This window comes from Ramlibacter ginsenosidimutans (assembly GCF_016654015.1).
GTDB classification, from domain to species: domain Bacteria; phylum Pseudomonadota; class Gammaproteobacteria; order Burkholderiales; family Burkholderiaceae_C; genus Ramlibacter; species Ramlibacter ginsenosidimutans.
In genome coordinates this window covers 1-55871 of sequence record NZ_JAEPWM010000012.1, presented here as the reverse complement: position 1 = coordinate 55871, position 55871 = coordinate 1, and the positions used below count along the sequence as shown (strand labels likewise).

The 55871-nt window shown below is 67.6% G+C and carries 57 protein-coding genes and 3 tRNA genes; 26 read left to right on the top strand and 34 right to left on the bottom strand.

The window, feature by feature from the left end:
• Positions 1–69: 69 nt before the first annotated feature.
• Positions 70–1047, top strand: coding sequence for an LLM class flavin-dependent oxidoreductase (locus tag JJB11_RS22220; protein ID WP_201176745.1), 978 nt, complete (start codon positions 70–72; stop codon positions 1045–1047).
• A 63-nt stretch (positions 1048–1110) separates the two neighbouring features.
• Here JJB11_RS22220 and cuyA read toward each other — a convergent pair whose 3' ends face one another.
• Positions 1111–2151, bottom strand: coding sequence for a D-cysteate sulfo-lyase (gene cuyA, locus JJB11_RS22215; protein ID WP_201176743.1), 1041 nt, complete (start codon positions 2149–2151; stop codon positions 1111–1113).
• Between the two features lie 102 nt (positions 2152–2253).
• On the opposite strand from cuyA, the gene JJB11_RS22210 reads away from it, so the two are divergent.
• From JJB11_RS22210 to JJB11_RS22185, 6 genes are all read left to right on the top strand, one after another.
• The gene (locus tag JJB11_RS22210; protein ID WP_340643176.1) at positions 2254–2865 is read left to right on the top strand and encodes a TMEM175 family protein; all 612 of its coding nucleotides are present in this window, start codon (positions 2254–2256) and stop codon (positions 2863–2865) included.
• A gap of 277 nt (positions 2866–3142) precedes the next feature.
• Positions 3143–4387 carry a cytochrome-c peroxidase gene (locus tag JJB11_RS22205; protein WP_201176741.1) on the top strand — a complete coding sequence of 415 codons (1245 nt, stop codon included), beginning with the start codon at positions 3143–3145 and terminating at the stop codon, positions 4385–4387.
• 24 nt (positions 4388–4411) lie between these two features.
• On the top strand, positions 4412–5761 hold the full coding sequence (locus tag JJB11_RS22200; RefSeq protein WP_201965032.1) for a hypothetical protein: 1350 nt from the start codon (positions 4412–4414) through the stop codon (positions 5759–5761).
• Between the two features lie 2 nt (positions 5762–5763).
• On the top strand, positions 5764–6330 hold the full coding sequence (locus tag JJB11_RS22195; protein WP_201176738.1) for an FMN-binding protein: 567 nt from the start codon (positions 5764–5766) through the stop codon (positions 6328–6330).
• Between the two features lie 2 nt (positions 6331–6332).
• A complete protein-coding gene (locus JJB11_RS22190; RefSeq protein ID WP_201176736.1) occupies positions 6333–7157 on the top strand; it encodes an FAD:protein FMN transferase in 825 nt (274 codons plus the stop codon).
• Entirely contained in the window at positions 7154–7597 is a 444-nt protein-coding gene (locus JJB11_RS22185; RefSeq protein WP_201176734.1) for a hypothetical protein, read from the top strand. The genes JJB11_RS22190 and JJB11_RS22185 overlap by 4 nt, the downstream gene beginning before the upstream one ends.
• Before the next feature lie 45 nt (positions 7598–7642).
• Here JJB11_RS22185 and JJB11_RS22180 read toward each other — a convergent pair whose 3' ends face one another.
• Positions 7643–9373, bottom strand: coding sequence for a sensor histidine kinase (locus JJB11_RS22180; protein ID WP_201176732.1), 1731 nt, complete (start codon positions 9371–9373; stop codon positions 7643–7645).
• 488 nt (positions 9374–9861) lie between these two features.
• Here JJB11_RS22180 and JJB11_RS22175 point away from each other — a divergent pair, with 488 nt between their 5' ends.
• The 10 genes from JJB11_RS22175 (at position 9862) to JJB11_RS25870 (ending at position 19345) form a co-directional block, all read left to right on the top strand.
• Positions 9862–11094, top strand: a complete 1233-nt coding sequence (locus tag JJB11_RS22175; RefSeq protein WP_201176730.1) for a tyrosine-type recombinase/integrase — start codon at positions 9862–9864, stop codon at positions 11092–11094.
• A gap of 426 nt (positions 11095–11520) precedes the next feature.
• Entirely contained in the window at positions 11521–12948 is a 1428-nt protein-coding gene (locus JJB11_RS22165) for an AAA family ATPase (protein WP_201176726.1), read from the top strand.
• A gap of 325 nt (positions 12949–13273) precedes the next feature.
• Positions 13274–13513: a hypothetical protein gene (locus JJB11_RS22160; protein WP_201176724.1), complete on the top strand. Its 240-nt coding sequence runs from the start codon at positions 13274–13276 to the stop codon at positions 13511–13513.
• Between the two features lie 326 nt (positions 13514–13839).
• A complete protein-coding gene (locus JJB11_RS22155) occupies positions 13840–14505 on the top strand; it encodes a hypothetical protein (RefSeq protein ID WP_201176722.1) in 666 nt (221 codons plus the stop codon).
• Complete coding sequence (locus JJB11_RS22150; RefSeq protein ID WP_201176720.1) at positions 14502–15002, top strand: hypothetical protein; 501 nt, start codon at positions 14502–14504, stop codon at positions 15000–15002. The genes JJB11_RS22155 and JJB11_RS22150 overlap by 4 nt, the downstream gene beginning before the upstream one ends.
• On the top strand, positions 14944–16320 hold the full coding sequence (locus JJB11_RS22145; RefSeq protein ID WP_201176718.1) for a phage terminase large subunit: 1377 nt from the start codon (positions 14944–14946) through the stop codon (positions 16318–16320). The genes JJB11_RS22150 and JJB11_RS22145 overlap by 59 nt, the downstream gene beginning before the upstream one ends.
• Before the next feature lie 102 nt (positions 16321–16422).
• Positions 16423–17220, top strand: coding sequence for a TIGR04255 family protein (locus tag JJB11_RS22140; protein WP_201176716.1), 798 nt, complete (start codon positions 16423–16425; stop codon positions 17218–17220).
• A gap of 299 nt (positions 17221–17519) precedes the next feature.
• The gene (locus JJB11_RS22135; RefSeq protein ID WP_201176714.1) at positions 17520–18140 is read left to right on the top strand and encodes a hypothetical protein; all 621 of its coding nucleotides are present in this window, start codon (positions 17520–17522) and stop codon (positions 18138–18140) included.
• A gap of 33 nt (positions 18141–18173) precedes the next feature.
• On the top strand, positions 18174–18749 hold the full coding sequence (locus JJB11_RS22130; protein ID WP_201176712.1) for a superinfection immunity protein: 576 nt from the start codon (positions 18174–18176) through the stop codon (positions 18747–18749).
• A gap of 293 nt (positions 18750–19042) precedes the next feature.
• Positions 19043–19345 (top strand): hypothetical protein, encoded by a 303-nt coding sequence (locus tag JJB11_RS25870; protein WP_207190112.1) that lies wholly within the window; start codon positions 19043–19045, stop codon positions 19343–19345.
• A 138-nt stretch (positions 19346–19483) separates the two neighbouring features.
• Here the strand turns inward: JJB11_RS25870 and JJB11_RS22125 are convergent.
• From JJB11_RS22125 to folC, 9 genes are all read right to left on the bottom strand, one after another.
• Positions 19484–19560 (bottom strand) — tRNA-Asp (locus JJB11_RS22125).
• Positions 19561–19609: 49 nt separating this feature from the next.
• Positions 19610–19685: transfer RNA gene (locus JJB11_RS22120), tRNA-Glu, on the bottom strand.
• A gap of 57 nt (positions 19686–19742) precedes the next feature.
• Positions 19743–19818 (bottom strand) — tRNA-Ala (locus tag JJB11_RS22115).
• 34 nt (positions 19819–19852) lie between these two features.
• Positions 19853–21235, bottom strand: coding sequence for a glutamate--tRNA ligase (gltX, locus tag JJB11_RS22110; RefSeq protein WP_201176710.1), 1383 nt, complete (start codon positions 21233–21235; stop codon positions 19853–19855).
• On the bottom strand, positions 21232–22443 hold the full coding sequence (locus tag JJB11_RS22105; protein ID WP_201176708.1) for an O-succinylhomoserine sulfhydrylase: 1212 nt from the start codon (positions 22441–22443) through the stop codon (positions 21232–21234). Before JJB11_RS22105 ends, gltX begins: the two co-directional genes overlap by 4 nt.
• Before the next feature lies 1 nt (position 22444).
• Positions 22445–23953, bottom strand: coding sequence for an amidophosphoribosyltransferase (gene purF, locus JJB11_RS22100; RefSeq protein ID WP_201176706.1), 1509 nt, complete (start codon positions 23951–23953; stop codon positions 22445–22447).
• 72 nt (positions 23954–24025) lie between these two features.
• Entirely contained in the window at positions 24026–24514 is a 489-nt protein-coding gene (locus JJB11_RS22095; RefSeq protein ID WP_201176704.1) for a CvpA family protein, read from the bottom strand.
• Positions 24514–25278 (bottom strand): SPOR domain-containing protein, encoded by a 765-nt coding sequence (locus tag JJB11_RS22090; RefSeq protein ID WP_201176697.1) that lies wholly within the window; start codon positions 25276–25278, stop codon positions 24514–24516. Before JJB11_RS22090 ends, JJB11_RS22095 begins: the two co-directional genes overlap by 1 nt.
• 9 nt (positions 25279–25287) lie before the next feature.
• Positions 25288–26574 (bottom strand): bifunctional tetrahydrofolate synthase/dihydrofolate synthase, encoded by a 1287-nt coding sequence (folC, locus tag JJB11_RS22085; protein WP_201176696.1) that lies wholly within the window; start codon positions 26572–26574, stop codon positions 25288–25290.
• Between the two features lie 133 nt (positions 26575–26707).
• On the opposite strand from folC, the gene JJB11_RS22080 reads away from it, so the two are divergent.
• The 4 genes from JJB11_RS22080 to argG all read left to right on the top strand — a co-directional run bounded on the left by JJB11_RS22080 (position 26708) and on the right by argG (position 29700).
• Positions 26708–27064 (top strand): arsenate reductase, encoded by a 357-nt coding sequence (locus tag JJB11_RS22080; RefSeq protein ID WP_201176694.1) that lies wholly within the window; start codon positions 26708–26710, stop codon positions 27062–27064.
• A gap of 98 nt (positions 27065–27162) precedes the next feature.
• Positions 27163–27924 carry a glycine zipper 2TM domain-containing protein gene (locus JJB11_RS22075; RefSeq protein ID WP_201176692.1) on the top strand — a complete coding sequence of 254 codons (762 nt, stop codon included), beginning with the start codon at positions 27163–27165 and terminating at the stop codon, positions 27922–27924.
• A 102-nt stretch (positions 27925–28026) separates the two neighbouring features.
• Complete coding sequence (gene ppnP, locus JJB11_RS22070; protein WP_201176690.1) at positions 28027–28344, top strand: pyrimidine/purine nucleoside phosphorylase; 318 nt, start codon at positions 28027–28029, stop codon at positions 28342–28344.
• Between the two features lie 27 nt (positions 28345–28371).
• A complete protein-coding gene (argG, locus tag JJB11_RS22065; protein ID WP_201176688.1) occupies positions 28372–29700 on the top strand; it encodes an argininosuccinate synthase in 1329 nt (442 codons plus the stop codon).
• A 33-nt stretch (positions 29701–29733) separates the two neighbouring features.
• Here argG and JJB11_RS22060 read toward each other — a convergent pair whose 3' ends face one another.
• Together JJB11_RS22060 and JJB11_RS22055 are read right to left on the bottom strand one after the other, a co-directional pair.
• Entirely contained in the window at positions 29734–31611 is a 1878-nt protein-coding gene (locus JJB11_RS22060; RefSeq protein ID WP_201176686.1) for a hypothetical protein, read from the bottom strand.
• On the bottom strand, positions 31608–32135 hold the full coding sequence (locus tag JJB11_RS22055; RefSeq protein WP_201176684.1) for a GtrA family protein: 528 nt from the start codon (positions 32133–32135) through the stop codon (positions 31608–31610). Before JJB11_RS22055 ends, JJB11_RS22060 begins: the two co-directional genes overlap by 4 nt.
• A 186-nt stretch (positions 32136–32321) precedes the next feature.
• On the opposite strand from JJB11_RS22055, the gene JJB11_RS22050 reads away from it, so the two are divergent.
• Positions 32322–32684 carry an SPW repeat protein gene (locus JJB11_RS22050; protein WP_201176682.1) on the top strand — a complete coding sequence of 121 codons (363 nt, stop codon included), beginning with the start codon at positions 32322–32324 and terminating at the stop codon, positions 32682–32684.
• Between the two features lie 167 nt (positions 32685–32851).
• Positions 32852–33214 carry an SPW repeat domain-containing protein gene (locus JJB11_RS22045; RefSeq protein WP_201176680.1) on the top strand — a complete coding sequence of 121 codons (363 nt, stop codon included), beginning with the start codon at positions 32852–32854 and terminating at the stop codon, positions 33212–33214.
• 10 nt (positions 33215–33224) lie between these two features.
• Here JJB11_RS22045 and murB read toward each other — a convergent pair whose 3' ends face one another.
• Positions 33225–34265, bottom strand: coding sequence for a UDP-N-acetylmuramate dehydrogenase (murB, locus tag JJB11_RS22040; RefSeq protein WP_201176679.1), 1041 nt, complete (start codon positions 34263–34265; stop codon positions 33225–33227).
• Between the two features lie 52 nt (positions 34266–34317).
• Here murB and JJB11_RS22035 point away from each other — a divergent pair, with 52 nt between their 5' ends.
• Both JJB11_RS22035 and JJB11_RS22030 read left to right on the top strand, forming a co-directional pair.
• The gene (locus JJB11_RS22035; RefSeq protein ID WP_201176677.1) at positions 34318–34803 is read left to right on the top strand and encodes a YajQ family cyclic di-GMP-binding protein; all 486 of its coding nucleotides are present in this window, start codon (positions 34318–34320) and stop codon (positions 34801–34803) included.
• 2 nt (positions 34804–34805) lie between these two features.
• Entirely contained in the window at positions 34806–35441 is a 636-nt protein-coding gene (locus JJB11_RS22030; RefSeq protein ID WP_201176675.1) for a TIGR02281 family clan AA aspartic protease, read from the top strand.
• A gap of 21 nt (positions 35442–35462) precedes the next feature.
• Here the strand turns inward: JJB11_RS22030 and JJB11_RS22025 are convergent, their stop codons facing one another.
• The 20 genes from JJB11_RS22025 to JJB11_RS21930 form a co-directional block, all read right to left on the bottom strand.
• A complete protein-coding gene (locus JJB11_RS22025) occupies positions 35463–36311 on the bottom strand; it encodes an FRG domain-containing protein (protein WP_201176674.1) in 849 nt (282 codons plus the stop codon).
• Positions 36312–36373: 62 nt separating this feature from the next.
• On the bottom strand, positions 36374–37393 hold the full coding sequence (locus JJB11_RS22020; protein ID WP_201176673.1) for a porin: 1020 nt from the start codon (positions 37391–37393) through the stop codon (positions 36374–36376).
• Positions 37394–37477: 84 nt separating this feature from the next.
• Positions 37478–38437, bottom strand: a complete 960-nt coding sequence (locus JJB11_RS22015; protein WP_201176672.1) for a 2Fe-2S iron-sulfur cluster-binding protein — start codon at positions 38435–38437, stop codon at positions 37478–37480.
• A complete protein-coding gene (locus tag JJB11_RS22010; protein WP_201176671.1) occupies positions 38434–39477 on the bottom strand; it encodes an aromatic ring-hydroxylating oxygenase subunit alpha in 1044 nt (347 codons plus the stop codon). Before JJB11_RS22010 ends, JJB11_RS22015 begins: the two co-directional genes overlap by 4 nt.
• Before the next feature lie 10 nt (positions 39478–39487).
• Positions 39488–39712: a recombinase-like helix-turn-helix domain-containing protein gene (locus JJB11_RS22005; protein ID WP_201176670.1), complete on the bottom strand. Its 225-nt coding sequence runs from the start codon at positions 39710–39712 to the stop codon at positions 39488–39490.
• Between the two features lie 105 nt (positions 39713–39817).
• The gene (locus JJB11_RS22000; RefSeq protein ID WP_201176669.1) at positions 39818–40798 is read right to left on the bottom strand and encodes a Bug family tripartite tricarboxylate transporter substrate binding protein; all 981 of its coding nucleotides are present in this window, start codon (positions 40796–40798) and stop codon (positions 39818–39820) included.
• A gap of 17 nt (positions 40799–40815) precedes the next feature.
• Complete coding sequence (locus JJB11_RS21995; protein WP_201176668.1) at positions 40816–41802, bottom strand: Bug family tripartite tricarboxylate transporter substrate binding protein; 987 nt, start codon at positions 41800–41802, stop codon at positions 40816–40818.
• Position 41803: 1 nt separating this feature from the next.
• Complete coding sequence (locus JJB11_RS21990) at positions 41804–42763, bottom strand: VOC family protein (protein ID WP_201176667.1); 960 nt, start codon at positions 42761–42763, stop codon at positions 41804–41806.
• Positions 42764–42773: 10 nt separating this feature from the next.
• On the bottom strand, positions 42774–44252 hold the full coding sequence (locus JJB11_RS21985; protein ID WP_201965046.1) for an aldehyde dehydrogenase: 1479 nt from the start codon (positions 44250–44252) through the stop codon (positions 42774–42776).
• A gap of 16 nt (positions 44253–44268) precedes the next feature.
• Positions 44269–45072 (bottom strand): aspartate dehydrogenase, encoded by an 804-nt coding sequence (locus JJB11_RS21980; RefSeq protein WP_201176663.1) that lies wholly within the window; start codon positions 45070–45072, stop codon positions 44269–44271.
• A gap of 13 nt (positions 45073–45085) precedes the next feature.
• On the bottom strand, positions 45086–46759 hold the full coding sequence (locus JJB11_RS21975; protein WP_201176661.1) for a thiamine pyrophosphate-binding protein: 1674 nt from the start codon (positions 46757–46759) through the stop codon (positions 45086–45088).
• Positions 46752–47549, bottom strand: a complete 798-nt coding sequence (locus tag JJB11_RS21970; protein WP_201176659.1) for an SDR family oxidoreductase — start codon at positions 47547–47549, stop codon at positions 46752–46754. The genes JJB11_RS21975 and JJB11_RS21970 overlap by 8 nt, the downstream gene beginning before the upstream one ends.
• A gap of 8 nt (positions 47550–47557) precedes the next feature.
• The gene (locus tag JJB11_RS21965; protein ID WP_201176657.1) at positions 47558–48385 is read right to left on the bottom strand and encodes an IclR family transcriptional regulator; all 828 of its coding nucleotides are present in this window, start codon (positions 48383–48385) and stop codon (positions 47558–47560) included.
• A complete protein-coding gene (locus JJB11_RS21960) occupies positions 48382–49233 on the bottom strand; it encodes an alpha/beta fold hydrolase (protein WP_201176655.1) in 852 nt (283 codons plus the stop codon). The genes JJB11_RS21965 and JJB11_RS21960 overlap by 4 nt, the downstream gene beginning before the upstream one ends.
• A gap of 13 nt (positions 49234–49246) precedes the next feature.
• Complete coding sequence (locus JJB11_RS21955; protein WP_201176653.1) at positions 49247–49765, bottom strand: cupin domain-containing protein; 519 nt, start codon at positions 49763–49765, stop codon at positions 49247–49249.
• A gap of 22 nt (positions 49766–49787) precedes the next feature.
• Complete coding sequence (locus tag JJB11_RS21950) at positions 49788–50558, bottom strand: SDR family oxidoreductase (protein ID WP_201176651.1); 771 nt, start codon at positions 50556–50558, stop codon at positions 49788–49790.
• A 157-nt stretch (positions 50559–50715) separates the two neighbouring features.
• Positions 50716–51345, bottom strand: coding sequence for a glycerol-3-phosphate 1-O-acyltransferase PlsY (plsY, locus tag JJB11_RS21945; RefSeq protein WP_201176649.1), 630 nt, complete (start codon positions 51343–51345; stop codon positions 50716–50718).
• A gap of 46 nt (positions 51346–51391) precedes the next feature.
• Entirely contained in the window at positions 51392–53053 is a 1662-nt protein-coding gene (locus JJB11_RS21940) for an L-lactate permease (RefSeq protein WP_201176647.1), read from the bottom strand.
• Positions 53054–53123: 70 nt separating this feature from the next.
• On the bottom strand, positions 53124–53618 hold the full coding sequence (gene ybaK / locus JJB11_RS21935; RefSeq protein WP_201176645.1) for a Cys-tRNA(Pro) deacylase: 495 nt from the start codon (positions 53616–53618) through the stop codon (positions 53124–53126).
• A gap of 15 nt (positions 53619–53633) precedes the next feature.
• Positions 53634–54692, bottom strand: a complete 1059-nt coding sequence (locus tag JJB11_RS21930; protein ID WP_201176636.1) for an aldo/keto reductase — start codon at positions 54690–54692, stop codon at positions 53634–53636.
• Positions 54693–54744: 52 nt separating this feature from the next.
• On the opposite strand from JJB11_RS21930, the gene JJB11_RS21925 reads away from it, so the two are divergent.
• Positions 54745–55479, top strand: coding sequence for a DNA-formamidopyrimidine glycosylase family protein (locus JJB11_RS21925; protein WP_201176634.1), 735 nt, complete (start codon positions 54745–54747; stop codon positions 55477–55479).
• Positions 55480–55871 lie beyond the last annotated feature (392 nt).

Sequence of the window (55871 nt, the reverse complement as noted above, 5' to 3'; positions counted from 1 at the left end):
GAGCTCGTCCGCCGATCCCGGAATTCCCGCGGCGGTCACGCGGGATGCGCGCGCTTGCTACATTGCCCCATGGTTCCCCTCTCGGTCCTCGACCTCTCGCCCATCGTCGAAGGCGGCGATGCCGCGCAGTCCTTCCGCAACAGCCTCTCGCTCGCGCAGCATGCCGAGGGCCTCGGCTACCGACGCTACTGGCTGGCCGAACACCACGGCATGCCCGGCATCGCGAGCGCGGCCACGGCCATCCTGATCGGGCACATCGCCGGCGGCACGCAGCGCATCCGCGTGGGCGCCGGCGGCATCATGCTGCCCAACCACTCGCCCCTGGTGATCGCGGAACAGTTCGGCACGCTGGAGGCGCTCTACCCCGGGCGCATCGATCTTGGCCTCGGCCGCGCGCCCGGCTCCGACCAGGCGACCTCTCGCGCACTGCGCCGCAACCTCGAGAGCGACCCCGACCAGTTCCCCCGCGACGTCGTGGAGCTGATGGACCTGCTCTCGGACGAGCCGCGCCAGAGCGTGCGCGCCGTCCCCGGCCAGGGCGCCAAGGTGCCGGTCTGGATCCTGGGCTCCAGCCTGTTCGGCGCGCAGCTCGCCGCGATGCTGGGGCTGCCCTATGCGTTCGCGTCGCACTTCGCACCGGGACTGATGATGCAGGCCATCGAGGTGTACCGCGCCGGGTTCAAGCCCTCGGCGCAGCTGGACCGGCCCTACGTCATGCTGGGCTACAACGTGATCGCCGCGGACAGCGACGAACAGGCGGCGCTGCTCGCGACCTCGCTGCAGCAGGCCTTCGTCAACCTGCGCACCGGCCGACCCGGCAAGCTGCCGCCGCCGCGCGCGGGCTATTACGAGAGCCTGCCCGCGCAGGCGCGCGACATGCTTGAAAGCGTGCTGTCCTGTACCGCCATCGGCGGGCCGGACACCGTGCGGCGCGAACTGCAGGCGTTCGCGCAACGCACGAAGGCGGACGAGTTGATGATCACCGCGCAGGTGTTCGACCACGCGGCGCGCCTGCGCTCGTACGAGATCGCCGCCGCATCGGCGTGAGCGCCGTTTCTGCTGCGGCTGCATCGGTGACCTGCACCGGTGCCGGCGTGGCCGCTCATGGCCTCAGGCCGGCAGGTCCTTCACCTCGCCCAGCACGACCTGTTCGTACGCATGCAGCGACGGCAGGCCACCCGTGTGCAGGAACAGCACGTTCTCGTCCGGCTGGAATGCGCCCTGCCGCGCCATGCCGATCAGGCCGGCCATGATCTTGCCGGTGTAGACGGGGTCCAGCGGAATGCCTTCGGTGCGGGCGAGCATCTGCACGGCTTCCACCATGCGGGCGTTCGGCACCGAATATTTCGGCTGCCAGAAGCCGCCCACGCATTGCACGTCGTCGGGCTTCACGCGCACGTCCACGCCCAGCAGGTCGAGCACGGCCTGCGCTTCCTTCAGCACCAGCGGCGCCTGGTCGGCGGGGTCGCGGCTCACGCCGATGCCGGTGATGGGAATGCGGATGTTGTTGCCCAGGAAGCCGGCGACCAGGCCGCCATGCGTGCCGGAGCTGCCGGAGCCCACCACGAGGCGATCGATGCGCAAGCCCTGGTCGAAGAGTTGCTGCTGCAGTTCCTGCGCGCACGCCACGTAGCCCAGGCCACCGATGGCGTTGGAGCCGCCGCCGGGGATGATGTAGGCCTTGCGGCCCTCGCGCGCCAGCGCGTCCGCCACCTTCTGCATCTCGGCGCCCATGTTGCTGCCGCCGGGCACGACGGTGATCGCCTCCACGCCCAGCAGCCGGAACATGAAGTTGTTGCCGCTGGCTTGCGGGTCGTAGCTGCCGGGCACGCGCTCCTCGATCACGAACCGGCACTTGAGCCCTTCCTTGACCGCGGCCGCGAGCGTGATCCGGCAGTGGTTGGACTGGGGCGCGCCGCAGGTGACGAGCGTGTCGGCGCCCTGGGCCAGCGCGTCGGCGACCAGGAACTCCAGCTTGCGGGTCTTGTTGCCGCCGGGGAAGAGTCCCAGCATGTCGTCGCGCTTGATCCAGATGCGCGGGCCGCGGCCCCCGGGGCACGTCGCGGCCAGCGCCTTGCTGAAGTTCGGGAGGAATTCGATCGGCGTGACGAAGTCGGTATAGCGCCGGCGGGGAAAGCGGGAGAGGTCCATGGGCGGGGATGGTAGTGCAAGACTCCAGCGGCGCGCGCCGCCGGGATCGTGCGCTTGGCCGCGGCGGCGCGCAGTGGCAGCATGAGAGCAGGAGCGACCACCATGCACACCTTGGGCAAGAACCGGCTGGAAGCCTTCAGCGACGGCGTCGTGGCGATCATCATCACGATCATGGTGCTGGAGCTGAAACCGCCGCACGCCACCACGCCCGAGGCACTGTTCCAGCTGGCGCCCGTTTTCCTGAGCTACGTGCTGTCGTTCGTCGTTGTCGCGATCGTTTGGGTGAATCACCATCACCTGCTGCACACGGTGGACCACGTGAGCGGCCGCATCCTCTGGTTGAACAATCACCTGCTGTTCTGGCTCTCGCTGGTGCCCTTCATCACCGCGTGGATCGGCGAAAGCCATCTGGCGCCCTTGCCGGTCGCGCTGTATGGGCTGGTGCTGTTCTGCAGCGGCGCGGCCTTCGACCTGCTGCGCCGCGCGATCGCGAGCGACCCTGCAACCGACCCCGCGCTGGCCGAGGTGCACCGGCGTTCGAACCGCACCAACGCGGTGACGATGGCGCTCTACGTCGCCTCGGTCCCGCTGGCCTGGGTCTCCGTGTGGTTGTCGGTGGCGATCTACGTCGCCGTGCCTCTCCTCTACTTCATGCCGGGCCGCACGATCGAGAAGTTGTCGAGCGCCGTGCCGGCTGGCGCGCCCGCGGACTGAACATCGCTCCGGAACGCGACTGCATCGCGGTGGAGTCGTTCGCGCTTGCGGCATGCGGTCGCGGCATCGCGTTGCGGATGATGTGGTGGGATGTGTGGTGGTGGATGGTGCGGTGGGATGGTGTGGTGGGATGGCGGTGCGGGTCGCGGCGCGGAGTGGGCCGCGCGGAGTGGGCCGTGCGACGCGGCAGCGCTTGCGGAGCTCAGCCTGGATTCGGATAGAATGCAAATCGTTCTCATTTGCATGCCTCTCCGCCATGCGGAGCCACCGCCCCACCATGGCCCTTGCCAGCCCGTCCGCTGCCGCGTCCCTGCTTGCGCCGTTCTTGCGCGTCGTGCTCGGCGCACTCGCGGTCTCTTGCGTGCTGGGCGCGTGCGGCGGCGGAGGCACTGCCGCGTCTTCCACGTCGGCAGGCAGCGCCGCCGCGGATGACTCGGGCCTGAGTGCCGCTGCCCGACTGGGCCAGCGCATCTTCCGCGACGCCTCGCTCTCCGCATCGGGGAAGCTGGCCTGCATCACTTGCCACGACCCGGCGACGGGTCACGCCTCCCCATTCGCTGCGCCGGTGGCATACGGCGGCGCGAACCTCGACCAGCAGGGCATCCGCAACGCACCGTCGCTGCGTTACCTGCGCTTCAACACAAGCTTCCATTTCGCGCCCGACGGCACGCCCACCGGCGGCTTCTTCTGGGATGGACGCGCGAACAGCCTGCACGAACAGGCGCTCGGTCCCCTGCTCAATCCGCGCGAGATGGCGAACCCCGACGCGGCCGCCGTCGCCACGAAGCTCGCTGCGGCTGCGTACGCGGACGACTTCCGCAAGCTGTTCGGTGACGCGATCTTCTCAATCCCCGAAGACGCCCTCGATCGCGTCGGCTACGCGCTGGAGCGCTACCAGCTCGAAGACCCGGAGTTCGCTGCCTTCAGCAGCAAGTACGACGCCTTCGTCGCGGGCAATGCCAAGCTCAGCCCGCAGGAGTTGAATGGCTTCGCGCTGTTCAACCGGAGCGACAAGGGCAACTGCGCCGCGTGCCACAGCAGCACGAAGCCCGGCAACGCGCCCGGCGCGCTGTTCACGGACTTCAGCTACGACAACCTCGGCGTCCCGCGCAACGCCGAGATCGCGGCGAACGCCGATCCCGGCTTCCACGACCTCGGCCTGTGCGGAGGCACGCGCACGGATCTCCAGTCGCGAACGGATCTCTGCGGCGCGTTCAAGGTGCCGAGCCTGCGCAACGTCGCACTGCGCAAGCACTTCTTCCACAACGGCGCGTTCGACTCGCTCGAACAGGTGATCCGCTTCTACGTGCAGCGTGACACCGCCCCCCAGCTCTGGTACCCGGCGGACGCGTTGGGCAACGTGACGCCTTACGACGACCTGCCCGCCAGTCTGCGCGGCAACGTCAACACCACCGAAGCTCCCTACAAACGGCGCGCTGGCCAGGCGCCGGCGCTCACCGAAGCCGAGGTGCAGGACCTCGCGAGCTTCCTGCGCACGTTCACCGACGGCTACACGCCCTGAGGCCGCCCACGGCCCGCACACCCGATGAAGAAACCCACCTCCACCCTCCTCGCCGGATCCGCCGTGGCCTTGGCCGCCTTCGCCTGCAACGGCATGGCGCACGCCCAATCCGATCCCGAACTCCAGCAGCAGGTGCGCGAGTTGCGGGAGCAACTGCTGCAGGTGCGCAAGGAACTCGACGCCATGAAGGCGCAGCAAGCCGCGGCGCCGGTGCCTTCGGGGCCGTCCGCCTGGCAAACGCCTGCGGCTGCCCCCGGTGCATCCGCGCCCCTGACCGCGAGCGCGGCGAGCGCCGCCACGCCCGCACCTGCATCCGCAGGGACCGGGCTCAATTTCTTCGGCTACGCGGAACTGAGCTACATGCGCCCGCGCAACGAGATCGCAGCGACGACCGCGACCGCCGGCCGCGGCGTGCTGGGTTTCGGCTACCGCTTCAACGAGACCACCCGCATGGCGGCCGAACTGGAGGTCGAGAACGCGGTCGCTTCCGCGTCCGACCAAGGCGAAGTCGCCTTCGAGCAGCTCTATGCCGAACACGACTTCAGCCCGTCGCTCAGTGCGAAAGCGGGCCTGTTCCTGCTGCCGGTCGGACTGCTGAACGAATCGCACGAGCCCACGCGCTACTTCGGCGTGTTCCGCAACCAGGTGGAGACCGCTATCGTCCCGACCACCTGGCGTGAGCTGGGCGTCGGCGTCCAGGGCACGACCGCCGCGGGGCTGCGCTGGAACGCAGGGCTCACCACCAGCTTCGACCTGGCGAAGTGGGACCCCACCAGCAGCGAGGGGCACGAATCGCCGCTGGGCTCGATCCACCAGGAAGGGCAGCTGGCGCACGCGAGCAGCCTGGGCGGCTACGGCGCACTCAACTACAACGGCATTCCGGGCCTGAACGTCGGCGGCAGCGTCTTTCACGGCGGGGTCGGACAACACCAGCCCGGTTCCGCGGCCAGCGACGCATCGGTGACGCTCGCCGAAGCGCACGCGCGGTGGCAGCCCGGACGCTGGGACCTGTCCGCACTCATCGCGCAGGGCCAGTTCCGCGGCGTCGCCGACCTGAACACGAGCTTCGCGGGGCAGCCGACCCCGGTGCCCGACCGCTTCGGCGGCTGGTACACGCAGGCGGCGTACCGCCTGTGGCAGCAGGGCGAGCAATCGCTGTGGCCGTTCGCACGCTACGAGCGCCTGAACACCGCCCGCTCCTACTCCGGCCTGCCCGAAGGACTCGCACCGGCGACGCAGCCCGACACGCGCACGGTCACGGTCGGGGCCAGCTACTACCTGCATCCGCAAGTGGTGTTGAAGGCCGACTACCAGCGCTTCCTCAACGACAGCAACCTGGACCGGGTGAACCTGGGCCTGGGCTTCGACTTCTGAACATGCACAACCGCCGGCAAACCCTGGGCCGCGGCGTGGCCATCGGCCTCGCGGCGGGACTGTGGAACACCTCGGTATTCGCGACCGTGTACCTGGACATCGAGCAAGGGCGCAAGCTGCTGCTGCCGCAAGCCGCGAGCTTCCAGCCCTGGCCGATCGCGCTCGACGCACAGACGGTCGCCGCCATCGCGCAGGCGACGCAAACCCGCGTGCCGGCGGGCTACGCACCCGCGGGCTGGGTCGGCCTGGATGCGCAAGGCGCGCGCGTGGGCTTCGTGCTGGCCGACCACGTGATCGGCCGCTACGAATGGATCGACTACGCTGCAGGCTTCACCGCCGACGGCACGCTCACCCAGGTCGAGGTGCTCGCGTACCGCGAGTCGCACGGCGCCGAGATCCGCAACCCCGCCTGGCGCCGGCAGTTCAGCGGACGCAAAGGGCCGGCGCAGGTCCAATTCAACGAGGAGATCCGCAACATCTCCGGTGCGACCCTCTCGTGCCAGCACGTCACCGAAGGCGTGCAGCGCTTGAGCGCGCTGGTGCAGCAACAGCTGCACAGGACCTCCTGATCATGGCTGCCAACGGCCTGCTGCTGCGGCGCGCGCGACCGCTGCTGGGCACGCTGGTGTCGATCCAGCTGCAGGCAGAGGAGATCGGCGAGCACGACGCCGAGCGAGCTGCGTATCAGGCCTTCGCGGTGATCACGGCGATCCACCGCGCGATGAGCGCGCACGAGCCCGGGTCCGACCTTGCGCGCCTCGCCCAGGCGCGTCCGCGCGAGCCGCTGGCCGTGAGCGTGCACACGGTCGCCGTGTTGCGGCTGGCGCAGCACTGGTCGCGCGCAAGCAACCACGCCTTCGATGCGCAGTCCGCCGGGGAGACGCTCGCGCGCAGCCGCTTGCGGCCTGCGCTCGCCCACTGCACGGCGCGCGGGGCGCGTCTCGCCGGCTTGCGCTTCCTGGATGCATGCACCGTCCTGCCGGAAGGGCCGATGGCCATCGATCTCGGCGGCATCGCCAAAGGCTACGCGGTGGACCAGGCGGTGGCGGAACTGTGCGCATCCGGCGTGGCGAGCGGGCTGGTGAATGCCGGAGGCGACCTGCGCGCGTTCGGGCCCCGCTGCTGGCCGATCGAGCTGCAGCACCCCATCGTCAGCGCCCGGACCCGCCCGCTCCTGCGGCTGCGGGACGCTGCGATCGCGAGCTCGGTCGCTTCGACCGACACCGGCTTCGTGCCCACGCGCCGCCGAGGCGCTCGCTGGACCGGCAGCACGGTGCTCGCGCCCGACTGCGCGACGGCCGACGCGCTGACCAAGTGGGCGCTGCAGGATGCCGAACCCTCGCTGCAGCTGCGACGCACACTGCGGGCACATGGAGCACGCTTGTGGCGCACGTGAATCGCTTCGCCGGCCATCACGGCGGCTGGAACACGCGCGCCGTCACCTGGACCGCCGCCGGCGTGACGCTGTTGTGGATCACGGGCGTCGTGCTGTACCTCTGGCCTGCCGAGGGCACCTTCCAGCTCGCCGCCTGGCAGGTGGCGCTGCGCCGCGCTTCACTGCTCGTGCATGGCGGCAGCGTGTGGGTGCTGTGCCTGCTCGCGGGCCGATGGGTGTGGCCGCACGTCGCGCTGGTCTGGTCCTACCGCCGGGGGTCGACCTGGGTGCTGGGCATCGCCAGCGCCAGCCTGCTGCTCGCCGTCGCGCTCACCGGTTTCCTGCTGCTCTACGGACCCGAGCTGGCGCACGCAGCGGCCGGCGCGGTGCACTGGTGGACGGCGCTCGTGCTGCCCGCGCTGTTCGCGCTGCACGGCCGCAGGTGGCTGCGACGCAGCTGAAGGCCGCGGGAGGCAAGCTCTCTTTTCTTTGTGGCGTCGGACGGCTCAATTTGCGGGACTCGCCTCATCGCGCTGTTGGGCACGAGGGAGTTCGAAACACATGCGCACGCACATTCCCGGTTCCGCCTCTGCCCAGATGCGGCCGCCGTGGGTTTCGACGATCGAGCGGCAGATCGACAAGCCGAGGCCGGCGCCACGCCGGTCCTCGCCCGCTTGCCAAAACGGTTCGAACATGTGGACCAGCGCCTCGGCGGGGAGCGCGGCGCCGGTGTTGGAAACGCTGAATACCACCGACTCGGGTTGCTCCCGCGCAGTCAGGACGACTCGCCCGGCGCGCTGCGTGAATTTCAGCGCGTTGTCGAGCAAGTTGATGAAGACGCGCAGCACCCGGTCCTCGTCGGCCCGGACCTCGGGCAGCGACGGAGCGCTTTCGACCACCAGGTCGATGCCGGCACGCTCGAACAGCGGCCGGACCGTGCCGGCCGCCCGCTCCAGCAGGGCTGCCGCATTCACGGGCGTCATCCTCAGCATCGACGCCTTGCCGCGCGCGGACACGGCAACGGCGAGCAGGTCATCGACCAGGCCCGCCATGCGGCGGCCGATGTCGCTCAGCGTGGCGAGCATCTTGCGCACAGGTTCGCCGCCCGGAAGCTTCGCTGCCAGCCGATCGGCGGTCTTGGCGGTGAGCAGCATCGCAGACAAGGGATTGCGCAGGTCGTGGCTGACGATCGCAAGGATTTCTTCGCGCTCGCGCAACATCCGGGCGGCGTTCTCGATCGCGCGCCCGAGCTCTTGCGCCTCGACGAGCTGCAGGGGCGGAATTTCAACGACCTGGCCACGGCCCAGTGCTGCCGCCGGTTCGATCAGGCTTCGGATCGAGTGGCTGATCCTCGACCCGATCCGCTGGGCGAGCAAGCTGCCCAACATCAGCAGGCTCATGGTGCCGGCGATCAGCCAGGCAATCGAGACCCACAGCTGCCTCGCCAGCTGGGTTCGTGGAATCCCGATCGCGACCGACCAGTTCGAGACGGAAGAGCGGCTGAACACCGTGACCACGGGAATTCCTTCCAGGGTATCGGTTTCGAGCTGGCCCTCCCTGTCTCGCAGCAGGCGCTGCAGCAAGGCGGGCGCAGCTTGCTGCCCCACGAATCGGTTGGCCTCATGCGAGCGCGCGACGATCGTTCCCCGGCTGTCGATGATGGCGGCAATCCATCCAGCCGGAAGCGCCTGGCGCCCGAGGATCTCGCCAAGACGAACGGGAAGCATCCCCATCGATACGTCATAGACCACCTGGCCGTCCCGGCGCACGGGAACGTCGATGCTGATGACCAGCTGCTGCCGCACTGCACTGGCGAAGAGATCGGAAACCAGCGGACGCCCTGTCTCGAAGACGCGGCGAATCTGCGCCAGGTTGCCATGGCGCGGAAGCTGCGTGCCGAACGGGCGCAACGTGTTGACCAGCTGCTGCCCCGAGCCATCGGTGAGCACCAGGGAATCTCCGGGAAGTTCGACCAGCGCCGCGCGGGCCTGGCGGTCGAACGCCGCCAGGTCGCCGGTGACCAGATAAGGGGAGGTGGCGAGCGCCTGGAGCGCCGAGCGGCCGCTGGCAAGATCCTGGTCCACCGCCTGGACCAGTGCGCGAGTGGTGTTGAGCGTGCCCTGGGCAATGCTCTCCCGGTGGCGCTCGTACGAATAGGTGATCAACAGCACGGCGGCCAGGGCAGTGGGCAACACGGAGGCGATCACCAGCCGGGTCAGTTGTTTTCGAATCGTCAAATCGGACTCCAGCCCTCCGCCTGACGGGACATTTTGAGGAGCATGGCCCGGATGACCTTGAGCATTGTCAAACGCGGATGGGACCGCCGCGAACACGGCCGCACGCACTTGCCTTCAGGGTTGCTACGCGGAGAGCGTGCAGCGCCTGGATCGTGAGTTGGTGCGACGAACACGTCTGCGCGTGCGTGGCTCGGACAGCTGTTCGATCGCGCAGGACTGGAGGCCGCGTGATCGACCGCCCCAGGAAGGGAGTATTCCGTTCCGGAAAAAGAAACGCCCACTTGTGAGTGGGCGTTTCTGCGGCGAACCGCTTGGGTGTTGGCGGAGTGGACGACCCCCATTCTTGGGGATCGCAACGTCTCGCATAGACTCAGTGTCGGCCGTTTTCCCTCTGGGAAAGGCCAAATTGTGCTCCCGCGTCATCTCCCGTGCTATCGTTGCGTCTTGCCGATATTGATGGACGGCATGATGGATACAGGAGGTCTGCCATGCGAGTTGCGAAGGAGCTGGGTGCGCTGCAAGTGCAGCGGCTGCGTGATCCTGGTTTTCATGCCATAGGCGGAGTGCCCGGCCTGATGCTGCGCATCACTGCAAGCGGTTCGCGGAGCTGGGTTCTACGCGCGACGGTCGGCTCGCGCCGGCGTGATATGGGCTTGGGCGGCTATCCGGGCGTGACGCTGGCCGCTGCCCGCGAAAAGGCACGGGAAGCGCGCGCGCTGATCGACAAGAGCGTAGACCCGATCCTCGCGCGCAAGCAGGCACGTTCGGCGCTGATCGCGGAGCAAGCGAAGGCGAAGACATTCGACCAAGCCGTCACGGCGTTCATGGACGCGAAGGGCGACGAGTGGCGCAACGCGAAGCATCGACAGCAATGGCAGAACACGCTCGCGCAGTACGCGTCCCCGATCATGGGCAAGGTGCTGGTGTCGGATGTGACACAGGCACACGTGGAGGCGGTCCTGCGGCCGATCTGGCGCGAGAAGACCGAAACGGCAACCCGTGTGCGGCAGCGGATTGAGAAGGTGCTCGACTTCGCTCGCGTGAGTGGCTGGCGTGAAGGCGAAAACCCCGCGCGCTGGCGCGGCCACCTGGCCGAGTTGTTCCCCACGCCAAGCAAGATCAAGACGGTCGTTTCTCAGCGCTATCGCAATCCGCGCGAGATGCACGACCTCATGGTCACATTGCGCGCCGCTAAGGGCACGGCGGCACGCGCGCTGGAATTGCTGATCCTCACAGCGGCGCGCAGTGGTGAGGTACGCGGCGCGGTCTGGAGCGAAGTCGACATGCAGTCCGGTGTCTGGGCGATCCCGGCGGCGCGGATGAAGGCTCATAAGGAACACCGGGTTCCGTTGAGTCGTGACGCGCTGGAGTTGCTGAAATCCCTACCGCGCATCGAAGGCAACTCGCTGCTGTTCCCCGCACCACGCGGCGGCGTAATGAGCGACATGACCATGACCGCTGTACTGCGCCGGTTGCAGGTTGATGATGCAACCGTGCACGGCATGCGGTCGTCGTTTCGGGTGTGGACTCAGGACCATACGTCTTACCCGCGCGAGATGGCGGAGGTCGCACTTGCACACGCGGTCGGCAGCGCCGTGGAGCAAGCCTACGCACGCAGCGACCTCCTGGAGCGCCGTCGCAAGCTGATGCAGGACTGGGCGGACTTCCTCGCGAAGCCGGCAGGCACCGGAGCCCGTGTCACTCCGATCCGCGCGGCTTGACGCATTGCATTGCGCAACGTGCGCAACGTGCGCAACGTGCGCAACGTGCGCAACGTGCGCAACGCGTTTGCCCGTTGACGCCACTGAAGTTCTCATGATATTCTGATACCCGATACCAAGAAGGAACTAACTCGAGCTAATCGCTCGCGCTGGCTTTCTTGGCTTTTTTTTGCTTGGGCCCGCGCGAGTCTTTGACGATCAAGGACTCTTAATGCCCAATCTCTCACTGCGGGCCGCCCAGGCAGCTCCATTTCTCGGCATTTCACTCCCGACGTTTTGGCGCTGGGTACGCGAGAAGCCCGACTTTCCCAAGCCGATCCGGTTGTCGCCCCGCTGCACGGTCTTCGATGCGGATGCGCTGCTCGCATGGCGTGACGCTCGCGCCCAGCCGCATGCAACGCCGCAGACGAAGCGGAAATCGGCGCGATGACAGCGGCGCAGTTCAAAGCACGCGATGAGGTCGATGATGAAGTCGACCGGATGTTGGGGACGGAGGCGGAGCGGCGACGTATTCCCGACGCCGAGGAGGTCGCGGAAGCACACCGACTCGTCGGCAACTCGATTGCCGCAGCAGTGGCCGAGTGGCAGACCGTCACCCCCGAAGAAAATGCTAGGCGCAAGCTGCCATTCGAGGTCGTGCGCATCGCGGGCCTGAGACACATTGAGCTCCCGCCGCCGCTGTACGCATGGGAGGGACTCATCCCTATCGGATACGTGACGAACCTGTCAGGCCACGGCGGCACGGGCAAGACCATCGTGTCCTTGCAGCTCGCAGTTTCGGTGGTCTTGGGCTTGCCGCTGTTCGGCAAACCAACACGCCAAGGCAACGTCGGTTTTTTCAGCGGGGAAGATGGTAAGGCGCTGCTGCTTTTTCGGCTGCAGTTCATTTGCGGCGCGATGGGCGTGAACGCGGACGACCTCGACGGAAAGTTATTCATTCTCGACGCGACCGAACGCGACCCGACGCTGTTTGTGGAACAGAACGCCGCCGGCCAGCGGATCGGCAGGACGACGATTGCGTACGAGGCTCTGCGCGCCTTTTGCAAGCAACAGAACCTGTCACTACTGGTGGTGGACAACGCGAGCGACGTGTACTCCGCATCCGAAATCGACCGCGCGAAGGTGCGAGCGTTCATGCGTGCGCTGGCCCAGATCGCCCGCGAATGCGATGCAGCAGTGTTGCTGCTGGCGCACGTAGACAAAGGCACCAGCCGGGGCGAGCGTTCAGGGAATGAAAGCTACAGCGGCAGCACGGCGTGGCACAACAGCGCTCGCAGTCGCCTGTTCCTTCGATCCGACGCTGAGGGCACCTTGACCCTTGAGCAACAGAAGCACAACCTGGGGACGCGGCAACTGCCGCTCCGGTTGGTATGGCCCGTGGGCGGCGTCCCCTCACTGGATGAACCCCTAGGCCATCCGATGCCGCACGGTCGCTCGGAGTGCGATGCCGAGCGCGCGTTGCTGCGGTTGATCGCGGAGTACACGGATCGGGGCGAATTCGTAAGCACCGCGCACACGTCGAGAACGCACGCGGCGAAGGTGCTGCGCCAGGAGCCGAGCTATCCGAAGTGGCTGAAGGACGCCGAGGTGTTCGACCTCCTGCGCAAAGCCGAGCGCGCCGGACGATTGGAGCGCGTCACCTACAAGGGCACCGACCGCCACGAGCGCGAGCGGTGGCATGTGACCCACGCCGGGCGGAGCGATGCGGCCACTGCGGGGACTGCGGGGAGCACGCGGAGCACCGCACATGCCGCAGAGGCCGCATCGCCTTGCGGCGACTGCGGCGACTTGCCGCCGGGGGGTATGGGGGATACCGCCGCCGCACAGGTCGCCGCGCCGGGGTCGCCGCGATGACCCCCGGCGTCGTCCACGGCCCACGGGCCCGCATTTGCCAGTCGCTTAAAAAAGGGGCAGTTGGCAGCCATCCGGTCCGCCTCATGTCAAGCAGCGGCGCGGTGGAAAGTCGCAAGCCCGGCGGCTATCCGTCAATCCGTCCATCAAAGAGCGGCGCTGCCAACGGCCCGAATCGCCGATGGGGTCGCCGCTGCCACCAGACGGCCCTAGGACGCGATTTCAGCCTGCGGAGAGGGTCAGGCACCAGCAGCCCCGCAAAACGCGCCTGTAGGGGCCGCCAAGCGCGCCTGTTGCCGAGTGGAGATGCCCTGTGAAGGAGAACGGCATGCAAGGCGAACCCGACAGCAGCGCCGTGCCTGTCGCCCTGGTGCAGGCGCGGCAGTGCGCGAAGGGGTATTGGGTCTGGCGTGTCTCGGTCTGCCCCTACTGCGGCCGCCAGCACACCCACGGCGCCGGCGACGGCCCGCGTCCCACAGGCCTCGGCCATCGCAGCGCCCATTGCTCAACGCGCAGCGACGACGCCGCACGCGGCTATGAGCTGCGCCAACTCGGAGGCACGTCGTGACCGCACCCGACTCCACCGGTCAACCCTATAGCGAACTCACCATCGCAAGCACACGCGATCCATTTGTGGGCGGCATTCTCCGCCGCCCGAAGCGCCCCTCGCCGCCTCGTCGCCCCACAAGGCCGACACGGCCCGGCCGAATTGTGAGGACCTGACGAATGAGACTCTTGAATCGCTTCTTAACGGTGTGGCGCACGCTCTCCCCGCACGCTCGCCGCATCGCCGCCAAGCGCCGCTTGGAAGCAACCCTCCGCGCCCACGGCATCTCCGCACGCCGCGCGACGCAGATCACGAACCACTACTTCCAGTCTTGAAAGGACTCTGAAATGACCAGCACATCTCTTGCAATGGCGAAGATTGTGGAACGCATGGGCGACCGCCCGAACCCGACGCGCCACATGAGCGCATTACTCGGCATCTCGCGAGGGCTGGTCGCTGCGGCAGACGCAGTCGCGGGCCTGCACGCCGTCGCGCCGACAGGTCCCGGCGCTGCCGATGCAACACGCCGACTAGTGAACAAGGTGGATGCCGCAGTTCGAGAACTGAACGATCACGCACGCGCAGGTGTGATGGAGCTTGAGGGCGCGATCCTCCAAAAGTCGCAACTGACGCAAACTCCGTATGCGTCAGAGATTCGCGCAGTGTACAGAAACCTTGCGCCAGAGGCCGCGCAAGACTACCTGCGGCGTGCCGTCGAAGGAGGCGATGCCGAGACCATTGCCGCCCTGTGCTGCGTGCCGTACGCACTGACCTTGATTGATCCGGCGCAGGCCTCGCGTTACCGCCTGCACCACGAAGAACGCTGCGCGCCAGAAGAAGTCCGGCAACGCAGCGAGCTGACCCAAGACCTGAGCTCGGCACTGCTGGTTGCCAGCCTCGCTCGCCAGCAATGCACCGAGCTCTTGAGCCCCGAGGCGCAACGCACCGAACAGGCAGCGGAACGCGCCGAACAGGCTCTGGCGAAGGTGGCTGTGACGGTTGGGGCCCCATGATGACGACGCGACCGAAAACGCCGGGGCGCGTGCTCGGTCCGTCAGACGCGCGGCTGTCAAACGCAGGACGACCGCGGAAGGACCCGCCCGCAGGCGCTGCCGAACTCATACGCCATGCCGCCGCTCACGGCGCGAGCCAGCGCGGCGTCGCAATGGCATTGCATAGCAATGTCGATTGTTTGAGACGTTGGCTCGATGAGCATCCCGAGTTAAAACAGGCATTCGATGAGGGGCGCGAACAAGAGCGCGCCGTCCTGCACAACGCGCTCTATCGCACGGCCACCGAAGGGACTGGAAAGGATGCATTGATAGCCGCGATGTTTCTCTTAAAGAGTAGGCACGGGTACGTCGAAGGCGATCAAGAGGTGCAAACCAACCGCGTTGCAGTGACGTTCAACATCCCGGCGGCACTGCCGTTGGACAAGTTCATGGTGGTCGATGATGGTGGAACAAGTACAACTGAACGCCTTCCAGCAAAGATTGCTCGCGGTTCCTGAAGAACTCGACGCCTTCGTCGGCGGCGGGCGTGGCGGAGGCAAGTCATACGGTCTTGCTCTCCTGGCACTTCGTCACTGCGAACAGTACGGTCCGAAAGCGCGCGTGCTCTACATCCGACGAACTTACGGGGGCCTCCGCGACTTCGAGCTGCTGACGCGCGACTTGTTCGGCACGATTTATGGGCCGGCGGCACGATACAACGCAACCGAGCACATTTGGAGGTTGCCGAACGACGGCTACATCGAGCTCGGGCAGCTTGAGACGCACGGGGATTACGCAAAGTACCAAGGCCGTTCGTTCACGCTGCTGCTAGTGGACGAGGCCGGGCAGTATGCGACGCCGGACCTATTGGACTTGATGCGATCGAACCTTCGCGGCCCACAGGATGTGCCCATTCGCGTGGTGATCGCTGCGAACCCTGGTGGTCCTGGCCATGCGTGGCTGGCGAAGCGCTTTGTGTTCCAGGCCGGGCCGTGGAAGCCATTTCGCGACGAGCGCAGCAAACGCAGGTGGGTCTATGCGCCGTCCACGTTCGCAGCAAACCAGTTTATCGACCGAGAACAATACCGGGAGCAACTGGAAAGCGCCTGTCCGCACGACCCCGAGTTGCTGCGCGCCTGGCTTGAGGGTGATTGGTCGGTAGCGCGTGGGGCGTACTTCGCGTCAGTGTTGGACGAACAGAGGAACGCTGTCGATCCCTGGCCCGGCATCCCGAACACACACGGCGAGCCGTGGAAAGCGTACCTCGCGCACGACTTCGGATCGTCGGCCCCAAGCGTGACTTACGTGGTCTGCAAATCGCCGGGCGGCAGCGCCTTCGGCAAGTTCTACCCGCGCGACTCCCTGATCCTGATTGACGAATTGAGCACCGCAAAGCCTGATCGTCCCAACGAAGGTTTGGGGTGGACGGTGCCGATCCTCGCCGAGGAAATCCTGTCAATGTGCAAGCGCTGGAAGATAAAGGCCGCAGGCGCGGCGGATGACGCCATCTTTGCGCGTACGGGTTCGGGTGCGGGCAGCATCAGCGACGAATTCACCCGCGCCGGCGTGCGGTTCTTCCCGGCGAAGAAGGCCGACCGCGTGAGCGGCTGGCAGTTGATGCGGCGGCTGCTGGCCGACGCCGGCAAGCCCGATGTGCCGGGCCTGTACGTGTCGCGGGCATGCGGGTACTTCTGGGAGACGGTGCCGTACCTCGCGCGTGACATGAGGCGAGTTGAGGACGTGGACAGTTCAGGGCCAGATCATGCCGCCGATGCCGCGCGTTACGCATGCCTGCGGGAAGAACGGATTGCGGTGGTCCGTCCGCTGTGGCATTGACCGGCTACTTCTTGGGGCATCGAGAGCCCGAATCGCCCGCCCAGCCCACATGTTGGCCTCCATGACCCCCGCGTGTAGACTCTGGCCAAATCGAAGACTCCCATGCCCAAAAAGCTGCCCACGAGGCTTTCGTCTGAACCGCTAATCGATGCGATTTTTGAAATCCATTGTCAGGCGTCGGCGCCACTGCCAGTTCTTCTCCCTGGACTTCTCGTCGGGAAACTGAATAGCAGCCAACCTATTCAGGCCGAGACGCTCGGACCTTCCGTTCTTCCCGCAGAATTGCGAGCCGCAGATCCAAGGCTGCAGTTCGCACCCGCAGTGCGTCTGTCGTGGGGCGATTTCTTCGTCACGATCGGGGATTCAGTGGTAGGGGTCGGGTGCAAGTACCCATATCCCGGTTGGTCGGCACTGAAGAACGCCATCCTAGAAGTGATGAACGCCGCCGCTCAAAGCCCTGTTATCCAGTCGCTCTCTAGGTGTTCTCTCAAGTACATAGACCTAATCCCCGGCACAGATAGGGCTGCGCAAGTGCGGCGGTTCAATTGGAATATTCGGCTGGGCGATCACACGCTGAAATCAGAACTGTTCACCCTTCGTCTTGAACTCCCAGAAGATGATCTGATCAACGTCGTTCAGATTTGCACGGCAGTTTCCGCCACCGTTGCACCATCGTCTTACCGCCCCGACCATCAAGGAACGAAAGTTCTAGAGAAGCAGGGCGCGCTGGTCGACATCGACACGATAATGAAGTTGAACGACCTCCACATGGCGGATTTCCGTGCAACGCTTTCCGATAGACTCGACAGGTTGCACAACGCGAACAAGCAGATGTTCTTCAGTTGTCTAACTGAAGAGGCAATTGTCGAACTCGGAGCGGAGTATGGCGACGCAAATTAGGCACATCAGCGACTCTGAGACTGTGGCGATGACGTATGGAAACGCCGCGTTCGCACATCCAGAAGAGGAGACGGCCACCGTTCCGCAGCGTCCATCTGGGCCCACGGCCTTTTGGCTTCCTGAATGGACCGGCATCACCTCCACAACTTGGACCATTGAGGTGATGACGGGCCCCAAGAACACGCTTGCTGAAGAGTTGTCTCAGGCATACGTCCAATTCGCTCGCGCGCAGCGGCCCCTAGACCCCAGGATCGCCCAACTCGTGTCAGACAACCTTTGGGACCTGTACTCTCGCTAGCATGTACTCATCGTTCGACCCGGCGAACGCTGAGCTGTTCCTCGCTCCTTACCTGACTTCAGAGCGGAAAGAGGGATTCCTAAAGGAACTCAAGCAGTTCCCGCCCAAGCGTATCTACACGACGATCAATGACCCTGATCCTTTGCAGGGTGACGGGTGGGTAGGTTGTACCGTCGTACGGTTTGAAGACGGAAAGCGGGATCAGATCAAGGGCGTCGTAGTCACGAACTCCTGCGACGTCGCGGGCGACAACAAACGGGCCACGCCCGTTAACCTCAGCTTCGCACCCATACTGTTGCTTCACAAGTACCACGACCTGATCGAAAAGGGACTTGGCAAACAAGCGGCGGATGACCACGTTCGGGAAGTCCGAGAGCAGAAAATCTCCTCGATTTTCTACCTGCCGGATACGGGCGACCTAGGTGGCGAAAGCATCGTCCTGCTTGACGTAGTCCACACAATACCTCTGTCCGCCTTTCAGAAGGAAGAAAGGAAAGCGAGGCTTTTCTCGCTGAGCGACGTAGGTTTCTGGTTATTCCTTTTCAAGCTCTCGTTTCATTTCTGCCGATTCCACGAGAATGTGGATCGCTCCCCTAGCCAGCAACAGGGCGCAGTCGGTTGACATGACCGCCGGTGCGTTTTTGGACTGCATCAGGTGAACGCCGATGAGCGCCTTTGGCAAGGAATTGATTCGACGGCTGGGCAAACCCCGCAGGCACAAGTCTCTTTCGCATTCGCGCTTTCGTGCGGTGGACCGCACAAGGTCACACACCACTTCTGGAGAGCGATCATGTTTTTTGTGCGCTTCGCAGTACTCGCGTTCATGGTCGCATACAGCTACGGAATGGGGCAGCAGCCTGCGCTAAATGCGTTTGGCACATTTGTGGCGCTGTTGATTTTCATTGACGCACCTGCCCTGTACCTTTTGCCGACTTACGAGGCGTGGAAGAACAAGCACCCGAACCTTGCCTCCATAGCCCTCGTGAACATCTTTCTCGGCTGGTCGCTAGTCGGGTGGGTTGTCGCTGTTGTATGGGCATATAAGAAGCCCGAACCAGTGGCAATCGCTTCACCTTCGTCAGTCGCACCTTCTGCGCCACCCGTGTCTCCGTCCACACCGCCGGCCGTTCCGGTGCGGGAAACGAAGAAGTGCCCGTTTTGTGCTGAGGAAATTATGGCCGAGGCCATCAAGTGCAAACATTGCGGAAGTGATCTGCGAGTCGCTGCTTGATCCGCAACAGAGACAGAGGACGTCACGAGATGCGCCACCCCAAATCTTCCATGGCTATTTCACTCCTGCTGTTCTGGGCGAGTGGAATGGCCGCGTTTGCGCAGACTTCGCCGCAACTGTTCGGGATCCCATTCGGAGGCAAACTGTCGTTGTCTCAGTGCCCCTCCAACACCGACAAAGCCACCCGCCCGTGTTGGATCGCTCGGCCGTATGTGTACAAACCCACTGGCGCGAGACTTGGCCCCGTCCACCTACCCGCACCTGAGAGCAGGCCGAAGTGGGCTGCGTATGCCATGTTTGAACTGACGTTGGATAAGGCAAGCGTGGTACAGGCGGTGAAAGTTCATACCTTCGACTCCAAGGCGCGCGTAGAGATTGCCGAGTCCATCAGCCGTCGGTTTGGTCCGCCTTTTGAAAGTCAGCTTTCTAGCGCGGACCTGGCATGGGCGTCTTGGCGTTCGGCCGAGGGTTCCGTCGGCATGCATTGTTCAGATGAGTGTTGGATTGACTTCCGCACGCCTTCCGAGCAGGCGGAGGTTGATGCAGAGCAGGCGGATCGCGCAAGGCGGGACGCGGCGCGACCTAAGGCGCCATAAGTGCCGAACTTGAATGACTGCTTGCGCGCGTCCTTCATCGCCTAGGCGACACCGCGAGCACCCATCGCGGCGGAACGATGGACGCATTGATGGACAAAAAGAAAAACGGGGCGCTAGGCCCCGTATTTCGTCGACTTTTGGCGGAGTGGACGGGACTCGAACCCGCGACCCCCGGCGTGACAGGCCGGTATTCTAACCAACTGAACTACCACTCCGCGGCAGTGCGGCGTTCGCCTGCTTGCGCAGGCCAAGTGCCACAAAACTTGGCGACCCTACGGGGATTCGAACCCCGGTACTCACCGTGAAAGGGTGATGTCCTAGGCCTCTAGACGATAGGGTCGAAACCTTGGAACGCACGCCCTGCGACGTGCTACCTCTAACCATACGACATCTGCATTGGTGGAGGTAAGCGGGATCGAACCGCTGACCTCTTGCATGCCATGCAAGCGCTCTCCCAGCTGAGCTATACCCCCTGCAGGTGTCGAGCCTCGCATTATATGTCGATTTTCAGGCCGACCGTAGACGGTCCAGCACTTTCTCCCGGAGTGAAAGGCTCAAGACAGCATCCACGGATGGCGTCTGCGCCGTTCCCATCACCAGCACGCGGACGGGCATCGCCAGTTGCGGCATCTTCATGCCGGTGGCGCGCAGCGTTTCCTTGATGGCCTCGGCGATGTCTTCCTTCGTCCAGGGGCAGCCTTCCAGCATCCTGGCCAGCATCGAGATCGCGGGGCGGACGCCGTCGTGGATGTGCTTCGCCACTTCGTCGGCGTTCGGCGTGACATCGACGTAGAAGCGCTGCGCCCAGTCGGCGAGCACGAGGGTCGTGTCGCAGCGGTCCTTGAACAGGCCGCAAATGGCGGGCAGCCGCGCATCGGCGGAAATGCCGCGCTGCTTCAGCAAATCTCCGACGATCAGGGCCAGGCTCTCGTCAGCCATCGCCTTCAGGTGCTGCGCGTTCACCCAGCGCAGCTTGGCCTCGTCGAACTGGGCGGCGCTGCGGCCCAGGTGGTCCAGGTCGAACCACTGCAGGAACTGCTCGCGGCTGAAGATCTCGGCGTCGCCGTGGGACCAGCCCAGGCGCGCCAGGTAGTTCACCATCGCGTCCGGCAGATAGCCCTGGTCGCGATACCAGGTCACCGGTTTGGCCCCGCGGCGCTTGGACATCTTCTCGCCGTCCGCATTGAGCACGGTGGGCAGGTGCGCGAACACGGGCGGCTCGTAGCCGAGCGCACGGAAGATGTTGATCTGGCGCGGCGTGTTGTTCACATGGTCGTCGCCGCGGATCACGTGCGTGATCTGCATGTCGACGTCGTCGACGACGACGCAGAAGTTGTACGTGGGCGTGCCGTCGGGACGCGCGATCACCAGGTCGTCGAGCTCGTCGTTGCTGATCTCGATGCGGCCCTTGACCTTGTCGTCCCACACCACCGAGCCACCGACCGGGTTGCGGAAACGCCAGACCGGCTGCACGCCTTCGGGAACGGGCGGCAGCGTCTTGCCCGGCTCCGGCCGCCAGGTGCCGTCGTAGCGCGGCTTCTCCTTGGCCGCCATCTGCCGCTCGCGCAGCGCGTCCAGTTCCTGCACGCTCATGTAGCACGGATAGACCTGGCCCTTGGCCTTCATCTCCTCCAGCACCTCGCGGTACCGGTCCATGCGCTGCATCTGGTAGAACGGCCCCTCGTCGTGGTCGAGGCCCAGCCACTCCATGCCTTCGAGGATGACGTCCACCGCCTCCTGCGAGGAGCGCTCGGTGTCCGTGTCCTCGATGCGCAGGATGAAGGTGCCGCCCTGCGAGCGCGCGAACGCCCACGGGTACAAGGCCGAGCGGATGTTGCCGAGATGGATGAAACCCGTCGGCGACGGGGCGAAGCGGGTTCGGACCTTCACAGCTTGCCCAATCCTCGCGACAGGTCCGCCTTGATGTCGTCGACGTGCTCGAGGCCGACGGCCAGCCGGATCAGCCCCTGGCCGATTCCCGCCGCCTGCCGCTGTTCTTCGCTCAGCCGCCCGTGCGACGTCGTCGCCGGATGCGTGATGATGGTCTTGGTGTCGCCCAGGTTGGTGGCGATGCTCATGACTTCGGAGCTGTCGATCACCGTGAAGGCATTGCGGCGCAGCGACGCGGGGTCGCTGCCTTTCACGTCGAACGAGAGCACGGCGCCGCCCAGGCCGGATTGCTGGCGCATGGCCAGCGCGTGCTGCCCGTGCGACTCCAGGCCCGGGTAGTACACGCGCGACACCGACGGATGCGCCTCCAGGAAGCGCGCGACCGCCAGTGCGTTGGCGCACTGCGCCTGCATGCGGATGCCCAGGGTCTCCAGGCCCTTGAGCACCACCCATGCGTTGAACGGCGCGAGCGTCATGCCGGCGGTGCGCACGATGGGCGCGAAGACTTCGTTCACCCACTTGCGGGTGCCGCACAGCGCCCCGGCCATCACGCGACCCTGGCCGTCGAGGTACTTGGTGCCCGAGTGGATGATGAAGTCGGCCCCCATCTCCACCGGACGCTGCAGCGCCGGCGAGCAGAAGCAGTTGTCCACCGCCAGCAGCGCGCCGGCGCCGTGGGCGATGTCGGCCAGCGCAGCGATGTCGCACACATCGGTCAGCGGGTTGGTGGGCGTCTCGGCGAACAGCAGCTTCGTGTTGGGCTTGACCGCCGCCTGCCACTCCTTCAGGTCGGTCTGCGACACGAAGCTGGACTCGACGCCGAACTTGCCGAACTCCTTGGCGAACAGGTTCAGCGTGGAGCCGAACACCGAGCGCGAACAGATCACGTGGTCGCCGGCGCGCAGCACGCCCATGCCGAGCAGCAGGATCGCGGCCATGCCGGTGGACGTGCCGATCGCGGCCTCGGTCCCTTCCATCGCCGCCAGCCGCAGCTCGAAGCTGGTGACCGTGGGATTGGAGGTGCGGCCGTACGTATAGCCTTCCTGCGGGTTCGCGAAGCGGTGCGCCATCGTCTCCGAGTCGGGCTGCACGAAGCCGCTGGTGAGGTACAGCGCCTCGGAGTTCTCGCCCCACTGGCTGGGCGGCAGGCCCGTGCGCACGGCGAGCGTCTCGCGGTGCAAGCCTTCGGGCAGTTTCTTCTCTTTCACTTCAAGCTTCCTGGGGGTTCGGGATGGCGAGGCGCGTGGTGTTCTCTTCCAGCGGATCTTCCTGGCCGATGCGCGCCTCGTTGATGCGGGCGATGTCTTCCGGGTTGATGTCGCCGGTGACGTACACGCCGTCGAAGCAGGATGCGTCGAAGCCTGCGATCTGCGGGTTGAGCTTGCCGATGGCGTTCTTCATGCCCTCGACGTCCTGGTAGATCAAGGCGTCGGCACCGATGATCGCGCGGACTTCCTCGACCGTGCGGCCATGCGCCACCAGCTCCGACGAGGTCGGCATGTCGATGCCGTAGACGTTCGGGAAGCGCACGGGCGGCGCGGCGCTGGCCATGTAGACCTTGCGCGCACCGGCGTCGCGCGCCATCTGCACGATCTCGCGGCTGGTGGTGCCGCGGACGATGGAGTCGTCGACCAGCAGGACATTGCGGCCTTCGAACTCGCTCTGGATCACGTTGAGCTTCTGCCGCACCGATTTCTTGCGCACGGCCTGCCCCGGCATGATGAAGGTGCGGCCGACATAGCGGTTCTTCACGAAGCCTTCGCGGTACGGCAGGCCCAGCAGCTGCGCGAGCTGCATCGCGCTCGGCCGGCTCGACTCCGGGATCGGGATCACGACGTCGATCTCGTTCGGCGGCACCGTGGAGATCACGCGCTTGGCGAGCGTCTCGCCGAGGTTCAGCCGCGCCTGGTACACCGAGATGCCATCCAGCACGGAGTCGGGCCGCGCCAGGTACACGTACTCGAAGATGCACGGCGACAGGCGCGGGTTCTCCGCGCATTGCCGCGTGTGCACGTTGCCCTTCAGGTCGACGAACACGGCCTCGCCTGGGGCGACGTTGCGTTCCAGGTGGTGGCCCGTGCCCTCCAGCGTCACGGACTCGCTGGCGATCATGATGGTGCCGTCGGCGCCCCGGCCGATGCACAGCGGCCGGATGCCGTACGGGTCACGGAACGCGAGCAGCCCGTGCCCCGCGATCAGCGCGACGACGGCGTACGAGCCGCGGATGCGGCGATGCACGTTGCCGACCGCCGAGAACACGTCCTGCGGCGTCAGCGGCAGCCCGCGCGTGGTGCGTTCCAGCTCGTGCGCGAGCACGTTCACCAGCACCTCGGTGTCGCTCTCCGTGTTGATGTGGCGGTGGTCGGCGGAGAACAGTTCGGCCTTGAGCGCCTGGGCGTTCGTGAGGTTGCCGTTGTGCGCGAGCGTGATGCCGAAGGGCGCGTTCACGTAGAAGGGCTGCGCCTCTTCCTCGCTGTGCGCATTGCCCGCGGTGGGATAGCGCACCTGGCCCAGGCCGGCGTTCCCCGGCAGCGCGCGCATGTTGCGCGTGCGGAAAACGTCGCGCACCATGCCCTTCGCCTTGTGCATGTAGACCTTGCGGCCCTGCAGGGTGACGATGCCGGCAGCGTCCTGCCCGCGATGCTGCAGCAGCAGCAGCGCGTCGTAGATCAGCTGGTTGACCGGGCCCTGGCTGACGACCCCGACGATTCCGCACATAAGTGTTCGCTTCCGTTCACAGCAACATCTGCCGCTCTGGAAAATCGCCCCAGGGCAATTTTCCGCAGCAGCCTAGGCCGGCAGGTAGGTGCCCAGGCGCTCCGGCACCACCGGCTTCAGTCCGCGCAGGGCCGCCGCGGCGACCCCGGCCGTGGTCGACTCCGACCACCACGCCCCCCGCGCGAGCCCGACGAGGTTCACCACCACCGCGAGCACCAGCACCGCGACCAGGCCGCGCACCACGCCGAACAAGCCGCCCAGCACGCGGTCAACCGGCCGCAGGCCCACCGCCGCCACCAGCTTGCTGACCAGCCAGGCGACGAATCCTCCCGCAAACAGCGACGCGATGAAGACGACCACGAACCCCGCAGCGTACTGGACGGAGTCCCCCGCCCGGCTCAGCGGCAGCATCAGCGCAACCCGAGGCGCCAGCCATTGTGCGAGCACGAAAGCCGCCAACCAGTTCAACACCGACAACACTTCGTAGACCAGCCCGCGCCACAGGCCCAGCAGCACGGAAGCTGCGAGCAGGGACACGACGACCCAGTCGAGGACGGCCACTACAGTGTGAGGATGGCGGCCGGCAAATCCAGCCCCTTGATCTTCTGGGCGGCCTGGTCGGCCTCGGCCTTGGACGCGAACGGGCCCGCACGCACGCGGATGCGGGTGCCGTTCTTCGTCTCGGCGACATTGGTGTAGTTCTTCAGGCCGGCCTTCTCCAGCTTTTGCTGGGCCTGCCGCGCCTTGTCCTTCTCCGCGAAGGCGCCGACCTGGACGACGTAACGAACGCCGGCCGCGGCGGTGTCGACGGACTTGCCTTCCAGCAATGCCTTCGCCTTGGCCGCATCCGTGCCCTTGGTCTCTGCCTTGGCTTCGGCCCTGGTTTCGGCCCTGGCCTGCGCCTCGGGCTTCTTCTCTGCCGGCGCCTCGGCCTTCGCGACCTTTTCAGCAGGCGCGGGCTTGGCCTCGACCGGCGCAGGCGCGGGCGCGGGCTCCGCCTTCGCCACCGGCGGCGGGGCAGCCGGGGCGGGCTCCACCGGCGGCGGTGCTTGCGTCACCTTGCCGGCCGCAGCGGGCTCGGGCGGCAAGGGAGGCAGCGGCTTGACCTTGTTGCGGTCGGGAATTTCGATGGGGATGTCCACGGCCACCGGCCGCGGCTGGGTGTCGAACAGGAGCGGGAAGCCGACGACGCCGACCAGCACCAGCACCACGGCACCGATCAGGCGGTGCCGCGCGCGGCGGCGCATCACCTCGATGCTTTCGGCGGGAGAGGCAGCGGCGACCGGTTCGTCGACCTTTTTCTTGCGCGACTTGAACAAGGCCATGGGTGGGGGTCAACCGAGATGCTTGGCGGCCAGGCGCGGAACTCCGTGCTGCAGGATGCCACCGACGGTGTAGAAGGATCCGAACACGAGGATTCTATCAGCGGGCTCTGCAGCAGCCGCCGCCGCGCGCAAGGCGTCCTGCGGGCTGGCGTGGGTGCTGGCCGGCACGTCGCGGCGCGCCGGGAGGGCCTGCCACCGTTGCAGCAGGTCCTGTGCGCTAGCCGCCCGCGGCGTCGGCAGGTCGGTGAAGTACCACCGGTCCACCAGAGGCGCGATCTTCGCGAACATGGGCGCCAGGTCCTTGTCCGCCATCGCCCCGAACACCGCGTGCGTCGTCGGATAGAAGCCCATCGCATCGAGGTTGGCCGTGAGCGCCGCCACCGAATGCGGGTTGTGCGCGACGTCCAGCACCAGCGTGGGCTCGCCCGGCACGATCTGGAAGCGGCCCGGCAATTCCACCATCGCCAGCCCGTTGCGGATCGCCTGGGCCGTGACCGGCAGGCGCTGGCGCAGGGCTTCGAAGGCGGCGAGCACGCCCGAGGCATTGAGCAACTGGTTGGCGCCGCGCAGCGCCGGATAGGCCAAGCCCGCATGACGGCGGCCGCGGCCGGCCCAGGCCCACTGCTGCTTGTCGCCCGAGAAGTTGAAGTCGCGCCCGAGCAGCCACAGGTCGGCGCCGATCGCCTCGGCGTACTGGATCACGCTGTGCGGCGGCACCGGATCGCTCACGATCGCGGGCTTGCCCGGGCGCAGGATGCCCGCCTTCTCCCGGCCGATGCTTTCGCGGTCCGGCCCCAGGTACTCCATGTGGTCCAGGTCGATGCTCGTGATGATGGCGCAGTCGGTGTCGACCGCGTTCACCGCATCGAGCCGTCCGCCGAGGCCGACTTCGAGGATCGCCACGTCGAGCGCGCTGGCCGCCATCAGGCTCAGGATCGCCAGCGTCGTGAACTCGAAGTACGTGAGCGTCGCACCCTGCCGCGCCGTTTCCACGCGCTCGAAATGCGGCACCAGGTCCTCGCCCTTCACGATGTCGCCGGCGATGCGGCAGCGCTCCTCGAAATGCACGAGGTGCGGAGAGGTGTAGACGCCCGTGCGCCAGCCCGCCTGCAGCGCGATCGCTTCCAGCATGGCGCAGGTCGATCCCTTGCCGTTGGTGCCGGCGACCGTGATCACCGGACAGTCGAAGCGCAGCTGCATCCGCTGCATGACCTCCTGCACCCGCTGCAAGCCCAGGTCGATGCTCTTCGGGTGCAGGCGCTCGCAGTGCGCGAGCCAATCGCCAAGTTCCTTCATGCCTGCATTGTCCCGCCTCGGGGCCGTGCGCCCAAAAGAGCATGCGAATCCCCCCGCATGCAAGTGACGTCGCGACACGCCGTGGTGGCTCGCAAGGGCCAGACCGCCCCGAAGCCCTGGCTATCATGGGGCGATGACGATCACCCTCTACGGCATCGCCAACTGCGACACGGTCCGCAAGGCGCGCGCCTGGCTGGCCGACCAGGGCGTCGCCTACACCTTCCACGACTTTGCCAGGCAGGGCGTGCCGCCGGAGCGCCTGGATCGCTGGCTTGCCTCCCCGGTGCGCGACAAGCTCCTGAACCGGCAAGGCACCACCTGGCGCAAGCTGGGCGCCGATGCGCAGTCGCAGGCCGAGGACCCGCACGCAGCGCGTGCGCTGATGCTGTCGCAGCCCAGCGTCATCAAGCGACCGGTGGTCGAGTGGAGCGACGGCGAGGTGACCGTGGGCTTCGATCCGGCGCGCTGGACGGTGCGAAAGAATGCCTGAGCCGGCTGGATTTACAGCGGCTTTACGGTAAATCAATGCAAGGTCATCCTCGGCTGCATACCATTTCAGCACTGAAGTCGTTCAACGAGACCTTTGCCATGAAACAGACCGTCCTCCTCGCCGCGATGGGCCTCGCCGCGTTCGGCGCTTCCGCCCAGGAATTCGGCAACGTCGTCTCCAGCGTGCCGGTGATCCAGCAGGTCTCGGTGCCGCGCACGGTGTGCCAACCGGTCACGCAGGGGCCGGTGTCGACCACCGGCGGCGGCGCGGTCGTCGGCGGCCTCACCGGCGCGGGCGTCGGCAGCATGATCGGCCAGGGCAGCGGCAACGCAGCCGCGATCGCCGCGGGCACCATCATCGGCGCCATCGTCGGCAACAACGTCGAGGCGCAGAACCAGCGCTACGCGCAGACGGTGCCCCAGTGCTACACGCAGAACACGCTGGAGAACCGCACCGTCGCCTACGACGTGACCTACGAGTACCGCGGCCAGCAGTTCTCCGCGCGCATGCCCTACGACCCGGGCCGCACCGTGCAGTTGCAGGCTCCGGCGGTCGCGCAAGCCGCGACTGGCGGCAGCGCCGGCGGCGTGGTCGTCGCCCCGCCCGTGCAGCAGGCGCAGGTGCAGCAGCCGCAGACTTTCCAGCAGCAGCCCCAGGTCGTCCAGCAGCAACCGCAGTACCTGGAAGGGCAGCCGCAGGTGATCGTGCAGCAGCAACCGACGCCCGTCGTCGTGCAGCAGGTCCCGGTCTATCCTGCGTACCCGTACTACGCTCCCTACCCGTACTACCGTCCCTACCCCTACGTGCCCTTCGGCCTGTCCCTGGGCTTCGTGTACGGCGGCGGGCACCACCACCACTGAGCCTCAGGCTCGCAAGCAGAGGGCGCCCGAGGGCGCCCTTCTTGCTGTCCGGGCGGCATTCGGGGCCTCGCCTAAAATTGCCGGTTTCCCCGAAAGCATTCCATGACGACCGAGAGATTCGACGCCGTGTCCGTGGCCACCCAGGCCAACGTGTACTTCGACGGCAAGTGCGTGAGCCACGGCATCACCTTCCCCGACGGCACGAAGAAGTCCGTCGGCGTGATCCTGCCCGCCAGCCTCACCTTCAAGACCGGCGCGCCCGAGGTCATGGAATGCGTCGCGGGCTCGTGCGAGTACAAGCTCGCCGGCGCGAGCGAATGGAAGAAATCCTCGGCGGGCGAGAAGTTCTCGGTGCCCGGCCAGTCCAGCTTCGAGATCCGCGTGACCGAGCCCTATCACTACATCTGCCATTTCGGCTGATCCCCAGCCGCCAGCCCGAGTCACTCCATGAGCACCATCCTCGAAAGCCTGCCTCTCGGCCAGAAGGTCGGCATCGCCTTTTCCGGCGGGCTGGACACCAGCGCCGCCCTGCACTGGATGCGCAAGAAGGGCGCCGTGCCCTACGCGTACACCGCGAACCTGGGCCAGCCCGACGAGCCCGACTACGACGCGATCCCGCGCAAGGCCATGGAGTACGGCGCGGAGATGGCCCGCCTGGTCGACTGCCGCCAGCAGCTGGCGCACGAAGGCATCGCCGCCCTGCAGTGCGGCGCCTTCCACGTCACCACGGCCGGCGCCACCTACTTCAACACCACGCCGCTGGGCCGCGCCGTGACCGGCACCATGCTGGTCGCCGCCATGAAGGAGGACGACGTCCACATCTGGGGCGACGGCAGCACCTTCAAGGGCAACGACATCGAGCGCTTCTACCGCTACGGCCTGCTCACCAACCCGTCGCTGCGCATCTACAAGCCGTGGCTGGACCAGGCCTTCATCGACGAACTCGGTGGCCGCGCGGAAATGTCGGCGTTCATGACCGCCGCCGGCTTCGGCTACAAGATGTCCGCCGAGAAGGCCTACTCCACCGACAGCAACATGCTCGGTGCGACGCACGAGGCGAAGGACCTGGAGCACCTGAACTCCGGCATCAAGATCGTGAACCCGATCATGGGGGTCGCGTTCTGGAAGGACGAAGTCGCGGTGAAGGCCGAAGAGGTGCGCGTGCGCTTCGAGGAAGGCCGCCCCGTCGCCCTGAACGGCAAGACCTTCGACGACCCCGTCGAACTGATCCTGGAAGCGAACCGCATCGGCGGCCGGCACGGCCTGGGCATGAGCGACCAGATCGAGAACCGCATCATCGAGGCCAAGAGCCGCGGCATTTACGAAGCGCCCGGCATGGCGCTGCTGTTCATCGCGTACGAGCGGCTCGTCACGGGCATCCACAACGAGGACACCATCGAGCAGTATCGCGACAACGGCCGCAAGCTGGGCCGCCTGCTGTACCAGGGCCGCTGGTTCGACCCGCAGGCGATCATGCTGCGCGAGTCGGCGCAGCGCTGGGTGGCGCGTGCGGTGACGGGCGAGGTGACGCTGGAACTGCGGCGCGGCAACGACTACTCGCTTCTCAACACCGAGTCCCCCAATCTCACCTACCACCCGGAGCGCCTGACGATGGAGAAGGGCCACTCCGCCTTCTCGCCGCGCGACCGCATCGGCCAGCTGACCATGCGCAACCTGGACATCGCGGACACGCGCGACAAGCTGGGGATCTATTCCCGCGCCGGCCTGCTCAGCTCGGACGGAGACGCGCCGCTGCCTTCGCTGGGCAGCGACTGAGGTCAGGCGCCCGACAATTCGCCTTTCGGCCTCTCAGGGCGAAGGACCGGCGCTCTGCTGAAAAGCCGGCAGGAATGCGCGCCAGGCGTGCGCATCCCTGGCCCCGGTGACTAGGAACAAGCCGAACGCGGGCCAGCGGCTCGTACGGAAGGCTTCTGCGACCGATTCCTGCTGGCCTTGCGCGCGCAGCTCGGGGAGCAGTCGGTACGTGGCGCGCGCCACGTAGGCGCAGGCGGCAGGGCCGGCGGCGTCCTGTTCACACCGGCGCAGTTCTGCCGCGATGCGCACGGCGCTCGGCTGCGCCTGCAGTGCATCGATGAAGGCGCGTTCGGGACCGGCCGCGCCTCGCAGCACGTCTTTGCGGATCCAGAAGCCGGTCGGCACGTGTCGGCCATCGCACATCTGCGTCGCTGCGGTCGCCCCATCCAGCGGCATGTAGCGCTCGGCGAAACGGCGGTCGCCCAGGAAAGCAGCGTGGCGGCAGCTCCAGTACCCATGCGTTTCCACGATGTCCGGTGCAGCGTAGGCAAGCAGGTACTCGGCGGACGCCGGGCCATCGAGACGCGGCGTCACGGTGGAGCCGAGGAAGCCGAGGTCCACGACATTCACCTGCTTGTGCCAGCTCACCACCCCGAGGTCGGGATTGGCGACCGTCGGCCGCACCAGGCCCTCGTTTTGCCCGAAGCGGACGAACACCTGCCGCGTGGCATCAAAGCCCTTCGCACTGCAACACACCGCGTGCGGCGGAGCGGCCATGTACTCGTGCAACAGGAACACCACGACGCCAACCAGCACCAGTGCATAGGATTCGGCCCTGCGCGCACGCCATTCGAAGGCGGCGGCCGCCACCATGGCCACCACCAGGACAGCGAGTTGCGTCGTCGTCCTCGCCGGGTCCAGCCGGGCCGGACCGAAGACGAATGGAGCCGCTAGCGCCGTGACGGCAAGGGAGCCCAGGACGAGCAGGCGCAGCGCCGTGCCCGTGGACACCTGCCGCAGGACGATGAAGGGCAGCACCAGCAGCAACAGGTAGCCGCCGTGCCGGCTGAAGTTGGAGCGCGCCAGCGCGAAGGACTGATCCAGGTACAGGGGGCTGAGCGTCACCAGTTCGATCAGGCGATCGCCGACCGAGATGCCTTGCGCGACCGCCGTGTTCGGCATCAGGCTGCCGAAATAGGCAACGCGCGCAGCATTGAAGGCAAGCCAGAGCACCCCGAACCACGCCGCGAACCGGCGCGCCTGCCCGTCACCGACCTTCGCATGCCAGTACAGGCAGAACACCAGCAGCAGCGGCGCTACGTGGTAGATGGACTCCACCCGCGTGATGCTGGCCAGGAACGGAACCACGGCCCAGCGCGGGTCCAGGCGGCCGGCGAGTCCGCCACGCACGAGCACTACCGCGGTCGCCAGCAGCAGCGCGTGCGTCAATGCGTTCTCCATGCCGGAGCCATGCCATATCAGGAACACGGAAAGTTGCGTGAGGGTTAGCGCTGCAGCGAGGACAGCGGGCAAGGCGAACGCCGAAGCTTCGGCGAACAGCAGCGCGAACATCGCTCCCAGCGCGAACGTGCAGGCGAGCGTCTGCGCATCCATGAACGCCTGGTAGCCCACGCCGGCCAGCGCGTACGCACCGGCATACAGCAGAAATTGCAGCGGGGTGGAGAAAGCTTCGATCCGCTCGCCGGACGGGTTCACGCCGATGAAGCCGAAGTCCACCCAGTTGCGCGCATGGCTGAGGGTGATGATGCCGTCGTCACGGTAGCGGTACATCCCGGGATCGATCCCCGCATACCGCCACTGGAACACGAGCAGGAACACGAGACCGCCCGCCATGGCGAGCCAGAAGGGAGGGAGGGCCAGCCGGTGCCGCCACCCTGGATACGGCATCACGCGCGCCTGTGCTTCCATCACGCCGCGACCTTCACGCGCGCCACGAACACGAAACGGCGATCCAGCTGGTACCGCAGCACGAAGCCGAGTGCCAGGCCGACGGCTGCGCCCACGTAGCGCATGCCGGCGGTGTGGAACACAAGCTGGAACAGCCATTCGACGCCCCAGAACAGCAAGGTGGTGAAGACGCCGAAGAAGGCATAGAGAACCAGAAGCTCCCCGTCGTGTCGCAGGTTTTGTGCACGGAACCCGAAGACGTGGCGTTTCTCCAGCACGTACTTCAGCGGCACGCATGCCGCGGTGCCAGCCAGCACCGAGATCGGGATGGCGTGCGCGCCGCTGTCCAGGGCCATCCAGGCAGCCTGCACGGCTATGTTCAGAGCGGTCGAGACGAAGGCGATCGCGGAATAGGAGAGCGCAATCCGCGTGAGAGCCCTCATCTGCCCTCCTTCGCTGGCGCTCTCGGCGAGCTGGTCAGCCTGGACCGGGGTGTTGTCGAGATCAACGCCCAGCGGACGTTCGGCTTCTTGTAAAGCGTGGGACATGGGTCCAGCGGCCCCTCCCAGGCCCTGCCGCCGGGCACTGTCGCATGCCGGCCATGTTCGGGTCAACGCCGGTGTTGTGTCCGCGCCGCGCGATGGCCGAGCTCCTTTTGTGCACCCGCAGTAGACAGCCGCCGCCGGCAGGAGTTGAATAAGGGACCCGCGCGCCGCGGGGCTAGGAGGTGCGACATGAAACGCGTCGGTCACTGGCAGGACTTCGTCAGCGTCGCGCTGGGCGTGTGGCTCATCGTGTCGCCCTGGGTCCTCGGCATCCACGCTCCCCTGCAGGCCATCGGCGATTTCGTCGCCATCGGCGTCGTGCTCGCGGCCTTTGCCCTCACGGAAGTGTTCGTCCCGGAAGCCTGGGAGGAATGGTCCGAGCTGGTGATGGGGCTCTGGCTGATCGCTTCGCCCTGGGTGCTCGAGTTCAGCAACGTGCCCCTCGCCATGCAGAACGCCGTCGCTTGCGGCCTGGTGATAAGCGTGCTGGCGCTCTGGGTCATCTTCACCGACAGCGCCTTCAGCGGCTGGATCCGGCGCCGCTCGCCCTGAGCGCGTCCCGGGCCTGCGGGCGCTCGCCCGCCGGTTGCAGCCGCACGGCCGGCCTCGTCCCGGTCAGGACGTGCCACTTGCCGGCGGTGGCACGGAAGACGGTGCAGGCGTACGATGGCCTCCAGCGCGTCCCCCGGACGGCGCGACGTCGGCGAAAGGAGTTCCGCATGACACGCGTGAAGCACTGGCAGGACCCCGTCAACGCTCTGGTGGGCGTGTGGCTCGTCCTTTCTCCCTGGGCGCTCGGTTTCCAGAACGTGGTGATCGCGACCACCACGACCATGGGGATCGGCGCGCTATTGTTCGCCTCCAGCGTCGGCGCCATGCAGTTTCCCCAGGACTGGGAGGAGTGGCTCGACGTCGTGCTGGGCGTCGTGCTGATGCTGCTGCCGGTGGTGTTCGGCTTCGACGACGTGCAGCCGGCGCTGGTGAACGCCATGGTGAGCGGCGCGATCGTGACTTTGCTCGCGCTGTGGGTGCTCGCCAGCGACGACGTGCTCGCCGGCTGGTGGGAGCGCAACGTAGGCTAGGAGCAGACTGCTAGACGACCACCGGTTCCGGCTCCAGCCGGATGCCGAAGCGCTCGTACACGCTGGTCTGGATCGCCCGCGCCAGCGTGACCACTTCGCCCCCCGTGGCGCCGCCGCGGTTCACCAGCACCAGCGCCTGCTTGTCGTACACGCCTGCCTGCCCGACCGACTTGCCCTTCCAGCCGCAGGCGTCGATGAGCCAGCCTGCCGCGAGTTTCACCGTGCCGTCGGGCATCGGGTAGTGCACGATGCCGGGGTCGCGCGCGATGATGTCCTGGCACTGCTCGGGGGTGACCGTCGGGTTCTTGAAGAAGCTGCCGGCATTGCCGATCACGCGCGGGTCCGGCAGCTTGGCGCTGCGGATCGCGCACACCCAGTCGTAGACCTGGCGCGCGGTCGGCTGCGTGATGCCGCTTTCCTGGACCTTCCGGTGCAGGTCCAGGTAGCCCAGCACCGGTTTCCAGGGCTTGGGCAGGCGCATGCGCACCCGCAGGATGAGCGCCCGGCCGGCCAGGCCGAAGTCGCTGTCGCGCGCCGGCGAATGCTTGAACACCGAGTCGCGGTAGCCGAAGGCGCACTGGGTCGCATCCAGCGTGAATTCCCGGCCCGTCATCAAGTCGATCGCGTCCAGCGACTCGAAGCGGTCCTGCAGTTCGATGCCGTAGGCGCCGATGTTCTGCACCGGCGAGGCGCCCACGGTGCCCGGGATGAGGGCCAGGTTCTCCAGGCCGCCGAGGCCCTGGTCCATCGTCCAGGTGACGGCCTCGTGCCAGTTCTCGCCGGCGCCGAATTCCACGATCGTCGCCTTGGGCCCGTCCTCCAGGATGGTGCGGCCGGCAACCTCCACCTTGAGCACCACGGCCTTGACATCGCCGGTCAGCACGATGTTGCTGCCGCCCCCCAGGACGAACAGGGGTTCCCGGGACAGCTCGGGGTGGGCCAGCACCGCGTGGACGTCGGCGGCGCCCTTCACCCGCACCATGGTCTTCGCCTTGGCGACGATGCCAAAGGTGTTGTGCGGCTGCAGCGACGCGTTGGACTCGACGATCATGGGAGAATTGTGGCGCAAGCAGCCGTTTCACAGGTGCAGGAGGGAATCCCGTATGCCGTCGTTCGATACCGTGTGCGAGCCCAACATGGTGGAAGTCAAAAACGCCGTGGAAAACGCCGCCAAGGAGATCGGGACCCGTTTCGATTTCAAGGGCACGGCCGCGGCCATCGAGATCAAGGACAAGGAGATCACCGTCATCGGCGATGCCGATTTCCAGCTCCAGCAGATCATGGACATCCTGGTTGGCAAGCTGGCCAAGCGCAGCGTCGACGTGCGCTTCCTGGACAAGGGCGAGGTCCAGAAGATGGGCGGCGACAAGGTGAAACAGGTCGTCAAGGTCCGCAGCGGCATCGAGTCCGAGCAGGCCAAGAAGATCCAGAAGCTCATCAAGGAGAGCAAGGTCAAGGTGCAGGCCGCCATCCAGGGCGACGTGGTGCGGGTGAGCGGCGCCAAGCGTGACGACCTGCAGGCGACCATGGCCCTGGTGCGCAAGGAAATGGCCGAGCTCCCCCTGTCGTTCACCAACTTCCGCGACTGAGCATGCGCCGGCTGATCGCCCTGGCCCTCGCCTGCGCGGCCCTGGGCGCTGCCGCCCAGTCCGTCACCCTGCAAGGCATGCTGGGCGCCAAGGCGCTGCTGGTGGTCGACGGCGGCCAGCCGAAGGCGCTCGCCCCGGGCGAAACTTTCCAGGGCGTCAAGGTGCTGTCGACCTCCGGCGACCAGGCGGTGCTCGAAGTCGGCGGCCAGCGCCGCACCGTGCGCATCGGCGAAGGTCCGATGCACTGGGGCGAGACCCTAGGGGCCAAGGGCAACCGGATCGTGCTGACCGCCGGCAGCGGCGGCCACTTCATCACGCCGGGCGCGATCAACGGCCGTGCCGTGCAGTTCCTCGTGGACACCGGCGCCACATCCGTTTCCATCGGCGCCGCCGATGCCGAGCGCCTGGGAATCGACTACCGCAAGGGGCAGCTCGCGCGCGGAAGCACCGCCAACGGCATCGTCACGGTGTACCGGATCAAGCTCGATTCCGTGCGCGTGGGCGACGTCGAAGTGAGCAACGTCGACGCGGCCGTCGTTCCCACGGACACGGGCCAGGTGCTGCTCGGGAACAGCTTCCTCGACCGCTTCCAGATGACCCGCTTCAACAACCAGCTCGTGCTGGAGCGGCGTTACTGAAGTGCCCGCCCGCGCAGCCGCTCAGTCGCCGGATCCATCGGCCGGGAGCCGGGGGTCTCGCGGCACGGCCGCATCGTCGTGGGCCCGCTCGTAGTCCTCCACCAGCCTGCCCCAGATCGCTTCCAGCTCGTAGCTGACCGAGCGCGCCAGTCCGTCCAGGTCGGGAAACAGCGTCGCATAGGTCACGTTCATGCGGTACAGCGCCCGCATGGCCTCCTCGCGCATCGACAGCGGCAGGATGAACTTGGTGAGCAGGCTTTCGCTGCCGCCGTAGCCGTCGAGGATGACGTCCAGGGGCTGGTCCAGCACGCCCGGCAGCACGAACAGACCCGACTGCGCCACCAGCCGGCTGTCCATCTCGGAGGGCTCCCCGAACCAGATCAGCGGCAAGGTGTTGCTCGCGAAATAGCGCTCGAAGTTGCCCGGCACGCGCGGATCGATGCGCGAGCGCGTCAGCGATGGATCGAAGGAAGGCGTCGCGTGCCACAGCGCGGGCGTGTTGAGGGCGAACACCGCAACGTCGCGCGAGGCGCTCTCGAGCGCGAAGAAGGCCGCCACGAAGGGCGACTTGGTGAAATCGAGCAGGCGCGTGGAGGCGCCGTGATGCTGCATCAGGGCCAGGCAGCGCAGCTCGTCGTCCAGCGCGGTGCGGTCCGACAGGTAGATGTGCGCCTTGCGCCGGAAGATGCGCATCGCGCGCGACTCGCGCAAGGGCCACAGCCGCGGGTCGGGGCTGAACTGCTGCAGCCTGCGCGTGAGCGACGGCACCAGCGGCCACTGCGCCCGCACGTGGCCGCGGAACGCCCAGCCCTGGAGCGCGTCGGTGCGGGCGACGAAGTCGGCCCAGTGCTCGAGGCGGATGGTTTGCAATGCGGGGTCCCTCTGCAGCGGCCGCGCCGGCGCGGCCTGACTGCCGATGTTAGCCGCGCGCGTCAGAATGCGTGGCGGATCCCCATCTCGTACCCGTTCGAGCTGCCGCCCAGCGAGGTGCCGGTCGCCGGCAGGCCCTGCACGCCGATCGAACGCTGGGCGCCGTCGCTGTTGTGGAGATGGGCCACCGTCGCATAGAGCTGGGTGCGCTTGGACAGGTTGTAGCCATAGCCGATGGCGAACTTGGTCCAGTCGGCGTTGCTGTCCGCCCGGTCGTAGCGGCTCGCCTGGGCCCGCAACTCGCCGGGGCCGATGGGGGCGGTCGCGCCGAGCTCGATCGCCGTCATGCGCGCCGCTGCACGTTCCTCGCGCGCCCACAGCAAGGACGGCCGCACGAAACCGAAGTCCCAGGACACGCCGGCGTTCGCGATCTTCAGTTCGGTGTCGGACGTTGCGCCGTGCAGCCGGCCCCAGGCTGCGGCCACGTGCAGCGCGCCGGAGCGATAGCCCGCGCGCAGCCCCGCGTAGTCTCCTTCGTGCCGGTTGGGCGCGGTGGAGGGCTGCTCGCCGGGCGCGACCTGCAGTTGCCCATAGAAGCCGCCGAGCGACGGCGGGGTCAGGTAGCTGATCGCATTGCTCTGCTGGATCGGCGCGCCCAGCATGATGAAGGCGTTGTTGCCGCCCACCCCGTTGGTGAGGAAGGGGTCGAAGATCAGCGTGTTGAGGAAGGTGGCGGCGTCGTCGCGGCCCAGGCGCAGCTCGCCGAACCCGCCGGACAGGCTGGCGGTCGAACGGCGATTGAAGGCCAGGGCGCCGCTCGCCGACTTGCCGAGGCCGGTGTCGACGTCGAGCCCGGCCTCGAGCCAGAAGCCGGCGCTCAAGCCGCCGCCCAGGTCTTCGACCCCGCGAAAGCCCAGGCGGCTGATGTTCGCGCCGCCGGTGGACAGCCCCGTGCGACGGACGCCGGAGCCGTCGACGCGGGCGATGCCGACGTCGAGGACGCCGAACAGGGTGAGGGAGGATTGCGCGCAGGCGCTGCCGGCCAGCCCGGCGACCGCGAGGACCGTGAGAAGTTTCTTCATCGTTTCTTGTGGGAATGCCTGGAAAAAGGCAGCACGCATCCCGTGCCGCGCAGGGCGGCACCGGTTTGCGGCTGCGGGAGAGGACTACAGGTCGAGTGCGAGCGTCGGGCTCTTGCAGCCCGAGACGCACAGCATCATCGACTGGTTCGCCGCGCGCTCGGCGGGGCTCAGGATCGAGTCACGGTGGTCCGGCTCGCCGGCCAGCACGCGCGTCTCGCACGAGCCGCAGATGCCTTCGCAGCAGCTGTGGTCGACGGCCACGCCCCCGTCCAGCAGCGTGTCGAGGATCGACTTGCCGGGCGTGACCGTGAAGCTGCGGCCGCTGCGCACCAGCTGCACGGTGAAGGTCACCTGCGCGTCGGACGCCGGCTTGTGTTCCACCGCGGCGAAGCGTTCGACGTGCCCGTTCTCGCCGTGCCCGAGCTCGGCGCAGATCCGCTCGAATGCGTCCAGCATCGGCGTCGGGCCGCAGGCATACAGGTGCAGGCCGGCGGCGAGCGGGTGCGCGGCGAGCAGCGCGCGCAGGTCGGGCGGACCGCCCTGCTGGTCGTCGAAGTGGGTGAACAGCTTCGCTTCCAGCTGCTGCAAGGTGTCCAGGAAGGCGGCGGCGCGGCGCGAGCGGGCGAAGTACAGCACTTCGTACGAGCGCCCCAGCTCGCGCAGCCGCCGCGCCATGCACAGCAGCGGCGTGATGCCGATGCCGCCGGCCACCAGCACGGTGTGCTGCGCCTCCTCGTGCAGGGCGAAGTTGTTGCGCGGCGCCGAGATGGTGATCGGCATGCCGATGCGCAGCTGCTCGTGCACGCAGCGCGAGCCGCCGCGGCTCGCGCGGTCCTTCAGCACGCCGACGACGTAGCGGTGCCGCTCGGCGCTGGAGTTGCACAGCGAGTAGCTGCGCTCGAGCCTGTTGGGCAGGTGCAGGTCCACGTGCGAACCGGCGGAGAAGGCGGGGAACTCCCCGCCGCCCACCGGCCGCAGTTCGACGCTGATGGTGTCCTCGGCTTCGTAGCGAAGCGTGTGGACGAAGGCCTGGAGCGTGTTCACGCCGCCACCTTCGCCGCCGCCTGCGCCTCCAGCTGCTCTTTCGCGAGCTGCTTCATCTGCCGGCGCAGCCGCACGATGCCCACGTCGTGCGCATACAGGTGCTCGCGCTGGTTGGCATCGGGCTCCATCGCCTCGAGCATCACGCGGTCCTGCTCCAGCACGTGCCAGTGGCGCGCCTCGAGGCGGTTGCGGTACAGGAAGCGCCAGGTGTCGCGCAGCCAGCCGCTCACCTTGCGGCAGCGCCAGAAGAACACCGCCGTCATGTTGGGGCCGATCGGCGTGTAGCAGCCGACGATGCTGAAACTGCCGCCGGGGCCGCCGGTCTTCGGGTACGGGATCGCCAGCCGCATCCAGTGGATGTTGGTGCTGCCCCATTCCGTCCAGTCGAAGTTGACGCCCTTCTGCCCGGTCTTCTCGAAGACGAATCCGGTGTCGGTGGCACGGATCTGGAACTGCGCCTCGCTCTCGCCTTCCGCCATGGAGTGCGACTGCTTGTGCAGGAAGGTGCCGTGCATCGGGTCCATGACGTTGTCGGCCACGTAGCGGTGGTCGCCCTTCCACTCCACGTAGCAGAGGAAGTTCGACCACTCCGCGCCCTCCAGTTCTTCCGGCAGCAGCAGCGGCGGCGGCGTATCGACATGCGTGTCGCTGTTGAACAGGAACACGGCGCCGTGGCGCTCCTGCACGTGGAAGGACAGCGCGGCGCGCGAGCCCTCGAGCTTGCAGCCCGGGCTGCCCGGCACCTTGGTCACCACTCCGTCGCAGCGCACCTGCACGCCATGGTACGGGCAGGCGAGCCGGTCGCCGAGAATCACGCCTTGCGACAGCGGCGCGCCGCGATGCGGGCAGTGGTCCTCCAGCGCGTGCAAGGTGCCGCGCGCGTCGCGCCACAGGGCGATCTTGCGGCCCAGGCGGCGCAGCGACACCGGCTGTTCCTGCACGAACGAGGAGGGGCAGATGGGGTACCAGAGGTTCCGCAGGCCCGCTTCGAGCAGGGCCTCGACCGGGTCGGCCGCCTTCGCGATCTGGATGGGGATCATCGTGTGCTCCTTACTGGCCCAGGCGCGCCATCAGCGCGGCGAAGGACGATTCGGTCCAGGGCTCTCCGTTCTCCGCGCTCGGCCCGGTGCGGTTGAGGTAGGCCACCAGCGCATGCAGTTCGTGCACGCCGTCCGCGAAGGCGCGTTCGATGGCGTCGCCCAGCAGGTCCTCGAAAGGCGTGGGCGGGCGCAGGCGCGCCTGGTGGGGCTGGAGGTAACGTTCGGTGGTCGTCATGTCGGTCTCCTGGGCTCCTCCTGCGCATCGGCTGCCAAGAGGAAGTTCCTGTTTGCGGACCGCGCGGAACAGCAGCAGCGCGGTCCTCCTCTCACTGCTCGGTGCCTAGTCGGCTTGAATGCCGAATTCCTTGATGATCCGCGCGAAACGGTTGTGGTCGTCCGCGTTCGTGCGGGCCAGGCGCGCGGGATCGCCGCCCGCGGGCAGCGCGCCGAAGACCTTCATCTTGGCGGCGACGTCGGGCATCTTCAGGATCTCGTTCATGTTCGTGTTGAGCGTCTTCACGATCTCCGGCGGCAGCCCCTTGGGCCCCATCAGGCCTTGCCAGGCGCTGACCTGGACGTCGCGGATGCCGAGCTCGCGCGCGGTGGGCACCTCGGGTGCCAGCGGCGAACGCTCGTTGTCGAACACGGCCAGCGGCACCATCTTCCCGGTCGCGATGTAGGGAGCGACGGGGCCCCAGGTGATGAAGGTCAGCGGCACGTGGCCGCCCATCACGTCGGTCACGGCCGGCGCGACGCCGCGGTACGGTACGTGCGACAACTTCAGGCCCGCCGACTTGTTGAACATCTCGCCCAGGATGTGCATCGGCGAGCCGCTGCCCGGGCTGGCATAGGACATCGGCTTGGTCTTCGCGGTCGAGAGCAGGCCGGGCATGTCCTTCACCGCCCCGCTGGCGGCGACCAGGAACAGCGGCTGCGTGGCCGTCTGGATGATCGGCGTGAAGTCGTTGAGCACGTCGTAGCTGCTGCCGGGCGACTGGTGCATCACGAGCGTGGCGATCGAGATCGTGCTGGGCGTCATCAGCAGCGTGTAGCCGTCCGCCGGCGCGCGCGCCACGAAGTTGTTGCCGATGATGCCGCTGGCGCCCGGCTTGTTCTCGACGATCACCGGCTGCCCCAGGCGCGCCTGGAGCTTCTCGGCGTAGAGGCGCGCCATCGCGTCGGTGTCGCCTCCGGCCGGATACGACACGACGAGCGTGATGGGCTTGCTCGGCCAGTTGCCCTGGGCCAGGGCCGGTGCGGCGCACAGGCTGGCGCCGGCAGCGAGGGCGGCGGCGAGGACGGAACGGCGGGAGAGCTTCATGGGCTGGTCCTTTGCGCTTACTGCGCTTCGATCTTGCGGGAGCGGATGATGGGCGCCCAGGTGGCGGTTTCCTTGCGGATCAGGTCACCGAAGGCGGCGGTGGGCACGAGCCAGGCGTGCAGGCCGAGCTTCTGCAGGCTCGCCTGGTTGGCCGGAGTGCCGAGGATGCGCGCGACGTCGCGGGCCAGCTGCTCGACCACCGCGGGCGGAGTGCCCTTGGGCGCCAGCACGCCATACCAGGAGCTGACGGCGATGCCCTTCACGCCGGCCTCGGCGAGCGTGGGCACGTCCGGGATCGCGGGGTCGCGCTGGGCGTCAGTGACGGCCAGCGCGCGCAGGCGTCCCGACTGCAGGTGCGGCAGCAGCGTGGGCAGGTTGCCGACGATCATGGGCACCGTGCCACCGAGCACGTCGTTCAGGCCGGGGCCGGAACCCTTGTAGGCGATGTGCAGGATGTCGGCACCGGTCTGCTCGCGCAGCAGCTCGCCGGCCAGGTGCAGGCCGCTGCCCACGCCGGGCGAGGCGTAGCTGATGGTGTTCGGCTTCGCCTTCGACAACGCCACCAGCTCGCCGATGGTGTGGGCGGGCACGGCGGGATTCACCGCGATCACGTTGGAGGCGCGCGCCATCATGCTCACGGGCGCGAAGTCGGCCTCCACGTTGTAGCCCAGGTTGTGCATCAGCGTGGGATTGATGGTGAGGTTGCCGGCGGGGACCACCAGCAGGGTGTGGCCGTCCGGGGCCGCACGCTTGACCTGCTCGATGCCGATGTTGCCGTTGGCGCCCGGCTTGTTGTCCACGACGGCCGCCTGCTTGTACTGCTCGCCCAGGCCGGTGGCCAGCATGCGCGAGAGGATGTCGATCGGTCCGCCCGGCGGAAACGGCGCGACGATCGTGAAGGGCTTCGCGGCGAGCTGCGCCGTGGCGGATTCCTGCGCATGCAGGGCCGGCAGGGTGAGGGCGAGGGCCGCGGCCAGCGCGGTTCGGCGGGTGATGGAGGTCATGCTATTTGCGGTCGGTGAGGAATTTGCCGTCGGGGGCCTGCGCAGATTTCTGCCGGCGCGTGTTGCCGTCGATGCCGCCGTCGATCGCCCATTCGGCGAACACCGTGGGCCCGGGTTCGAACTCGCGCGGCTGCCAGTCGGCGGTAAGCTGGTCTTCGTCGGCGTAGTACTCGATCAGGCCGCCCGCCGGATTGCGGAAGTACCAGAAGTACGCCGAGGAAATCGGATGGCGGCCGGGGCCCAGCTGGGTCTGCCAGCCGCAGCGCGAGATGTGCATGCCGCCGCCGAACACCTCGTGGATGTCGCGCACGGTGAAGGCCACGTGGTTGAGGCCCGGTTGGCCGTCCGGCCGCTGCAGCAGGAACAGGTCGTGGTGGCCGCCCTCGGGCGCGCAGCGCAGGAAGGAGCCGCGTCCCGGGTAGCGGTCCGAGGCCGCGAAGCCGAAGTTGTCCACGTAGAAGCGTTCGCACGCCTGCACGTCCTTCACGAAGAAGACGACGTGGCCGACCTCGATGGGCTGCGCGCGCTCGTACGCGGGACTCGCCTGGTTGATGCGGTTCTTGCGGTTCCAGGTGTTGTACTCGGCGCCCTCGACCTCCACGGTGCGCTTCTGCGTGAGCTGGAAGCGCACCGCCAGCCCGTTCGGGTCGGTGCAGCCGATCCGGCCACCGGCCTGCACGAACCCGTCGGAGTTGCGGATGCGCGCGGCATAGCGGGCGAGGTCGACCTCGTTCTCCACGCCCCACACCACCTCGCGCAGGGTCGGACCGCTCTCGATCGCAGGCGGCAGTCCCGGCAGGGTGGAACGCGCCACGATGACGCGGCAGCCGTTCAGGGTCTCGAAGCCGAGCCGGTCGGGCTCCTCGCTTGCGAGCTGCAGGCCCCAGTCCTCGAAGAAGCGGCGGCAGGCCGGCAGGTCGTCCGCGCCGTAGGTGATTTCGTCGATGCCCAATACGCTCATGGCGGTGTCCTCAGTTGGCCCAGGGGAGCGGCTGCTCGTTCAGCCCCCAGTACAGGCTCTTCTGCTCCATGTACTGCTGGATGCCCAGGCGCCCCTTCTCGCGGCCGAGGCCGCTGTCGCGCCAGCCGCCGAAGGGCGTGGAAGCGGAAAACTGCTTGTAGGTGTTGATCCAGACGGTGCCCGCCTGCACGGCGCGTGCCAGCCTCCAGGCCTTCTTGTAGTCGCGCGTCCAGATGCCTGCGGCGAGCGCATAGACGCTGTCGTTCGCCTGCGCGACCAGGTCGTCCTCGTCGTCGAAGGGCATCGCCACCAGCACGGGGCCGAAGATCTCCTGCTGGCACACCTGCGCGCTGTTCTTCACGCCTTCGAGGATGGTGGGCAGGTAGTAGTTGCCGCGCTCGTACACGCGCCCCTCGGGACGGCGGCCGCCCGTGCGCAAGCGGGCGCCCTCGGACAGGCCCAGGTGGACGTAGCCCTCCACCGTGTCGCGGTGCTTGGGCGTGATGAGCGGCCCCATCTGCGTACGCTCGTCGGCGGGATCGCCCACGCGCAGGGCGGCGGCGCGTTGCGCCAGCCGGTCCAGGAACGCGTCGTAGAGCTTGCGCGCGACGAACAGGCGCGAGCCTGCGATGCACGACTCGCCCGAGGAACTGAAGATGCCGAACAGCACGCCGTTCACGGCGTGGTCGAGGTCCGCGTCCTCGAGCACCATGGTCGCCGACTTGCCGCCCAGCTCCAGGGAGACCGGCATCATCTTGTCGGCCGCGATGCGCGCGATGTGCTTGCCCGTGCCCGTGCCGCCGGTGAACGACACGCGCTTGACGAGCGGGTGACGCGTGATGGCGTCACCGATCACCGAGCCGCGGCCGCACAGCACGCTGACCACGCCTTTCGGCACGCCGGCCTCCTCGCAGATCGCGGCGAGTTCCAGGGCCATCAGCGGCGTCACTTCGGCGGGCTTGACGACCACCGCGTTGCCGGCGGCGAGCGCGGGGGCGAGCTTCTGCGCCTCGCTGGCGATCGGCGAGTTCCAGGGCGTGATGGCGGCGACCACGCCCATGGGCTCATGCACGCTCATCGTGAGGTAGTCGCCGCGCGCGGGCGTGATCGCCTCCTCCATCGTCTCGCAGGCGGCGGCGAAGAACTGGAAGGTGCCGGCCGCGCTCGCGACCAGGTTGCGCGTCTCGTTGATCGGCTTGCCGTTGTCCTGGCGCTGGCGCTGCGCCAGCGGCTCCGCGCGCTCGCGGATCAACGCCGCAACGCGGTGCAGCACGGCAGCCCGCTCGTGCGGCTTGCGCTGCGCCCAGCCGCTGGTGCGGAAGGCGTGGTCGGCGGCCACGATGGCTCCTTCCACGTCCTCGGCGCTCGGTGCGCGCAGGCGCGCCACCACTTCCCCGGTGGCGGGGTAAAGCGACGCGGTTTCGTCGCCGCGGCCCAGGCGGCGTTCCCCGGCGATGAACAGGGGCAGCAACTGGTCGGTGTCGGTCAGCAGCACGGCGTGCTCCTCAGATGGCCAGCGCGCGGCCGCGGTTGGCGAGTGCGCGCACGATGCTGTAGACCGTGAGCGCGGAAGTCTTGGGGTTGGCCGGCAGCGGCCTGCCGCGCAACGTGAGCTCGAGGCTGCCGAAGGTGCCGCGCGCTTCCACGTGGTGCACGTTCTCGGTGACGCCCGGGTCGGCGAACAGCTGCACGCGCGTGCGTTGCAGGCCGATGCCGGCGAACGACAGCGTCGCCGCCACGTTCGCGTTCTTGGGATAGAGCTGCGCGGCCTGTTCGGCGCTGCCTTCGAAGATGCAGCGCGCTTCGGTGAGTGCGTCGAGGTCGCAGTCGCGCTCGGCCGGCGTGCCCTTCCATGCATGCGGCGGCTTGCGGCCGGTGTACACGACGGAGTCGAGGCCACCGATACGCGCGGCGGCCAGCGCGTCGATGCCTCCGATGGCGCCCGAAAGCAACTGCACCTGCGTGCGGCCCCGCTGCGCGGCCTGCTCCAGGCGCTGCGCCATGCCGGGCGCACTGAGCGCACCCACCGACGCGACGAGGCAGGGGATGCCGCGCTCCAGCGCCGGGATGACGTGCTGCTCGATGGCATGGTGGCCCGCGCATTCCACGAGCAGGTCGACGCCCTGCTCGCCCGCGATGCTGTTGACGACCAGCGCCTGCGGCGCATCCCGCGTCGCGGCGTCGCACGCGTTCGCGTGTTCGCCCGGCGGCAGCACCACCCAGTGCACCGCCAGGTCGCGGTCGCCCTTCAGCAGCTCCAGCACGCCGGCGCCGATGGCGCCGCAGCCGATCATCGCAATGCGGATCATCGCGCGTGCGTCCTCAGGCGGGTTGGGCCAGCTTGGTCGGCGGGCCGGCGAACGCGGTCTTGAAGCCGCCGATCTTCAACATGTCGATCTCGAGGATGAAGGGACCTTCCGACGATTGCGCGCGGTCGAGTGCGGCGCGCAGTTCGCGCAGGTCCGCCACGCGCGTGTGGCCCGCGCCCAGCGACTTGCTGAGCACCGCATAGTCGGGCGTGTGCAGCTCGGTGTAGCAGCGGCGGCCGCCATAGTGCGCGTCCTGGATGTTGCGGATCACGCCATAGCGCTGGTCGTTCATCAGCACGAACAGCACGTTGGCGCGCTCCTGCACGGCGGTCGCCAGCTCGCCCAGGTTCAGGATGAAGCCGCCGTCGCCGCTCAGGCACAGCGTCTTGCGGCCCGAGCCGGTCTGCGCGGCGCCGATCGCGGCGCCAATGGACATGGCGAGTCCCTGGCCGATGCCGCCGCCCATGGCGTGCACGCCGGAGCGCGGATCGAACAGGTGCAGGTGGCGATTGCCCCAGGTGCTGTTCGACACCGTCACGTCGCGCACCCAGTTGAAGTTGCGACCGGCCGCGCCCTGCAGTTCACGCACCAGCTCCGCATACGGACCGAGGCCGTCGACCAGCGACGACTCGGCCTGCAGCCGCGCCGCGCGCAGGTCCGTCGCGAACGCCGGATCGACGTGCATGCGACATTGCAGCCGGTCGGCCAGCGCATCCAGCGCGAGCGCGGCATCGCCTTGCACGAACCAGTCGGTCGCGTAGCAGCGGCCCTCCATCGCGGCGTCGGCGTCGATGCGGTACAGGGGCCGGGGCAGCTTGAGCTGGTACTTGAGCGTCTCGTTGCCGCGCAGCCGCGAGCCGACCACCAGCATCGCATCGCAGGTCTGGTAGAACTTCTCGACCGGCGCGTGCAGGTTGTACGCGCCGAGCGAACGCGGGTCGTCCTCGGGCACGATGCCGCGCCCCTGGGTGCTCGTGACCACGCCGACGCCCAGGTCCAGCAGGCGCGCGACCGCGGCACTCGCGTGGCGGGCGCCGCCGCCCAGCCACAGCAGCGGACGCCGAGCGGCGGCGAGACGGTCGGCCAGCACGTCGAGCGCGGTGGCATCCGGCTGCACGCGCGCGACCGGCAGCGGCCGCAGGTCGGCCGGCACGGGGATCAGCGCTTCCTGGATGTCGATCGGGATCTCGACGCTCACCGGGCCGGTCGGCGCCGTCAGCGCGAGTTGCACGGCGGCCTTGAGCGTGGAGAGCGCCGTCGCGGCGCTGCGCACGCGGAAGGCCGCCTTCGACACGGCCTGCAGCATCGCGAGCTGGTCGCGCGCCTCGTGGATGTAGGAGAGTTCCTGGTCGAGGTAAGGCGTTTCGATCTGCCCGGTGAGGTGCAGCAAGGGCGTGCCGGCGGTGAGCGCCTCCACCATGGCCCCGCCGGTGTTTCCGGCGGCGGTGCCCGTGCTCGTGATCGTCACGCCCAGGCCGCCCGTGGTGCGCGCATAGGCGTCGGCCATGTTGGTGGCGCCCGCCTCGCCGCGTGCCATCACGAAGCGCACCTGCCCGCGCTGGTGCAGCGCATCCAGGATGGGCATGTTGTGGATGGAGATGACGCCGAAGGCGGCCTGGACGCCGCACGCTTCGAGGAAGGCGGCGACGGCGGCGCCGACGGTCATGGTGTTCTGGGTGTCAGGCATGGTGGCTGAGGCCTCCGGATACGTCGATGTGGCTGCCGGTGGTGTACGAGGACATAGTCGTGGCAAGGAAGAAGATCGCCTGCGCCGCCTCCTGCGGCAGGCCCAGGCGGCCGAGGGGAATGTGCTTGCGCTGGGCGAGCGCGCCGGTCCAGGCGGCCCAGTCCTGGCTGCGGTCCTCGCGCGCGTCGAAGCGGCGGCGCCACTGGCCCGACTCGATCAGGCCGACCAGGATGCCGTTGACGCGCACGCCGTCGGGCGCGAACTCGGTGGCCAGCGAGCGCACCAGGTTCCTGATGCCGGCGCGCGCGGCCGACGTCGCCACCATGTGCGGCTCGGGCTGCGCGGCGAGCAGCGAATTGACGCAGACGATGGCCGGCTGCGGCCGCTTGCGCAGCTGCGGCAGGAAGGCGCGCGTCGGATGGATGACGGAGAAGAACTTGAGGTGCAACTCCTCGGTCCACGCCGCGTCCGTGGTGTCGGCGAAGGTCGAGACGCGGCCCTGTCCGGCGTTGTTGACGAGGATGGCCGCGGCGCCGAGCTCGCGCTCGCTGGCGGCGGCGAAGGCCTGCACCTGCGCTGCGTCGAGCACGTTGCAAGGCTGTGCGAACACGCGGCCGTGCGGGAACTTGCCGGTCAGGTGTTGCCGGGCTCCCTGCAGCCGATCGGCGTCGCGGCCGCAGATGGCCACGGCGGCGCCGGCGGCCAGGAACAGTTCGGCGGTGGCGAGGCCGATGCCGGACGAGCCGCCGGTGACGACCGCCGTCACGCCCTGGAGCGAGGTCTGGAACATGGGATCCTTCAGCGCGCCGTGCGCAGCGGCACGACTTTCGCGCCGCCGCTGCGCGGCTGGTGATTGAGCAGGCCGGAGAGTTCGTCGGCGGACGCGCGCACGCGCTGCACCAGTCCGTCGATGCGGTCCCCGTCGATGTGGCCGGACGGAATCGTGGCGCCCAGCGCGGCGACGATGTGGCCGGTCTCATCGCGCACCGGTGCCGCGATGGTGGAGATGCTGGCTTCGTAGAAGCCCTCGCCCAGCACGTAGCCGCGTTCGCGGTCGACTTCGACCATGTTGAACAGCTCCAGCACCGTCTTGGGCGTGCTGCTGGAGAAGACCTCGAGGTGCTCCTCGGGATAGAGCGCGCGCAGGTCGGCGAGCGTCAGGTCTTCCAGCAGGATGCGGCCGAGCACGGTAGCGTGCGCCGGCAGCCGCGTGCCGACGCGCACGGCGCTGGAGAACGGCGTCGGCGGCGTGACCTTGGCGACATAGACGATGGAGCGGCCGTCGCGCACGACCAGGTTGCACGGGTAGCGGATCGCGTCGCACAGGCGCTGCAGCACCGGCTGCCCGAGCTCCGTGAGTTCCAGCGAGGAGAGGTATTCGAAGCCCAGGCGCAGCACGGCGACGCCCAGGCGATAGTCGTTGCCGGCGCGCTCGAGATAGCCCAGGTTCTCCAGCGTGGCGAGCAGGCGGAACACGGTCGACCGCGGCAGGCCGAGGCGACGCGCGAACTCCGGCGCACTGATCACGCGGGTGTCGCGGCTGAATTCGCCCAGCATGCGCAGGCCCCGCTCCAGCGCGGGCACCAGGTACTTGTCGCCATCCTCGGGCAGCGCGTTGTCGCTCATCGCGGTTCTCCTTGCAGCAGCGCGGCGACGGCGGCCGGCTGCTCCACCGGGCTCGCATGGCCCGCGGCTTCGATCGTGTGGAAGGTCGCACCCAGCAAGCGCGCCGCCTCTGCGCATGCGGCCGGCGGCGTCACCACGTCACCGGCGCCAACGTGCACTTCCACCGGGATGCCCGCAGGCACCGCGCCGAGCTCGCTGTTGCACAGCATCTCGACGGCCTGCAGGTAGCCGCGCGGCTGCAGACGCGCGGTGTTCCAGCGCACCCATTCGCGCGCGTCGTCGCCGGCCTGCGCGGACAGCAGGCGCGGCGGGATGCGCGCGGCGAGACCTCCGACGCCTTGCGCCTTCAATGCATCGGTGCGGTCGCGACGCACCCGCGCCGCGTCATCCGGCGAGCCGCCGTATCCGCGCGCGGGGCTGATCAGCACGAGCCTGTCGATCGCCACCGCTTGCGGCAGCCGTGCGTACGCGCACGCCATCAGCGCGCCGAGCGAATGGCCCACCAGCACGCAACGACGCAATTCGAGCGCCTGCAGCACCTCGTGCAAGCGCATTGCGTAGTCCGCGGCGTGCGGAGCGTCCTGCGGCAGCGGCGTGGAGCTGCCGTAGCCGGGCGCATCCCACGCGAGGACGTACTGCGAGGCCGGCAGCGGCAGCACGGCCTGCAGCCACGACGCCGCTCCCGAACTGATGCCGTGCAGCAGCACGAGCGCCGGTGCAGCACCGCGCTCGCCGCGTTCGCGCACGGCGACCTGCGCGCCAGCCGGCAGCCGGAGCAGGCGCTCGGGAAGGCGCGACTCCAGCAGCGCGAGCTGCTGCGGCAGGTTGGCGGACGAAGCGGTGCCCACGGCGTTCTCCGTTTCAGCGCTTGACCTTGGCGAGCGGATGCTCGGGCGGGTAGGTCGGCGTCACGGGCTTCGGCGAGCCGAGCATCACGCACATGAGAGCGTCCTCGTCACCGATGTTGATTTCTTCGCGGTACACGCCCGGCGGGACCGACACGACGTCGCGGTCGGTGAGGATGGTCTCGAAGCGCTCGCCATCCTTCTCCAGGACGAGCTTGACCTTGCCGCGCATGATGAAGAAGACCTCCTCCACGTCGACGTGCAGGTGCGACGGGCCTTCGTGGCCGGCCGGAATCACCATCGTCGAGAAGGTGAAGTGCTCCGCCGGGATGGTGTTCATGTCCGAGGCGACGCCCGTGCCGCCGGTGCCGATGTAGCGCATCTGGCCACGGCGGTACTTGGGGTCGAAGTCGGCCTGGAACTTCAGCGCGTCGAAGTCGTACTTGCGGGTGGAGAAGCGCGCGATGCGCGTTTCCATCCACTCCTTGAAGTTGGCCCCTTCGGGGCGGTCCCAGCTGCGACGGGTGTCGGTCATGTCCTTGCTCCTTGGTTCCAGTTCAATGCATCACGAAGCCGCCGTTGACGGCGAGCAGCTGGCCCGTGACGAAGCGGGCCAGGTCGGAAAGCGCGTACAGCACCGCGCCGGTCACGTCGTCGGGCAGCTGGTCGCGCGACAGTGCGCGTTGCTCGACGTAGTGGCGATGCCGGGCTTCCGGCACGTACCTGGTCGCCTCGACCTGCACGAGGCCGGGCGCGATGGCGTTCACGGTGATCGCGTCGGGGCCGAGCTCGCGTGCCAGCGAGCGGGTCATGGCGATCACTGCCCCCTTGCTCGCGACATAGGCCAGCAGGCGGGGCGCGCCCCACAAGGCGGTGTCGGAGGCGAGGTTGACGATGGCGCCGCGGCCGCTGTCGCGCAGCGCGGGCCGGCAGGCGCGCGTCATCAGCCAGGTGCCGCGCACGTTGACGTCCATCACGCGGTCCCAGGTGGCGATGTCGAGTTCGTCGGCGGTCTTGCCGCCGGAATCGGTGATCGCCGCGTTGTTGACGAGCCCGTCGAGTCCGCCCAGGCGCTCCACGGCCTGTTTGGCGCAGGCAGTGACGCTCGCGGGATCGGCGGCGTCCACTACCACCCCGTGGGCTTCGTGGCCTTGCGCGACGAGTTGCGACACGCTCGCGTCGAGCAGGTCGGCGCGCAGGTCGGCGAGGACCACGCGCGCGCCGTTCGCGCCCAACGCCTGCGCGAACGCGAAGCCGAGGCCCCGGGCAGCGCCCGTCACGAGGACGCGGCGGTCTTGTAGCAGGGCGGAATGGGGGGCGGTGGTCATGGCCTCGATCCAGGTTTTGTTCCGTCTGTGGAACACCGATCTATATGTGGAACGCCACGAACTCTAAACGGGCAAGAAAAAAGCGCTACCTAGGACAAACCCTAGGTAGCGCTTTGGGGGTCGGCGCCGTGGCGGGAGCGGCCCGGAGGCCGGCTGCTCAGGTCTTCTTGGCGCCGAGCCGCGACTCCTTGCCCGCGAGCAGGCGCTGGATGTTGGCGCGATGCCGCCAGGCGAGCAGCAAGGCCATCGCGAACAACGCCGCGGCGATCGGCGTCTCGGCGTACCACTGCAGGCGATCGCCGAACAGGTAGTACGCGGGCGCGAAGATGGCGGACACGAGCGACGCGAGCGAGGAATAGCGGAAGAAGAACGCGATGACCAGCCACGTGAGTCCGGTCGCGACACCCAGCAGCCAGTGCACGCCGAACACGACGCCGATGAAGGTCGCGACCCCCTTGCCGCCCTGGAAGCGGAAGAACACGGGATAGAGGTGGCCGAGGAAGGCGGCGAGCGCGACGAGTGCCACGGTGCCCTCCCCCAGCCCGTAGCGCGGGCCCCAGGCCTTCACGAGCACCACGGGAACGAAGCCCTTCATCGCATCGAGCAGCAGCGTGATCGCCGCGGCCGCCTTGCTGCCGGAGCGCAGCACGTTCGTGGCCCCGGGGTTGCCGCTGCCGAAGCTGCGCGGGTCCTTCAGGCCCATCGCCTTGCTCACCAGCACGGCGAACGCGAGCGAGCCCAGCAGATAGGCCGCGATCACCGCGGCCCAGGGATACACAGCTTCCACGCGGGCTCCTCCTTGTTGTTCGAAGGAGCCGTATTCTGCCAAACGGTCAGGGCACGACCATCCCGGTGAACGGCGGCACGTACGCCTGCAGCGTGACCAGGATGCCCACCAGCGCAGCGAGCGCCAGCGAATGGAAGAACACGTAGCGCAGGATCTCGCCTTCCTTGTTCAACCAACCCGTTGCCGTCGATGCGACGACGATGGACTGGGCATCGATCATCTTGCCCATCACGCCGCCGGAGCTGTTGGCCGCGCCCATCAGGTTCACGGGCAGTCCGAGCTGGCCTGCCGCCACTTTCTGCATGCCGCCGAACAGCACGTTGGAGGCGGTGTCGGACCCGGTGAGCGCGACGCCCAGCCATCCCATGAGCGTGCCGAAGAAGGGATACAGCGGGCCGGTCGCAGCGAACGCGAGGCCCAGCGTCGTGTCGAGGCCCGAGTAGCGCGTGACAGTGCCGAGCGCGAGCATCAGCGCGATCGTCATCAGCGAGAAGCGCACTTTCCAGATCGTCGCGCCGTACACGCGCACCAGCTGCACCGGGTTGTACTTCGCCAGCAGGCCGCCCACGATCGCCGCCAGCAGGATGGCGGTGCCGGTCGCGGACAGCAGCGTGAACGCGTACACCGCGCCTTCCTTGGTGTTCTTCGGCACCACCGGCGGCACGCGCTCGATCAGGTTGTGCAGGCCGCCGATGGGGTAGTTGGGCGCGAACAGGCTGTTCAGCCAGGTCTTCACCGGCACCAGGCCCCAGATGAACACGAACACCGCCAGCAGCACCCAGGGCATCCACGCGCGCAGCACGGCGTCCCGCGGATGCGCGGTGCGCGCGCTCGGCGGAGGCGCGGCGCCCGCGTCGGCCTCGTGGCCGCGCGGCACGACGGAGGTCCAGATCTCCGCCGGCTTCCACACGCGCAGGAACAGCGCGAGCGCCACCATCGACACGGCCGCGGCGATCACGTCCACCAGCTCCGGCCCGATGTAGTTCGAGACCAGGAACTGCGGCACCGCGAAGAAGATGCCGGTGACCAGGATCGCGGGCCAGATCTGGATCATTCCGCGGAAGCCGGCGAACGCCCAGATCAACCAGAACGGCACCAGCAGCGAGAAGAAGGGCAGCTGCCGGCCGACCATCGCGGAGATCGCGAGGACGTCGTAGCCGTGCACCTTGGCCAGCGTGATGATCGGCGTACCCAGCGCGCCGTACGCGACCGGCGCCGTGTTCGCGATCAGCGACAGGCCCGAGGCCGCAAGCGGCGAGAAGCCCAGGCCGATCAGCATCGCGGCGGTCACCGCCACCGGCGTGCCGAAGCCCGCCGCGCCCTCGAAGAAGGCACCGAAGGAGAACGCGATCAGCAGCAGCTGCAGGCGCCGGTCCTCGGTGACGCCCGCGATCGAATCCTGCAGCACCTTGAACGAGCCGTTGCGCTCGGTGAGCTGGTGCAGGAAGATGATGTTCAGCACGATCCAGCCGATCGGCAGCAGGCCCGTGAGGGCGCCGAGCCACGCGGCCTTGCCGGCCATCTCCGCCGGCATGTGGAACGCGAACACCGCGATCACCAGCGCCGCCACCAGTCCGGCGAGCGCCGCGAAGTGCGCCTTCATGTGCAGGAAGCCGAGTCCCACCAGCATCACGACCACGGGGATCGCTGCCAGCAGGGTGGACAGCACCATGCTGCCCATCGGGTCGTAGACCTGTTGCCACACCATGCTTTGTCTCCTGTTGCTGTCCGGTTCAGGGGCCGCGGCTGTGTAGCATGCTAAAGCTGACTGATTCCTGTCAACTGTCGTCCAGGGCACAGCGCACGGGCTTGGCTCCCAGCACGCGCACGAGCACCTGGGGGTCTATTCCCACCAGGTAGCCCCGCCGGCCGCCATTGAGCACGATCCGCGGCAAGGCAAGGATCGTCTCCTCCACATACACCGGCATCTGCTTGCGGGTGCCGAAGGGCGAGGTCCCTCCGACCAGGTAGCCGCTGTGGCGGTTCGCAACTTCCGGCTTGCAGGGTTCGACCGACTTCGCGCCGATCTGGCGCGCCAGGTTCTTGGTGGACACCTTGCGGTTGCCGTGCATCAGCACGATCAGCGGCCGCGCCTTCTCGTCTTCCATCACGAGCGTCTTGACGACGGTGAAGGGGTCGAAGCCCAGCACGGCGGCGCTGTGCTGGGCGCCTCCGTGCTCCATGTACTCGTAGGGATGCTCGCTGAAGGCGACACCGTGCGCCTTCAGGAACGCGGTGGCGGGCGTCTCGCTGACATGGTCCTTCTTCGCCATGGCCGGCTCGCGCGCTCAGGCAGCGGGGTCGCGCAGCTCCCAGCGCACCTGGTCGATTGCCGCCAGCAGCTCCGGCGGCAGCAGCGTGCCCCAGGCTTGCAGGTCTTCCTCGAGCTGCGCCAGGCTGGTCACGCCGATGATGGTGCTGGCCACGCGCCAGTTGGTGTAGCACCAGGCCAGCGCCATGCGCGTGGGCGTGAGCCCGTGCTCGCGCGCGAGTGCGTTGTACCGGCGTGCCGCGTCCAGCGCTTCGCGCCGCGCCCAGCGTTGCCCCCGCATGCGCTCGAACTTCGCCAGGCGGCCCTCACGCACCTCCGCGGCATCCAGCCCGCCCGCGTCGTACTTGCCGGTGAGCGCGCCGAAGGCCAGCGGCGAATACGCCAGCAGCGACACGCCGAGGCGATGCATGGTCTCGTCGAGCCCGTTGTCCAGCGCCCGGCTGGTCAGCGCATACGGGTTCTGCACCGTCGCGATGCGCGGCAACTCGAACTGTTCCGCCACCCGCACGAACTCGTGCACCCCGTAAGGCGTCTCGTTGGACAGGCCGATGAAGCGGACCTTGCCATCGCGCACCAGCTTCTGCATCGCCTGGAGCTGGTCGTGGATGGAGGTCTTGCTCGTCTCGCGCTCGGGACGGAAATAGATCTCGCCGAAGCTGGGCACGTGCCGCTCCGGCCAGTGGATCTGGTACAGGTCGATGACGTCGGTCTTCAGCCGGCGCAACGATGCCTCGCACGACGCGATGATGTCGGCGCCCGTGAGGCCCTCCCCCGCGCGCACCCAGGGCATGCCGCGCGAGGGCCCGGCGACCTTGCTGGCGAGCACGATCCGCTCGCGCATGCCGGGACGGGCTGCCAGCCAGCGGCCGATGATCGACTCGGTGCTGCCGTAGGTCTCGGCCCGCGGCGGCACGGAATACATCTCCGCGGTGTCGATGAAGTTGATGCCGCACTCCAGCGCGCGGTCGAGGATCGCATGCGCATCCTGTTCGTTCACCTGTTCGCCGAAGGTCATGGTGCCCAGGCAGATGGGCGTGACGCGCAGGTCGCTCTGGCCGAGCTGGACGGTTTGCATGGCGTTACAGCAGTCTCATGAAGGGGAGTGGGTCGAGCATATTAGCGGGGATATGCCCGAAGGTCCGTCGATCGTCATTCTCAAGGAGCAGGTCACGCCCTTCCTGGGGCACACGATCCGCAGCGTGGCCGGCAACACCACGATCGAGAAGGAGCGCCTGCTCGGGCAGCGCGTCGACGCCTTCCGCAGCTGGGGCAAGAACTTCCTGATGGAGATGCCTGACTTCACGCTGCGCGTGCACTTCATGCTCTTCGGCAGCTACCGCATCAACGAATCCAAGTCCTGGGCGGTGCCGCGCCTGGCGCTGGGCTTCGACGTCGGCGAGATCAACCTCTACGCGTGTTCGGTGCGCTTCATCGAGGAGCCGCTCGACCTCGTGTACGACTGGTGGGCCGACGTGATGTCGCAGCACTGGGACCCGCAGCTGGCGCTGCAGCGCCTGCGCCGGGCGCCCGGCATGCTGGTGTGCGATGCGCTGCTGGACCAGGACATCTTCGCGGGCGTGGGCAACATCATCAAGAACGAGGTGCTGTTCCGCATCCGCGTGCATCCGCTGTCCACCGTGGGCGCCCTGCCCGCGGCGAAGCTGCGCGAGCTGGTGCGCGAAGCGCGCAACTACAGCTTCGAGTTCTACGAATGGAAGAAGCAGTTCGTGCTGAAGAAGCACTGGCTGGTGCACACCAAGCGCACCTGTCCGCGCTGCCAGATCCCTCTGAAGAAGGAGTGGCTGGGCCGCACCGACCGGCGCAGCTTCTTCTGCGAGAACTGCCAGCGGCTGTACACGTGAGCGCGGCGAATCGGGCGAGATCGACGCCATTCCGTCAGAGTGCCGTAGGCTGGAGGTGATCCGCAGGCAAACCCCAGCTTGCTGGGCCACGCTGGATCGCTGGGGTTCGCTCCGCTCACCACCAGCCTTGTATGTTTCTTTCCTAGACTCTAAGAGTTCGGGGCAACCCGGGCGGAGCGGGTGCACGCCGTCGCCAGCCTTTGGGCTTGGAACCTGTGCCGTAGATCTAGCGGCACCCGCTCCTTTTTCTCCTGTCCATCCGCAAAGGCCGGACAGTATCTTCCCGCCCGGCCTGGCCGGAGCACGCATGTACAAGGTTGACTAGGAATGGAGCAGGAGAGGAACCCCCGTGCTGCGAGCGAACAAGCTCGTGAGGCGATCGTCGGAATCGA

Coding starts and splice junctions, on each gene's coding strand:
- JJB11_RS22220 (WP_201176745.1), top strand. CDS start 70: ATGGTTCCCCTCTCGGTCCTCGACCTCTCGCCCATCGTCGAAGGCGGC.
- cuyA (WP_201176743.1), bottom strand. CDS start 2,151: ATGGACCTCTCCCGCTTTCCCCGCCGGCGCTATACCGACTTCGTCACG.
- JJB11_RS22210 (WP_340643176.1), top strand. CDS start 2,254: ATGCACACCTTGGGCAAGAACCGGCTGGAAGCCTTCAGCGACGGCGTC.
- JJB11_RS22205 (WP_201176741.1), top strand. CDS start 3,143: ATGGCCCTTGCCAGCCCGTCCGCTGCCGCGTCCCTGCTTGCGCCGTTC.
- JJB11_RS22200 (WP_201965032.1), top strand. CDS start 4,412: ATGAAGAAACCCACCTCCACCCTCCTCGCCGGATCCGCCGTGGCCTTG.
- JJB11_RS22195 (WP_201176738.1), top strand. CDS start 5,764: ATGCACAACCGCCGGCAAACCCTGGGCCGCGGCGTGGCCATCGGCCTC.
- JJB11_RS22190 (WP_201176736.1), top strand. CDS start 6,333: ATGGCTGCCAACGGCCTGCTGCTGCGGCGCGCGCGACCGCTGCTGGGC.
- JJB11_RS22175 (WP_201176730.1), top strand. CDS start 9,862: ATGCGAGTTGCGAAGGAGCTGGGTGCGCTGCAAGTGCAGCGGCTGCGT.
- JJB11_RS22165 (WP_201176726.1), top strand. CDS start 11,521: ATGACAGCGGCGCAGTTCAAAGCACGCGATGAGGTCGATGATGAAGTC.
- JJB11_RS22160 (WP_201176724.1), top strand. CDS start 13,274: ATGCAAGGCGAACCCGACAGCAGCGCCGTGCCTGTCGCCCTGGTGCAG.
- JJB11_RS22155 (WP_201176722.1), top strand. CDS start 13,840: ATGACCAGCACATCTCTTGCAATGGCGAAGATTGTGGAACGCATGGGC.
- JJB11_RS22150 (WP_201176720.1), top strand. CDS start 14,502: ATGATGACGACGCGACCGAAAACGCCGGGGCGCGTGCTCGGTCCGTCA.
- JJB11_RS22145 (WP_201176718.1), top strand. CDS start 14,944: ATGATGGTGGAACAAGTACAACTGAACGCCTTCCAGCAAAGATTGCTC.
- JJB11_RS22140 (WP_201176716.1), top strand. CDS start 16,423: ATGCCCAAAAAGCTGCCCACGAGGCTTTCGTCTGAACCGCTAATCGAT.
- JJB11_RS22135 (WP_201176714.1), top strand. CDS start 17,520: ATGTACTCATCGTTCGACCCGGCGAACGCTGAGCTGTTCCTCGCTCCT.
- JJB11_RS25870 (WP_207190112.1), top strand. CDS start 19,043: ATGTTTGAACTGACGTTGGATAAGGCAAGCGTGGTACAGGCGGTGAAA.
- purF (WP_201176706.1), bottom strand. CDS start 23,953: ATGTGCGGAATCGTCGGGGTCGTCAGCCAGGGCCCGGTCAACCAGCTG.
- JJB11_RS22090 (WP_201176697.1), bottom strand. CDS start 25,278: ATGGCCTTGTTCAAGTCGCGCAAGAAAAAGGTCGACGAACCGGTCGCC.
- folC (WP_201176696.1), bottom strand. CDS start 26,574: ATGAAGGAACTTGGCGATTGGCTCGCGCACTGCGAGCGCCTGCACCCG.
- JJB11_RS22080 (WP_201176694.1), top strand. CDS start 26,708: ATGACGATCACCCTCTACGGCATCGCCAACTGCGACACGGTCCGCAAG.
- JJB11_RS22075 (WP_201176692.1), top strand. CDS start 27,163: ATGAAACAGACCGTCCTCCTCGCCGCGATGGGCCTCGCCGCGTTCGGC.
- ppnP (WP_201176690.1), top strand. CDS start 28,027: ATGACGACCGAGAGATTCGACGCCGTGTCCGTGGCCACCCAGGCCAAC.
- argG (WP_201176688.1), top strand. CDS start 28,372: ATGAGCACCATCCTCGAAAGCCTGCCTCTCGGCCAGAAGGTCGGCATC.
- JJB11_RS22055 (WP_201176684.1), bottom strand. CDS start 32,135: ATGTCCCACGCTTTACAAGAAGCCGAACGTCCGCTGGGCGTTGATCTC.
- JJB11_RS22050 (WP_201176682.1), top strand. CDS start 32,322: ATGAAACGCGTCGGTCACTGGCAGGACTTCGTCAGCGTCGCGCTGGGC.
- JJB11_RS22045 (WP_201176680.1), top strand. CDS start 32,852: ATGACACGCGTGAAGCACTGGCAGGACCCCGTCAACGCTCTGGTGGGC.
- murB (WP_201176679.1), bottom strand. CDS start 34,265: ATGATCGTCGAGTCCAACGCGTCGCTGCAGCCGCACAACACCTTTGGC.
- JJB11_RS22035 (WP_201176677.1), top strand. CDS start 34,318: ATGCCGTCGTTCGATACCGTGTGCGAGCCCAACATGGTGGAAGTCAAA.
- JJB11_RS22030 (WP_201176675.1), top strand. CDS start 34,806: ATGCGCCGGCTGATCGCCCTGGCCCTCGCCTGCGCGGCCCTGGGCGCT.
- JJB11_RS22020 (WP_201176673.1), bottom strand. CDS start 37,393: ATGAAGAAACTTCTCACGGTCCTCGCGGTCGCCGGGCTGGCCGGCAGC.
- JJB11_RS22010 (WP_201176671.1), bottom strand. CDS start 39,477: ATGATCCCCATCCAGATCGCGAAGGCGGCCGACCCGGTCGAGGCCCTG.
- JJB11_RS22005 (WP_201176670.1), bottom strand. CDS start 39,712: ATGACGACCACCGAACGTTACCTCCAGCCCCACCAGGCGCGCCTGCGC.
- JJB11_RS22000 (WP_201176669.1), bottom strand. CDS start 40,798: ATGAAGCTCTCCCGCCGTTCCGTCCTCGCCGCCGCCCTCGCTGCCGGC.
- JJB11_RS21995 (WP_201176668.1), bottom strand. CDS start 41,802: ATGACCTCCATCACCCGCCGAACCGCGCTGGCCGCGGCCCTCGCCCTC.
- JJB11_RS21990 (WP_201176667.1), bottom strand. CDS start 42,763: ATGAGCGTATTGGGCATCGACGAAATCACCTACGGCGCGGACGACCTG.
- JJB11_RS21980 (WP_201176663.1), bottom strand. CDS start 45,072: ATGATCCGCATTGCGATGATCGGCTGCGGCGCCATCGGCGCCGGCGTG.
- JJB11_RS21975 (WP_201176661.1), bottom strand. CDS start 46,759: ATGCCTGACACCCAGAACACCATGACCGTCGGCGCCGCCGTCGCCGCC.
- JJB11_RS21970 (WP_201176659.1), bottom strand. CDS start 47,549: ATGTTCCAGACCTCGCTCCAGGGCGTGACGGCGGTCGTCACCGGCGGC.
- JJB11_RS21965 (WP_201176657.1), bottom strand. CDS start 48,385: ATGAGCGACAACGCGCTGCCCGAGGATGGCGACAAGTACCTGGTGCCC.
- JJB11_RS21955 (WP_201176653.1), bottom strand. CDS start 49,765: ATGACCGACACCCGTCGCAGCTGGGACCGCCCCGAAGGGGCCAACTTC.
- JJB11_RS21950 (WP_201176651.1), bottom strand. CDS start 50,558: ATGACCACCGCCCCCCATTCCGCCCTGCTACAAGACCGCCGCGTCCTC.
- JJB11_RS21940 (WP_201176647.1), bottom strand. CDS start 53,053: ATGGTGTGGCAACAGGTCTACGACCCGATGGGCAGCATGGTGCTGTCC.
- ybaK (WP_201176645.1), bottom strand. CDS start 53,618: ATGGCGAAGAAGGACCATGTCAGCGAGACGCCCGCCACCGCGTTCCTG.
- JJB11_RS21930 (WP_201176636.1), bottom strand. CDS start 54,692: ATGCAAACCGTCCAGCTCGGCCAGAGCGACCTGCGCGTCACGCCCATC.
- JJB11_RS21925 (WP_201176634.1), top strand. CDS start 54,745: ATGCCCGAAGGTCCGTCGATCGTCATTCTCAAGGAGCAGGTCACGCCC.